This is a genomic window from Candidatus Marithrix sp. Canyon 246, assembly GCF_001723685.1.
Lineage (GTDB): Bacteria > Pseudomonadota > Gammaproteobacteria > Beggiatoales > Beggiatoaceae > Marithrix.
The window spans coordinates 1-57,671 of sequence record NZ_MCBX01000016.1 but is presented as its reverse complement, the minus strand read 5'-3'; the positions used below and the strand labels follow the sequence as shown (position 1 = coordinate 57,671).

51 protein-coding genes and 4 tRNA genes (1 of these 55 running past the window's edge) are annotated in these 57,671 nt (G+C 34.4%); 42 read left to right on the top strand and 13 right to left on the bottom strand.

Features of this window, described 5'->3' with window-relative positions; all coding sequences use genetic code 11:
- Positions 1-1,424: the 5' portion of a penicillin-binding protein 1A gene (locus BHU68_RS09925; RefSeq protein WP_069470881.1), read on the bottom strand. Its footprint begins 1,180 nt before the window's first position; 1,424 of the gene's 2,604 nt are visible here — the first part of the coding sequence; the start codon lies at positions 1,422-1,424; the stop codon falls past the left edge of the window.
- Positions 1,425-1,432: 8 nt separating this feature from the next.
- Here BHU68_RS09925 and pilM point away from each other — a divergent pair, with 8 nt between their 5' ends.
- From pilM to BHU68_RS09900, 5 genes are read left to right on the top strand one after another with little or no spacing between them, the layout of a single operon-like run.
- The gene (gene pilM, locus BHU68_RS09920; protein ID WP_069470880.1) at positions 1,433-2,458 is read left to right on the top strand and encodes a type IV pilus assembly protein PilM; all 1,026 of its coding nucleotides are present in this window, start codon (positions 1,433-1,435) and stop codon (positions 2,456-2,458) included.
- 5 nt (positions 2,459-2,463) lie between these two features.
- The gene (locus BHU68_RS09915; RefSeq protein ID WP_069470879.1) at positions 2,464-3,006 is read left to right on the top strand and encodes a PilN domain-containing protein; all 543 of its coding nucleotides are present in this window, start codon (positions 2,464-2,466) and stop codon (positions 3,004-3,006) included.
- Positions 3,003-3,554 (top strand): type 4a pilus biogenesis protein PilO, encoded by a 552-nt coding sequence (locus tag BHU68_RS09910; RefSeq protein ID WP_069470878.1) that lies wholly within the window; start codon positions 3,003-3,005, stop codon positions 3,552-3,554. Before BHU68_RS09915 ends, BHU68_RS09910 begins: the two co-directional genes overlap by 4 nt.
- Positions 3,535-4,116 carry a pilus assembly protein PilP gene (locus BHU68_RS09905; RefSeq protein ID WP_069470877.1) on the top strand — a complete coding sequence of 194 codons (582 nt, stop codon included), beginning with the start codon at positions 3,535-3,537 and terminating at the stop codon, positions 4,114-4,116. The genes BHU68_RS09910 and BHU68_RS09905 overlap by 20 nt, the downstream gene beginning before the upstream one ends.
- Positions 4,085-5,095 (top strand): secretin and TonB N-terminal domain-containing protein, encoded by a 1,011-nt coding sequence (locus BHU68_RS09900; protein ID WP_069470876.1) that lies wholly within the window; start codon positions 4,085-4,087, stop codon positions 5,093-5,095. The genes BHU68_RS09905 and BHU68_RS09900 overlap by 32 nt, the downstream gene beginning before the upstream one ends.
- Positions 5,096-5,171: 76 nt before the next feature.
- On the opposite strand, the gene BHU68_RS09895 is transcribed toward BHU68_RS09900, so the two are convergent.
- The gene (locus tag BHU68_RS09895) at positions 5,172-6,662 is read right to left on the bottom strand and encodes a cytochrome ubiquinol oxidase subunit I (protein ID WP_069470875.1); all 1,491 of its coding nucleotides are present in this window, start codon (positions 6,660-6,662) and stop codon (positions 5,172-5,174) included.
- A gap of 221 nt (positions 6,663-6,883) precedes the next feature.
- On the opposite strand from BHU68_RS09895, the gene rlmB reads away from it, so the two are divergent.
- Positions 6,884-7,639 carry a 23S rRNA (guanosine(2251)-2'-O)-methyltransferase RlmB gene (gene rlmB / locus BHU68_RS09890; RefSeq protein ID WP_069470874.1) on the top strand — a complete coding sequence of 252 codons (756 nt, stop codon included), beginning with the start codon at positions 6,884-6,886 and terminating at the stop codon, positions 7,637-7,639.
- A 36-nt stretch (positions 7,640-7,675) separates the two neighbouring features.
- Here the strand turns inward: rlmB and BHU68_RS09885 are convergent, their stop codons facing one another.
- On the bottom strand, positions 7,676-9,433 hold the full coding sequence (locus BHU68_RS09885; RefSeq protein ID WP_083234101.1) for a DUF2511 domain-containing protein: 1,758 nt from the start codon (positions 9,431-9,433) through the stop codon (positions 7,676-7,678).
- A 21-nt stretch (positions 9,434-9,454) separates the two neighbouring features.
- Positions 9,455-10,273, bottom strand: a complete 819-nt coding sequence (gene mutM / locus BHU68_RS09880; protein ID WP_069470872.1) for a bifunctional DNA-formamidopyrimidine glycosylase/DNA-(apurinic or apyrimidinic site) lyase — start codon at positions 10,271-10,273, stop codon at positions 9,455-9,457.
- Positions 10,274-10,330: 57 nt separating this feature from the next.
- On the opposite strand from mutM, the gene BHU68_RS09875 reads away from it, so the two are divergent.
- Both BHU68_RS09875 and BHU68_RS09870 read left to right on the top strand, forming a co-directional pair.
- Positions 10,331-11,668, top strand: a complete 1,338-nt coding sequence (locus BHU68_RS09875) for a TRZ/ATZ family hydrolase (protein WP_069470871.1) — start codon at positions 10,331-10,333, stop codon at positions 11,666-11,668.
- On the top strand, positions 11,665-12,357 hold the full coding sequence (locus tag BHU68_RS09870; RefSeq protein ID WP_069470870.1) for an HI0074 family nucleotidyltransferase substrate-binding subunit: 693 nt from the start codon (positions 11,665-11,667) through the stop codon (positions 12,355-12,357). Before BHU68_RS09875 ends, BHU68_RS09870 begins: the two co-directional genes overlap by 4 nt.
- On the opposite strand, the gene BHU68_RS09865 is transcribed toward BHU68_RS09870, so the two are convergent.
- From BHU68_RS09865 to BHU68_RS09840, 6 genes are all read right to left on the bottom strand, one after another.
- The gene (locus tag BHU68_RS09865) at positions 12,343-14,022 is read right to left on the bottom strand and encodes a hypothetical protein (RefSeq protein WP_069470869.1); all 1,680 of its coding nucleotides are present in this window, start codon (positions 14,020-14,022) and stop codon (positions 12,343-12,345) included. The two genes, BHU68_RS09870 and BHU68_RS09865, sit on opposite strands and share 15 nt — an antisense overlap.
- Before the next feature lie 14 nt (positions 14,023-14,036).
- On the bottom strand, positions 14,037-17,228 hold the full coding sequence (locus BHU68_RS09860) for a hypothetical protein (protein WP_069470868.1): 3,192 nt from the start codon (positions 17,226-17,228) through the stop codon (positions 14,037-14,039).
- Between the two features lie 361 nt (positions 17,229-17,589).
- Positions 17,590-18,633 carry a 3-deoxy-7-phosphoheptulonate synthase gene (locus BHU68_RS09855; protein WP_069470867.1) on the bottom strand — a complete coding sequence of 348 codons (1,044 nt, stop codon included), beginning with the start codon at positions 18,631-18,633 and terminating at the stop codon, positions 17,590-17,592.
- Positions 18,634-18,681: 48 nt separating this feature from the next.
- Positions 18,682-19,293 carry a hypothetical protein gene (locus BHU68_RS09850; protein WP_069470866.1) on the bottom strand — a complete coding sequence of 204 codons (612 nt, stop codon included), beginning with the start codon at positions 19,291-19,293 and terminating at the stop codon, positions 18,682-18,684.
- A gap of 9 nt (positions 19,294-19,302) precedes the next feature.
- Positions 19,303-19,800 (bottom strand): peptide deformylase, encoded by a 498-nt coding sequence (def, locus tag BHU68_RS09845; RefSeq protein ID WP_069470865.1) that lies wholly within the window; start codon positions 19,798-19,800, stop codon positions 19,303-19,305.
- Between the two features lie 5 nt (positions 19,801-19,805).
- Positions 19,806-20,333, bottom strand: a complete 528-nt coding sequence (locus BHU68_RS09840; protein ID WP_069470864.1) for a glycine cleavage system protein R — start codon at positions 20,331-20,333, stop codon at positions 19,806-19,808.
- Between the two features lie 63 nt (positions 20,334-20,396).
- Here BHU68_RS09840 and recQ point away from each other — a divergent pair, with 63 nt between their 5' ends.
- The 6 genes from recQ (at position 20,397) to BHU68_RS09810 (ending at position 25,616) form a co-directional block, all read left to right on the top strand.
- Positions 20,397-22,511 carry a DNA helicase RecQ gene (gene recQ, locus BHU68_RS09835; protein WP_069470863.1) on the top strand — a complete coding sequence of 705 codons (2,115 nt, stop codon included), beginning with the start codon at positions 20,397-20,399 and terminating at the stop codon, positions 22,509-22,511.
- Between the two features lie 10 nt (positions 22,512-22,521).
- The gene (locus BHU68_RS09830) at positions 22,522-23,358 is read left to right on the top strand and encodes an EcoRV family type II restriction endonuclease (RefSeq protein ID WP_069470862.1); all 837 of its coding nucleotides are present in this window, start codon (positions 22,522-22,524) and stop codon (positions 23,356-23,358) included.
- 8 nt (positions 23,359-23,366) lie between these two features.
- On the top strand, positions 23,367-24,254 hold the full coding sequence (locus BHU68_RS09825; RefSeq protein ID WP_069470861.1) for a DNA adenine methylase: 888 nt from the start codon (positions 23,367-23,369) through the stop codon (positions 24,252-24,254).
- Positions 24,255-24,295: 41 nt separating this feature from the next.
- A complete protein-coding gene (locus BHU68_RS09820; RefSeq protein ID WP_069470860.1) occupies positions 24,296-24,853 on the top strand; it encodes a hypothetical protein in 558 nt (185 codons plus the stop codon).
- Positions 24,810-25,115: a hypothetical protein gene (locus BHU68_RS09815; protein ID WP_069470859.1), complete on the top strand. Its 306-nt coding sequence runs from the start codon at positions 24,810-24,812 to the stop codon at positions 25,113-25,115. Before BHU68_RS09820 ends, BHU68_RS09815 begins: the two co-directional genes overlap by 44 nt.
- 84 nt (positions 25,116-25,199) lie before the next feature.
- Complete coding sequence (locus tag BHU68_RS09810; protein WP_069470858.1) at positions 25,200-25,616, top strand: hypothetical protein; 417 nt, start codon at positions 25,200-25,202, stop codon at positions 25,614-25,616.
- On the opposite strand, the gene BHU68_RS09805 is transcribed toward BHU68_RS09810, so the two are convergent.
- On the bottom strand, positions 25,617-28,292 hold the full coding sequence (locus BHU68_RS09805) for a 2-oxoglutarate dehydrogenase E1 component (protein ID WP_069470857.1): 2,676 nt from the start codon (positions 28,290-28,292) through the stop codon (positions 25,617-25,619).
- 149 nt (positions 28,293-28,441) lie between these two features.
- On the opposite strand from BHU68_RS09805, the gene BHU68_RS09800 reads away from it, so the two are divergent.
- The 25 genes from BHU68_RS09800 to BHU68_RS09680 all read left to right on the top strand — a co-directional run bounded on the left by BHU68_RS09800 (position 28,442) and on the right by BHU68_RS09680 (position 49,385).
- On the top strand, positions 28,442-28,813 hold the full coding sequence (locus BHU68_RS09800) for a hypothetical protein (protein WP_069470856.1): 372 nt from the start codon (positions 28,442-28,444) through the stop codon (positions 28,811-28,813).
- A gap of 258 nt (positions 28,814-29,071) precedes the next feature.
- Positions 29,072-29,770 carry a 2-C-methyl-D-erythritol 4-phosphate cytidylyltransferase gene (ispD, locus tag BHU68_RS09795; protein WP_069470855.1) on the top strand — a complete coding sequence of 233 codons (699 nt, stop codon included), beginning with the start codon at positions 29,072-29,074 and terminating at the stop codon, positions 29,768-29,770.
- Complete coding sequence (gene ispF, locus BHU68_RS09790) at positions 29,749-30,234, top strand: 2-C-methyl-D-erythritol 2,4-cyclodiphosphate synthase (protein ID WP_216092563.1); 486 nt, start codon at positions 29,749-29,751, stop codon at positions 30,232-30,234. Before ispD ends, ispF begins: the two co-directional genes overlap by 22 nt.
- 9 nt (positions 30,235-30,243) lie before the next feature.
- Complete coding sequence (locus BHU68_RS09785; RefSeq protein ID WP_069470854.1) at positions 30,244-30,771, top strand: NUDIX hydrolase; 528 nt, start codon at positions 30,244-30,246, stop codon at positions 30,769-30,771.
- Positions 30,772-30,844: 73 nt separating this feature from the next.
- Positions 30,845-30,926: transfer RNA gene (locus tag BHU68_RS09780), tRNA-Tyr, on the top strand.
- 116 nt (positions 30,927-31,042) lie between these two features.
- Positions 31,043-31,116 (top strand) — tRNA-Gly (locus BHU68_RS09775).
- A 14-nt stretch (positions 31,117-31,130) separates the two neighbouring features.
- Positions 31,131-31,203, top strand: a tRNA-Thr gene (locus tag BHU68_RS09770).
- Positions 31,204-31,255: 52 nt separating this feature from the next.
- The gene (gene tuf, locus BHU68_RS09765; RefSeq protein ID WP_069470853.1) at positions 31,256-32,446 is read left to right on the top strand and encodes an elongation factor Tu; all 1,191 of its coding nucleotides are present in this window, start codon (positions 31,256-31,258) and stop codon (positions 32,444-32,446) included.
- Between the two features lie 39 nt (positions 32,447-32,485).
- Positions 32,486-32,561: transfer RNA gene (locus BHU68_RS09760), tRNA-Trp, on the top strand.
- A gap of 35 nt (positions 32,562-32,596) precedes the next feature.
- Complete coding sequence (gene secE / locus BHU68_RS09755) at positions 32,597-32,968, top strand: preprotein translocase subunit SecE (RefSeq protein WP_069470852.1); 372 nt, start codon at positions 32,597-32,599, stop codon at positions 32,966-32,968.
- A gap of 5 nt (positions 32,969-32,973) precedes the next feature.
- On the top strand, positions 32,974-33,564 hold the full coding sequence (locus BHU68_RS09750) for a transcription termination/antitermination protein NusG (protein WP_069470851.1): 591 nt from the start codon (positions 32,974-32,976) through the stop codon (positions 33,562-33,564).
- 46 nt (positions 33,565-33,610) lie between these two features.
- The gene (gene rplK / locus BHU68_RS09745) at positions 33,611-34,045 is read left to right on the top strand and encodes a 50S ribosomal protein L11 (RefSeq protein WP_069470850.1); all 435 of its coding nucleotides are present in this window, start codon (positions 33,611-33,613) and stop codon (positions 34,043-34,045) included.
- Positions 34,046-34,735 carry a 50S ribosomal protein L1 gene (rplA, locus tag BHU68_RS09740; RefSeq protein WP_069470849.1) on the top strand — a complete coding sequence of 230 codons (690 nt, stop codon included), beginning with the start codon at positions 34,046-34,048 and terminating at the stop codon, positions 34,733-34,735.
- Between the two features lie 140 nt (positions 34,736-34,875).
- Positions 34,876-35,397: a 50S ribosomal protein L10 gene (rplJ, locus tag BHU68_RS09735; RefSeq protein ID WP_069470848.1), complete on the top strand. Its 522-nt coding sequence runs from the start codon at positions 34,876-34,878 to the stop codon at positions 35,395-35,397.
- 14 nt (positions 35,398-35,411) lie between these two features.
- Entirely contained in the window at positions 35,412-35,792 is a 381-nt protein-coding gene (gene rplL, locus BHU68_RS09730; protein WP_069470847.1) for a 50S ribosomal protein L7/L12, read from the top strand.
- Positions 35,793-35,986: 194 nt separating this feature from the next.
- A complete protein-coding gene (rpoB, locus tag BHU68_RS09725; RefSeq protein ID WP_069470846.1) occupies positions 35,987-40,096 on the top strand; it encodes a DNA-directed RNA polymerase subunit beta in 4,110 nt (1,369 codons plus the stop codon).
- A 2-nt stretch (positions 40,097-40,098) separates the two neighbouring features.
- The gene (gene rpoC / locus BHU68_RS09720; RefSeq protein ID WP_069470845.1) at positions 40,099-44,298 is read left to right on the top strand and encodes a DNA-directed RNA polymerase subunit beta'; all 4,200 of its coding nucleotides are present in this window, start codon (positions 40,099-40,101) and stop codon (positions 44,296-44,298) included.
- Entirely contained in the window at positions 44,298-44,678 is a 381-nt protein-coding gene (locus BHU68_RS09715; protein WP_069470844.1) for a DUF6394 family protein, read from the top strand. The genes rpoC and BHU68_RS09715 overlap by 1 nt, the downstream gene beginning before the upstream one ends.
- A complete protein-coding gene (locus BHU68_RS09710) occupies positions 44,678-46,384 on the top strand; it encodes a potassium channel family protein (protein WP_069470843.1) in 1,707 nt (568 codons plus the stop codon). Before BHU68_RS09715 ends, BHU68_RS09710 begins: the two co-directional genes overlap by 1 nt.
- Positions 46,371-47,492 carry a bifunctional 3,4-dihydroxy-2-butanone-4-phosphate synthase/GTP cyclohydrolase II gene (gene ribBA, locus BHU68_RS09705; RefSeq protein WP_069470842.1) on the top strand — a complete coding sequence of 374 codons (1,122 nt, stop codon included), beginning with the start codon at positions 46,371-46,373 and terminating at the stop codon, positions 47,490-47,492. The genes BHU68_RS09710 and ribBA overlap by 14 nt, the downstream gene beginning before the upstream one ends.
- A 96-nt stretch (positions 47,493-47,588) precedes the next feature.
- Entirely contained in the window at positions 47,589-48,002 is a 414-nt protein-coding gene (nusB, locus tag BHU68_RS09700) for a transcription antitermination factor NusB (RefSeq protein WP_069470841.1), read from the top strand.
- Positions 47,999-48,211, top strand: coding sequence for a PP0621 family protein (locus BHU68_RS09695; RefSeq protein ID WP_083234100.1), 213 nt, complete (start codon positions 47,999-48,001; stop codon positions 48,209-48,211). The genes nusB and BHU68_RS09695 overlap by 4 nt, the downstream gene beginning before the upstream one ends.
- Positions 48,183-48,626, top strand: a complete 444-nt coding sequence (dut, locus tag BHU68_RS09690) for a dUTP diphosphatase (protein WP_069470840.1) — start codon at positions 48,183-48,185, stop codon at positions 48,624-48,626. The genes BHU68_RS09695 and dut overlap by 29 nt, the downstream gene beginning before the upstream one ends.
- A gap of 3 nt (positions 48,627-48,629) precedes the next feature.
- Positions 48,630-48,998: a glutaredoxin family protein gene (locus BHU68_RS09685; RefSeq protein ID WP_069470839.1), complete on the top strand. Its 369-nt coding sequence runs from the start codon at positions 48,630-48,632 to the stop codon at positions 48,996-48,998.
- A complete protein-coding gene (locus BHU68_RS09680) occupies positions 48,999-49,385 on the top strand; it encodes a VOC family protein (protein ID WP_069470838.1) in 387 nt (128 codons plus the stop codon).
- Positions 49,386-49,525: 140 nt separating this feature from the next.
- Here the strand turns inward: BHU68_RS09680 and BHU68_RS09675 are convergent, their stop codons facing one another.
- Entirely contained in the window at positions 49,526-50,146 is a 621-nt protein-coding gene (locus tag BHU68_RS09675) for a glutathione S-transferase (RefSeq protein ID WP_069470837.1), read from the bottom strand.
- Between the two features lie 661 nt (positions 50,147-50,807).
- On the opposite strand from BHU68_RS09675, the gene BHU68_RS16925 reads away from it, so the two are divergent.
- Complete coding sequence (locus tag BHU68_RS16925) at positions 50,808-51,218, top strand: hypothetical protein (RefSeq protein ID WP_141698956.1); 411 nt, start codon at positions 50,808-50,810, stop codon at positions 51,216-51,218.
- A gap of 425 nt (positions 51,219-51,643) precedes the next feature.
- Here the strand turns inward: BHU68_RS16925 and cysC are convergent, their stop codons facing one another.
- Entirely contained in the window at positions 51,644-52,273 is a 630-nt protein-coding gene (cysC, locus tag BHU68_RS09665; protein ID WP_216092627.1) for an adenylyl-sulfate kinase, read from the bottom strand.
- A 135-nt stretch (positions 52,274-52,408) separates the two neighbouring features.
- Here cysC and BHU68_RS09660 point away from each other — a divergent pair, with 135 nt between their 5' ends.
- Positions 52,409-53,245 (top strand): sulfotransferase family protein, encoded by an 837-nt coding sequence (locus tag BHU68_RS09660; protein WP_069470898.1) that lies wholly within the window; start codon positions 52,409-52,411, stop codon positions 53,243-53,245.
- A partial coding sequence (locus BHU68_RS17695) for a GNAT family N-acetyltransferase (RefSeq protein WP_216115518.1) occupies positions 53,242-57,671 on the top strand: 4,430 nt, incomplete at its 3' end. The genes BHU68_RS09660 and BHU68_RS17695, both read left to right, overlap by 4 nt.

Genomic DNA, 57,671 nt, shown 5'->3' with positions numbered 1-57,671 from the left:
AATACAGCTCCATCCTTTGGTTCGACTGCGACTATAGATGCTTGAAATTCTGGATGTTGAAATACACTCCAACCAGCACGTTTCAATCTTTTTATTTTTGTCTTTTTTGAAAAAGATTGCTCATAAATACTATCAGGATCTTCCTTTTTACCTTTTCTTTTTCTCAGATGTGGTTTTGCCCAAATAATATCTCCCTTTCTAAGATATTTTCTACGTTTATAACGCCCCCGTCGTACAGTATAGCTACGCGCCCAACGGACATTAGATCCATAAATTTTAACAACGCCTACCATACGATTATAAACGGTCAGCCTTTTACGCCCAATGCTTAATACTATACTAGGCATAGTACCACCAACTTCAAGCGGATACCTTTTTAAAGCACCATGCGCCCATTTATATTTATCATCTTTCTTTTTGATATTTCTAGGTATTGAAACATGAGCCAGTGGACCACGATAACCACGCGCTCTGTCAAAGCCACCGACTTTTCTACGTACTATGCTTTGAGCGCGTCTTTGTAATCTACTATCAATAGTTGTATAAACCTTATAACCCTTATAAGCATCCTTACCAAATTTACTGATCATATAAGCACGAACCATATCAGCAATATAAAATCCATCAAATTCAGAAGCCGGTTGATGCTGCTTAGCCTTAATAGATTCTTTCATAGCTTTATCATATTGTTTTTTAGTAATATAATTAAGCTTTAACATACGTGCTAAAACATAGCCCCTACGTTCAAGAGCGCGTTTAGGATTTCTGAGAGGATTATTTGCAGAAGGAGCTTTTGGTAAACCTGCCATCATAGCCCATTGCGCTAAACTTAAATCTCTAAGATCTTTACCATAATATACTTGAGCAGCGGCACCAAAACCATAAGAACGATATCCAAGGTAAATTTTATTTAAATATAACGCTAAAATTTCCTTTTTAGATAATTCTTTTTCAATTTTTAAAGATAAATAAATTTCTTGAAATTTGCGAGTAAAAGTTCGTTTTCTAGTTAATAAAAAATTACGAGTTACTTGCATAGTGATAGTACTACCACCTTGACGTTTTTGCCCAGTAATCAATAAATTAAAAACTGCCCTAAATAAACTTTTAGCTTCCACGCCTTTATGTTCAAAAAAGGTCTCATCTTCTGATGCTAACACCGCTTTTACTAACAAAGGAGGAATTTGTTCAAGAGCTAAAGGAATACGACGACGCTTACCATATCCAGTTATAAAACGTTTATCTCGTGTATAAACCAGAAATGGAGCTTGTAAATTAACATCTTTAAGATGTTCAGTAGAAGGTAATTGAGGTATTAAATACCAATTAACTGTTGCGATAATAGATACAACTATTAGAAACAGCAATAAACCCATCATTAGGGTAGTATATAGTACTTTGCGAAAATAATTTTTAACACTCATAAGAGCAGATGAATTTATTCAATTTTAGATTTAATTCTGTAATTGGTATCGAAATTAGTTCGACTGCCATTAAGTTAGTTGAACTTAGCCAAGTTGGAACAAACTTTCATATTGAAAGTTATGCCATTGAAATACTGCCAGAAAACTTTAATAAGGATATCCTTATTGATACCATTCGGCGTGTTGTTAAACGAGCTAAACCACGTACTAAATATACTGCTATTGCAGTAGGTGGAACCACTGTGTTTACAAAATATATCAGACTGGAACGCGGTTTGTCTAATGAAGATATAAAAACTCAAGTTGAAACTGAATGTATTCAAAATAATAAATCTCTTGAGGATATTTATTTGGATTTTCAAATTCTGAAGTCTAATAATCATATTGATGTATTAATAGCAACTTGTCAAAAAAACACTTTAGATGATAAGATCAAACTTATAAAACAAGCTGGATTAATCCCTAAAATTGTCGATATAGATAAACTTGCTTTAGCTAATGCCTTACAATTAGTAATTGAAAATAATCCTGAAATTAATAATAATGAAATTATTGGTTTAATTGACATAGGTGCAACTACTATGACAATGAATGTCTTTTATGGAAATAAAATTCTCTATACAGATAAAAAGTTGTTTGGATGTCAACAATTAACCAAACAAATTCAAACTTATTATAGTTACAATTATTTGCAAGCTGAACTAGCACAACGCTATCAGAATATTCCTGATCAACTGCTTGAATCATTTAAAACCAATATGACTCAAGAAATTAGTCGAAGCGTACAAACTTATTACTCTTCACATAAATCTGACAAACTATCACATCTCCTAATTACAGGTGGAGGTTCATCTATACCTAATATCATAAAACCAATATACACTAAAGTGGGCGGGCATGTCTCAATTGTCAATCCAATGGCATCAATGTCAATCGCATCACGAATTAATAAAACAGCTTTAATGAAAGATGCACCAACTTTGATGATTGCTTGTGGCCTTGCTTTGCGTAATTTTGATCAAAATTTAAGCTGAATTTTATGCCATTATATCGTATTAATCTATTGCGTGAGCAACAAATATATAAACCTAATCTTGCTATTATTTTTGCAATCTCATTAGTTGTTGTTAGCATACTGGTATTGTTTATGCAACACTATATATTAGTAGATAAAATTAATTATCAACTAGAGCGAAATAAGTATTTACAACAAGAGATTGATAAATCTAAAGATATTAAGATTGAAAAAAACCAATTAGAAGCTAAAAAAGCACTATTAATTAAACACATAGACTTAGTTCAAACAATTGAAGCCAACAGAACTCAAGTAATACATTTATTTGAAGAAGTTATCAACTTAGTGCCTGATGGCGTGTATTTTAATAGTCTGACTCAAAATGCTAATAAAATTTTTTTGGAAGGGGTTGCAGACTCAGAAAAAAATTTTTTTATTTTAATAAAAAATTTTAAACAATCTAAATTTTTAACAAATCCTAAGATTTACTCTATTGAAATGAAGCAGGATAAACTAAAATCCACTGTTAGTCACTTTAAATTAGAATTAACACAAGCTTCGCAATGACAAAATTTATCATCTTATTTATTATAATAATCGTCTCTGTTTATTACTTTGACACACAATATCAACTTGATCAATTAAAACAATTGCAATTACAAGAACAAAAATTAAAACAAAGCTTAGCAGAACAGCAAGTATTTGAATTAATTCAATTAAAAAAACAGTTGACATTGTTAGAATCTAGGCTCAGAAATCGTTTAAATCATTTATTGACTAAGGATTATGTAGCATCGATTCAGAAAATTTCTAAAATTATACAAGCGAGTAATGTCAAACGACAATTATTTCAGCCGTTATATAGTAAAGAAATTTCAGAACATTCACTGTATATGAAATTACCAATTAGACTACGTGTGATTGGTAATTATCATCAATTTGCTAAATTGGTTAGTCGTATTGCAATTATGGATCATATTGTTACACAACATAATGTTGATATTAGAACCAATAAAGATGATAAATATCCTTTAATATTAGAAATGACATTATACATATATCGCTCTGTTGATTTAGACAAAAAAGTGAACAGAAATGATCAAGCAAACTTATAAATTATTTTCTTTATTGGGAATAATAATTTTATTATCAGCATGTAACAAACATGATTTATCAGATTTAGAAACCTATATTGCTAACATAAGAGCTATTAACCATAGTTCAATTAAACCAATTAGTGCTTATGAACCAATTCAGCATTATTTTTATAATGCTACAAAAAATCGTGATCCATTTATACCACTTAAAAGTTTAATGGCAAAATCTAAACCTAAATCTAAACCTAAGTCTAAGCAGCCTAAACCAAAAGTAATAAAACCTGAAATAATAAAACCTGTAGTAAAGAAGAAGCGAAAAAAATGTCGAAGAAATTCTCATATAGATTATACAGGCATAAAACACCTAAAAATGGTTGGTACATTACAAATGGGTAAACATAAATGGGGATTAGTAAAATCAAATGGTATAGTGTTACGTGTAAAACGATATGATTATATTGGTAAAGCAAAAGTTCTTAGAATTAGGAAAAACCATATTATATTTCTAAGAATTGTTCCCGATGGTAAAGGATGTTGGAAAAAAGTCTATGAAAAAATTTTTATTAATTCTAATTATTAGTCATAGTGTCTTAGCCGATGATTATGAAAATCAATTAGTCACATTTAATTTTCAAAAAATTGATGTACGTGCAGTATTAAATATATTGTTTGAATTACCGGGCGTGAATGTAAATATGGTAGCTGCTGAAGGTGTGCATGGTACTGTTAGTTTACGCTTGAATAATGTAACTTGGAAGCAGGCGTTGAAAATTATTCTTGATACTAAGGGTTTGACAATGCAGCGCGAGGGTAATATTGTCAAAATTAATGCTATCAAAAAACAGCGTATAGAAGTTATTAAGCTTCATCATACTAAGGCACAAGAGATTATTAAAATTTTGCTTGCGAAAAATGTCAATGTAGATAATCGCAGTAATAGCTTAATCATTGAAGATACAAAAACCAGAATTGAAGAATTACGTAAGGTCATAAAATTAGTTGATATTCCAGCGCGTCAAGTATTAATAGAATCTAAAATAGTATTGACTACACCTGAGTTTAGTCAAGAATTAGGGCATAAATTTAGTGATAACAGCAATGATAATCAATATGTGTTAGATGATAATTTTATTGTGACATTACCTAATCATAGAAAGAAAACTAGTATTATTGGAGTAGTAATTGATAACCACAAAAATGAATTATTAGAATTAGAACTATTATCAATGAAATCGCGCGGAAAAATTATTTCAATACCTAAAATTATTACTAAGAATCGACAACAAGCTCATTTAGCTCAACAATTGAAAACCAATGAAATAAGATTAAGAGTAACTCCAGAAATTACACCAGATAATCGTATTAGCTTAGCACTATCATTGAATTTTAATAGATATGAACTAAAAACTAATATAGTAATGAATAATGGCGATACTATTGTTTTAGGAAGCATTTATCATAAACAAGGCAAATTTTCTAAATTGCCGCTTATAGGTAAATTTTTTAAAAAGCGGCACCAAGAATTGCTGATTTTTGTTAGAGTGAAGGTTTTAAAATGACTGATGAAGAATTATACGATGATGATTAGTAACCCGACGACGCTAGCGCGTCGTAAATCTTTATTCTCACTCAATACTAGCTGGCTTTTATAAAACCATTATTAATATACTTAATATTTAAAAACACATACAAAATAAATAGTGCTGTATAAGCCGTGACAAAAAACATTAATGTAACAAGAACTGTATGTGGATCAAGATGACCACCACTGTTAAGAGTTGGCAACATTCCTACTACTGTCCAAGGTTGTCGTCCAGTTTCAGTAAGCAACCAACCTGCATAAGTACCTATCCAAGGTAATGGCAAACTACATAAAGCAAATAATAAAAAACCGCGATTATAACTTGCATTTTTTAAATAAATTACTAGCCCTAATAAACATAATAAAAACAGTATTAAACCACAACCGAACATTATTCTAAAGCTCCAAAATAATAATGGTACATTGGGTACTAAGTCATGTGCTGCTTGTGTAATATGTTCCTCGGTTGCATTTTCAATTTGTTTGATATGAGCTTGCAACAGCATTGCATAACCTAAATAATTTTTATGTGTTTCAAAAACTTGTTGCATTTGTGGGTCATCGGGCTGTTGCATGGCACGATAAGCCAGTAAACCATCGCGAATTCGTTGTTTTCCTTCTTCAACTAACTCTTGAATACCGGGTATAGTCTTATTCCAACTATGAGTAATCATCAGACCTAACAGATAAGGAATTTGGACTGTATAATGGTTAGTCTGTGTTTCAGTGTCAGGAACAGAAAATAATATCAAAGGAGCAGGTGAAGGTGCTTGATTCCAAATAGCTTCAATAGCAGCAAATTTCATCGGCTGATAATGGGAAACATCGTCTCCATGTTTATGTCCTGATATCATGGTAGCAATTATCATCACAAATCCTAATATAATTCCAAGGTTAAGAGAAGTTCGTGCTGCTTGTATAGACTCTTTTTTGAGTAAAAACCATGCGCTAATAGCTATTACAAATACACTACCTAATAGATACGCTGAGAACAAGCTATGGGCGACTTTATTTATTAAAATTGGATTAAGAAATACTTCTAAAAGTGAGACTAATTTTACATTTTCAGACATAAATTCCACACCAACTGGATTCATCATCCAAGCATTTAAGGTCAAAATTGTGATGCCTTGTACAGAGAGGATAAGCGCAAGTAAACAACTTATTAACCAATGAAAATAAGGATTGAAGCGTCTCCATCCGATAGCAAATAGAAAAACTAATCCGAATAAAAAAGGTGCAATATAAGCTTCTATTGCAAACAATTCACGGCTAACCGATTCAATATAAGCACTATAGTTTGCCCAATTATCGGCAAGTTGCAGACGCAAAGGTATGCCAGTAAGTATGCCAAATACCCAATTCATCACAAAGAATTTGCTCCAAAAGATAGCAATACTTTGCCACAATCTGTTTTTTGTTACTATGTAGAATGTTTCTAAGATGGCAATTAATAGCATCAAACCTATTGAAAGTGGTACAAATATAAAGTGATACATAGCCGTTAAACCAAATTGAATTCTAGAAAGTTCAATTACATCCATATATAAATATCCAAGGGTCTCTAATGATAATTAACTTAATAAGTACAAGAACATTTGGTATAAATCCCAAAGTTCAAAGCCTAAATTAATGCAATTAATATACCTAAAAAGACTATATAAGGTATTACTAATCATTATTTTATTCCACTAAATAGTGTTAGTGGTATAATAAAGAAAGTCAAAATTAAACTTATAAATATTTTTATTAAAACATAAAACAAATGAATCAAAAAATTTTCGGTTTACATGCAGTTAAACAAATTTTTAATACTGACATTAGTAGTATCCTAGAAATTTGGGTGCAACAAAATTCAAAAAACTTACAAGATTTAATTAAAGATGCTCAACAACATGGTATTCCAATTCAAACAGTAGCTAAAAAAAGCTTAGATAAATTATCAGAAAATGGGCACCATCAAGGCATCATTATTAATTACAGAGTTCCACCAACACCAAGTTTAGAACAAATTCTGAAGTCTTTAAAGGTGTCACCTTTTTTATTAATACTTGATGAAATACAAGATCCTCATAATTTAGGAGCCTGTTTACGAACTGCTGATGCCGCTGGGGTTCATGCAGTCATAATACCAAAAAATAAAGCCTGTAAATTAACACCAACAGTACGTAAAATCGCCAGCGGTGCCGCTGAAAATATACCCTTAATAGAAGTCACAAACCTAGTTAGAACCTTGAATTGGTTACAAAAACAAGGAATATGGATCATTGGTACTGATGATTATAGTAAAACTAGTATCTTTGAAAGCAAATTAACCGGTCCATTAGCAATAGTAATGGGTGCAGAAGGGGAAGGTTTACGCCGCTTAACAAAAGAAAATTGTGATAGCTTAGTATCAATTCCGATGCTAGGCAAGATTGAAAGCTTAAATGTATCAGTCGCTACTGGAATTTGTTTGTATGAAGTGGTACGACAAACCAAGGGCAAGGTTTCAAAGTTTAAAGACCTGACAGGTTTTTAAAACCTGTCAGGTCTAAAATCTTAGATTTACTTAATCCTAATTAGGATTACATAAAGCTAAACCTGTATGAACTACAGGTAAAATATCAGCTTTCGCTGGAAAACCTGCCTCATTAAATCTATTAGGATCAGTTTTCCAAATTCGATTAATGCTTTGATAACCACGCGCACTGGCTAAAGCATTAACAGCATAAATAATACCATTGACCTTAAAAGTAACCAGAGCAGGCGGTAAACATTCTAATTCACCTTTAGGCACAGTAAAAGGCCATTGATCTCCAAACATCTCTTTGGTTATTAACTTAGGTGGCTGTTTTCTCATAGCAACTAAACGTCGTTTATAATCATCTAATTTACTTTGATATTTACGACTATTAGGAAATAAATTAACTAAATGACTATATTCTCTAATATTCGCCTCTAAATATTCAGCTGGAATATTACGTAAACGAGCTAATATTTTCTTTTCTTCAGCTTTTTTCTGTTTATATTTAGCTTTTTTAATCAGTTTTATTACTGCTTTATCATCTGCCAATACAGATTGACTTCCAAACTGAATTGCTTCTATATACTTACGACGTTTCGTTAAATACTTAATATTTTTGGTAATTGCGAGTTTTATACGTCTCTGCATTCTTGGATGTTTAACATATTCAGATTGCAGAATAAAATCAATAGCGTCCTGATATTTACGCTTTTTAATATAATTATCAACTGTTTTCAATGCTTTACGAAAACGCCGACGTTCTGCTTTGCTATCTTCTGATTTTTTGGCTTTATTAACTATTTTTCTGATTCTACAATCTATTTCAGTATAAGCAGATGCCTTATCAACTATCTTTTTATACTGACCTTTTTGATACAAATAACCTAATTTCTCTACATCTTTATCCAATTTTTGTTTTGCTCTCGCAACATAGCTTTGCAATTCAGGTACTTCTAAATACAAAGGTTTAGCTAATTGATAAGCTTCCTGATATTGACCAACTCGCATTAACTGTGGAACTTCTTCAAGTGCGGTTTCAATTTGCTGAGTTTTTTGTATTTGTCGTGATTTATCAACTAAATTTCTTATTTTAGGTTCAAATGTTACATAAGGAGTTCCTAAAAAAATAGCTTGCTGATAAAAACCATTATTATATAGTGTTTCAATTTCCACTAACTGTTGTTCGCGTTGTGCTAGATAGGCTTGTTCTACCTGTCTTTGCTTATCTATAGTAATATATTGCTTCAACTTTTTCAAATCTTCTTTTTTATCTTCATCTAACCAAGCTGTTTCAATCAAAAAACCAACTAAAAACCGTGTCTGATTTGATTCATAATTTAATGAAATGATTGAACCAACTAAACCTAATAAAATGATTACGACTTTATTACTTACACTGATTGTTTTCCCAAAAAAATCATTCACATATGGAGAAATGAAGATTGCAATCATAATAAAAATCAAACCGATTTTTAAAAAGCTAACAGATAACATTAAACCAATAACAGCAAAGCCAATAGTAAAAATCCAATTTACAACTCTAGGTATGCTATTAATAATAGCAATAAAGACTGTTTTACTATTTCTTAAAAATAACCATATAAATCTTGGTGTAGCTATTAGAATTCTAATAATTAATTGCACCACAAAAATGATCAGAATCAACATTAAAATAATGCTTCTGTATATCATTTGCGGTATCTGTTCTATTACATTAAGAGTCTTGTGTAGATATAAATTTAACCACCTAATAATAGTAATGAATAGGTAACGAAATTCCTTTAGTTTATCTTTATTTAAAATACTCATTAGTATTAAATCTCAATTATTTTATAGCTGTTGACAATGATAACAATAATATGTAGCGCGTTGCCCAATTTTTTCCATTAACAGCTTTTCTCCACATTTTACACATGGCTCACCAGCACGAGCATAGACAAGCAACGATTGTTGAAAATAACCCGGATTACCACTAGTATTGATAAAATCGCGTAAAGTAGTGCCACCTTTTTCAATGGCAGCTTGTAAAACTTGTTTAATCATCTTAACAAGGCGTTGATAACGTTTTAAATTAATTTCACTTGCAATACAAGCAGGATGAATGCCGGCTAAAAATAAAGCTTCATTAGCATAAATATTACCAACACCCACAACTACATGCGCATTCATAATATAATTTTTCACCGCCATACGTCTTTTTTGAGCATTACTATACAAATACTCACCAGTAAATTCCACTTCTAATGGCTCTAAGCCTAATTTTACCAATAATGGATGATTAAAAATAGCATCAGAAGTCCATAAGACACAACCAAAACGGCGTGGATCATGATAACGTAAACACAATCCATTTGATAATACAATATCGACATGATCATGTTTTTTGACGGCAGTGTTAGAATCTAACAGACGTAAATGACCTGACATACCTAAATGAATTATGATATATCCGCTTGTACATTTTAATAATAAGTATTTACCACGACGATTAACAGCTTCTATTTGTTGATCCGGTAAAATACTAGACAAATCATCTGGAATTGGCCAACGTAAGCGTTTTTCACGTATTATAACCTTAGTAATAACTTGTTCTTTAATTTGCTTAACAATTCCACGTCGCGTTGTTTCAACTTCAGGTAATTCAGGCATTTTAGTTATGATATAATTATCCAAGATAACTATTATAATCAACTATCGGACGAATTAATGCAAGCTATTGATATTCTCATTTATGCCGGCTGGATTATTCCTGTCGAACCAGAAAACGAAGTGTATGAACAACACGCACTAGCAATACATGAAGGTAAAATCGTTGCCATATTACCAAGTAATGAAGCTGTGAGGTATTTCTCAGCACGTATTACTTACCGTTTAACCAGTCATTTATTAATACCCGGATTAATAAACTGTCATACTCATGCCGCTATGAATTTATTACGCGGCTTTGCAGATGATATGTCATTAAATGAATGGTTAAATGATCGAATATGGCCAGCGGAACATGTTCATGTCGGTCGAGAATTTGTCGCTGATGGTACTAAATTAGCAATGGCTGAAATGCTACGTGGTGGAGTTACTTGTTTTAATGACATGTACCATTTTCCCGATGTAGTCGGTGAAATCGTAGATAAAGTCGGTATGCGAGCTGCATTAGGCTTAATTGTCATTGAATTTCCTACTGCTTGGGCTAAAAATGCTGATGAGTATTTAAGCAAAGCCAGAGAAGTTTATGACACCTATCATGATCATCCATTGATAAAAACTATTTTAGCTCCTCATGCGCCTTATTCTGTATCAGATAAGTCATTTCAAGCAATTAAAGCGATGGCAGATGAATTGGATTTACCTATTCATATTCATCTACATGAAACTCTTGGGGAAATTGATGACGCTATAGAAAAACAAGGCGAACGACCTTTAACTCGCCTAAATAATTTAGAATTATTATCTAATAAATTCATGGGTGTACATTTAACACAATTAAAAAATGAAGAAATAAACCTATTAGCTCAAAAAAATGTTAGCGTCATTCATTGCCCAGAATCTAATCTAAAGTTAGCTAGTGGAATATGCCCAGTTCCAAAATTATTAAATGCAGGTGTTAATGTTGCTTTAGGTACCGATAGTGCAGCTAGTAATAATGATTTAGATATGTTTGGTGAAATGCGAACAGCGGCATTACTTGGCAAAATATTTACTAGAGAGGCTCATTCGATTCCAGCGGCTACTGCTCTGAGTATGGCAACAATTAATGGTGCCAAAGCATTAGGTATAGATGATGTTACAGGATCCTTAGTACCGGGAAAATCGGCTGATGTTGTAGCAATTGACATGCTGAATATTGAGACTCAACCAATTTATAATCCCTTATCACAATTAGTTTATTCAGTTGGGCGCGATAAAGTAACAGATGTGTGGGTAGCGGGAAAACATTTACTTAAATCACGTACTTTAACCTCATTAGATATACACGACATTAAAGCCAAAACTTACTTATGGCGAGATAAAATTCAAGCCACCTTAGATTCACGTCGTGAAAAATGAGTACCAATAAAACCGTTTTGATCAAACAGATTGTTCAAATAATTTTAAATTATTCAAATCCAAATAGAATATATCTATATGGTTCTAGAGCTAATGGTGAAGCAGATATTAATAGTGATATTGATATTGCTTATGATGATGACAAATTTAAAGAAAATTATTTAATACAATCTGAAGTAGAAGAGTTAGAAACACTATTAAAAATAGATATAAAAAATATAGCATTTACTGAAGATAGATTTACAAATAGAGTCAAATCAACAGGAAAAGTTTTATATAGTGCTACTAAAAAATTACGCGCTGAAGATGGGTTATATAATTTTCAAAATGCACTGAATAAATTTGTAAATATTGTTGATAGACAAGCTGAATTTGAGGCAGAAGGATATGCTGATGTTTATTTAGATATTGTTGTTAAACGATTTGAATTTACTTATGAAATGGCTTGGAAAGCTTTAAAAAGGTATTTAACTTTTGTAGGCATTGAAGCAAGAAGCCCAAGGATGGTTTTTAAAGAGGCATATATTCAAAATTTCATTGAAGATGAAGAGATTTGGTTGGATATGATTGAACAAAGAAATCTAAGTTCGCATATTTATGACGAATTTGAAATCAGAGAAATTTTAGATAAAGTCTCTGATTATAAATTCGCATTTTTAAAATTAAAAGATAACTTACTGAATTTCTAAACTATATGGAACTGGATTAAAAATTAATTTATCAAGACCAGTTGCAGCAACTGGTCTATACCCAATGAAATAATCAAGCTTGACTTTATCAGCTATAGGTATATTAAACTGTTCCAATAATTGGGTGATAACTCCTTGAAATACATTTATTGACACACTTTGCCCTGATTTTGCTGATGATTTATAAACAGGAAATGGATCACTTAAAGCTACCATTTGATTATTAGCGATAAATAATAACAATGGCGGAGTATCAGCTTGTGTCAACATAACCGCAGCATATATATTATATATTTCTTGAGGATCATTAGGTATATTTATGATAAACTTGAGATCTACCAGCGCGTTTTTATCTACCATAATTTTTGCTTCTACCCTAGATATATTATCTATTGTGGTTTCATTACGAACCTCGCCCGGTCCAGTCAAGGGAGCCGTTACAATAGCAACTGCTATTCCTTGAGATTGTGATTGCTGATCTGTTACTGTTATATGGTAACTTCCCGGTTGATCAGGAGCAATATATTTTACCTGTGGACCCTCTAAAGTAGTAAGACTACCAGCTTCAGCCGTCCAAGTGTATTGCGATAGACCAGTTACAGCAAAATTTGTTTGTTCACCGGGTTTTAGATACACAATAGCAGGAGTTATAGGTAAACCACCATTAATCACATTAACTTCAACATTGCAAGAAGTTCCTTGAGCATCACGCACTTCCACTTTATTTTTACCAACTTGATTAAAGGTCATTTGATGAGTTCGTCCTTGATAACCATCTTGCCATGTATAAGGAGCAAGACCATAAGCAATTGCTAAATCAATTGGTTCTCCAACTGCGATCATATTGTTTGTCGGACCACACGCTAGCTTACCCGGAATAATAACTTGTATCTGTGTCATACTGTTAAATCCATTCTGATCCATAACAGCAACTGTATATAAGCCTGTATTATTCGGTGCTGCATAAATTACATTATTTCCTTCAACAGCGGATAATTGACCTGCATCAGCCGACCAATTATAAGGAGCATTTCCGCCACTTACTTTTAACGGAATCGATTGATTAGGAAATAAAACTGCTTTTCCGGGAGTTAGAACCGGTACTGAAATTACATTTATTTCAGCACTACCCTCTTTATTTTTATGGTCATACACAGTAATCTGATATTTACCAATTTTAGCTGGTGGATAATAAAGCACAGTTGCAGCCTTAACTTCAACTCTTCCCTCACTAGCTATAAATTTAAATGGTTTAATACCACCAATTACTTTAAATTCAAGTGATTTGTTATTCCCTATTATAGTAGTAACTGCTTTAGGAGTTATTTTTGGAGGAGCGCAATCGTCATCATCAACTTTACTATTAGTGATGATGACCCTTATGCTCTTTTCATTATCAGAAGAATCATATACGTTAATAAATTCACTACTTCTGGATGTTTCTATATCTGGTGGAATAAAAGTAAATTCACTATCAACTATTTTAGTGACTTCTCCACCAGTAGCTGTTACTGCATAAGGTGGTGTACCACCCTGTACTTCAAACTCAACTATTTGACAATCTTTTATTAATGCTGATGTAGGTGATACTATTAATGGAATAGAAAATGCTGCTTTAGCTAAAAAGAGTAAATTCATTAAAACAAATAATTTTATAAGATTCATTTGGGGTTCTCCTATTATTGAATTTCAACAGTAAAGCTGCTGAACTCGCCCGAAAAAACACTTTCAAAGCTTGTAGCTGCTAAACTATTATGTGGTACCACACGACTATACAAAGTATATTTACCCGCTGGTAATTGAGGTATATTATCCAAAGACAAAACATTTTCATATTTTGTTTCTTTAATCAATCCCGCATTGATTAAATAAGGACTTGCTTCCGTTACAAATGCTGCTTCTGGATTTTGAGTAAAAAATAATATTCCTAAATCATCTGGCAACTTAACTGCAACATAAACATCAACCTTACCCATACCTAACAGACTAAGATTAATTTTCAGATTATCACCAACGCCAAAACTTTTAGCATTGCAGCTAAGAATAGATTTAGGAGTTTTTACAACTTTTATGTGTGCTGATATATACTTATCTTGTGAATCATATATTTTAATATAGTCATCTATCTCTTCACCTTCAAAGGAAAATGGGGCACGATAGCTAATTTCATTACCATTTGTCTCAGTATTAAGTAAATCTCCTAGTTCAGCAGTAAATACATAAGGTTTACTACCACCTATAACTCTAATTGTTGCACTTTCACCCGGTCTTAGAGTTTTTGTTGTAGGTGTTATCTTTAAACTAGAAGTCACAAAAATTTCGCCTGTAGCAACATTATCAGCAGCATCAATTATCTTTAATCTATATGTACCAGTTTCGGCGGGTGCAGTGTAACGATAGATAACTTTGTTAGTTTGACCATTAATTTTTTCTATATTGCCAGCATTAACAGTTGCATCATAAGGTGCAACGCCATTAATTCCAGTAATTTCAACTTGCTCTCCCGGTGCTAATGTTACCATTTTTGGTGTAATTCTAAGCCTATTGCTAATCTTAACTTGTGTAGAATCTGTGTTAGATTTACTATCGCTAACTGATATGATCTCATCCGGCATCATTACACCCGGTGGTGTATAAGTAATATCTACTCCTGTTTCTGAAGCCTTAGCAAATGATGGATTAAAATCACCATATTTAGCATGAAAAACGTAATTTCCATAACCGCCGCTAACATGAAAAACTTTGGAAGCATAAGATTTATTTTTAATATAGATAATATCTGGTGATATAGATAATGACTTTGCAATGTCAATTGTAGCTATTGTCTTCTCACCAGTTGATTTGGATTCCACATGTAATAAGTCAATACCAGCAATTTTCTCTGGTGGACGATAGATTATTGATTTGCCCTTACGATCAATAATTGTTCCCATTTCAGCCCATATCTTAAAATCATCTTCATCACTGATGATCCGAAATGTTTTATTTTTACTATCACCCAAATCTAAGCTTACAATAGAAGGCGTTATACCTAATGTAGTTGGCTCAACTTGAAATTCAACAAGCGCAGTATTACTACGAGTATCTGTTACAGTCATAGAAAATGTTTTATCAATATTAATAGGAGCTGTGAAAATTATATCACCATTATTAGTTTCAGTAATTAAATTAGGAATTTGCAAGTCATTATTATAAGAATAACTACCACTTCCTCCTGTGATTTTAAAACGTTTACTTTGTCCCGGATAAACTGTTATCAATTTGCTTCTTGTTTGACCATCAACAGTTCTCACCTTAATAGGTTCATCTATTTCTATAATAGCTGTAGCTTTAGCACCAGTATTATCTGTTACATGTAACTTTAAATCAAAATCGCTATCTTCAACAGAGAAATTAGTATTCTTACACTCATTACAAGACAAACTACCGCCACTACTAATAAATGTATATGGTGCTTTTCCTCCTACCGCTTCAAAACTAACAGTACTTCCTAATGTTAGCCGTGTTTTGCTCGGCGATATTTGAAGTCGTCCGGGAATTTTAACATTTACTAAAGCTTCTTGCAGTTCCCCTGTAGCATCTTTAACTATTAAACGATAACTACCATTCTCAACAGGCGGATCAATCTTAATTTCGCGTCCAATTAATTCAACATTACCTTTTTCAACATTAGCCAAAAAAGGAGCGCAACCTTGTTGAATTGATATTGTTTTAGAGTTATTTTCTTCAGTTATTTCTATTTCTTTAGAAGAAAGTAACATACCTTCACCCATATTCAAGATGGCTTCGGCTTCATTTCCGGCACTATCTTTCACTAAAATTGTAGAATCACCTTTTGAAGCTGGTGCTGTTATCCAAGCTGAATTAGCGTCAATATTATCAATTGTAGCTGAGCCATTTAAAATGCTAAATTCATAAGGCAGTTTACCTCCACTAGCCTGCATTTTAATTTTTTCTCCAGTTCTCAAACAAGCTTCAGTTGGATAAAGCTTCAAAGCTTCAATGACATGAACCTTAATAATCGCCTTATTGCCTTTATTGTCTCTGACAATAACATCAAAGTCACCGGGATAACTTGGCGCAGTGTAATTTACTTCATCTCCGCTATGAGCATCTAAACTACCATCTTCAGCATCCCAAGTATAAATACCAGAACCACCTTTAACATTAAATTTTTTCGACTCTTCTGTTAGCAAAGTAGTCTGAGTAGGAGTAGTAGCCATGCCTTCACAAGCTACTACCTTAACATGCAAAGTTTCACTAGCACTTCCATCTGGCAAACTAACAATAACTTCAGCTTCACCACATTGATGAGCAATAATAGTCAGCTTTGTGTTTCCACTACTATCAGTAGATAAAGCACTAGGCGTAGTGATAATATCAGGATTTTGATTTTGAATTGTGACATTGGTAACTTGTGCTGGTATAACTGAAATTGTCGCGCTTGAATTAGGATTTTGATCAAAATCAATGCGTAGCTCATCAGGAAGCTTGATTATAGTGCTTGTGCTTGCTGCAATATTTTCTACCACAATTACATTTGATTCAGCACCATCAGCCATAACTGTTAAAAGAGTGGTATTTTGAGTATTACCCGGTTTAATAATCAGTTTCGCTTTGCCTTTACTGTCAGTAGTTAATGTTTCAGAAGAAACTTCTACTACACTAGTATCAACATCTACAATAACTTCTACTCCAGCTTCTGCTGGGCTAACTTTTATAAATAAAGTCTTTTTGTCTGAAGCTTTGCTAAATACTACCCTAGAATCTGGCGTTATTGAAACAGCATTTACTGCCGCTGCGATTTGGGCATAAGAAAGTAACCATATTAAAAATATTAATATGGTCGATATGGTTGTTGGTTTAGTCATAAACTACTCCTGCAATAAAAAAGCGTTTTTAATATTAAAATTATTTTTACATAGAATCAAAAAATATGCAACCATTAAATTGATTTACATTTTTTTTAGTAAAAACGCTATATTTAGCATTAAAGATTTTTTGCAAAAAATTAGCTAAAAAAACAAATATTTATAAAATAAATTAAAATTTACCCTGACCTTTTTGATCTTGATTGCATTCTATATATAAACACTCGATAAATAATAAGCTAAACCAAGATAAAAACCTAATTAGTATAATCAACAAAAAAAGTAATTTTTTATTTGCGAAAATGCGTTTTTATCTATAAGTAATTTTTATTTATAGATAAAAACACCTGTAAGGTTTAGTTTAATTAGCGCGTCGCTGACGAACTGCTTCAGCTAATTGCTCTAACAGCGGCACGGTATCTTCCCAACCAATACAAGCATCAGTAATACTTTGACCATAAGTTAAAGGTTTCTTTTGTCGCCCTTCTACCAAGAAACTCTCAATCATTACTCCCATAATGCGAAAATCACCACGGCTGATTTGACTTGCAACATCTTTACCGACAATCAATTGACGTTCATATTGTTTGCGGCTATTGGCATGACTAAAATCAACCATCATCTGGGGTTTCAATCCAACTTTTTGCATTTCATCGGCTGCAATATTGATACTTTCAGAATCATAATTCGGACGACCACCTCCCCGTAAAATTACATGACAATCAGGGTTTCCGCTGGTGGAGAAAATCGCAGAACAGCCTTCTTTGGTTACAGATAAAAAGTTATGAGGGCGTGAAGCAGAATTAATCGCATCTAAAGATACACGTAAGCTACCATTAGTACTATTTTTAAATCCAACTGGACATGAAAGCCCAGATGCCAATTCGCGGTGTGATTGACTTTCAGTGGTTCTAGCACCAATTGCACCCCAACTAATCAAATCAGAAATATATTGAGGGCTAATTAAATCTAAATATTCTGTAGCGGCTGGCAAGCCCAACTTATTAATATCTAATAATAAATTGCGGGCTAAACGCAAACCTTTATTAATTTCAAATTTATCATTTAATGTCGGATCATTGATTAAACCTTTCCAACCTACAGTTGTTCTAGGCTTTTCAAAATAAACTCGCATGATAATTTCTAAATCATCTTTCAGTTGCTCTCGTACAAGCAACAACTTTTGTGCATAGTCTAAAGCAGCCTTTTCATCATGCACAGAACATGGACCAACTATTACCAATAAACGTTTATCTTCACCAGATATTATCTTTTGTACTGCTTGACGTGCCTCATAGACAGTTTTAGCAGCAGTTTCAGTGATAGGTAATTCATCATGCACTTGTGCAGGGGTAGAGAGTTCTTTAATTGTTTTTATTTTTAAATCGTCTGTTTGATATTTCATGCTAAGTTTAATGGTTTAAAGTTACTATTTTACAACATTTAACGTCTTTTATGATTCTAATATCCCAATCAATATCAAAATAATATCATTCAAATCCGATATTAATGTATAAGCTTCCATATCTTTTTTTATGACTTTATTTTTTCTTTCTAATACTCCAAAACGCCATACATCACCTAATGTTATCGCACCATATAGTAGTTGTTGTTGTTCATTTTCAAGAGATTTATCTAAGGCAATTAATTCTACTGCTAATTGATTAAATCCTCGTTCTAAATCTCCTTTTTTAGCTTCCAGAATTATAATATTGTTGGTAAATTTTATTAGGTAATCAATGTTACCGCTCAAATTTTCACCACCATTTAAAGGATATTCAATGTTAATTTGAGCTTGAATATATTCAAGAAGTTCTAATAATAAAGGAGAAATATAAAATTCTCTTTTTGCCATTTCTGAATTTAAAGAAATTAATGGCAGTTTTTTAATATAAGTTTGTTTTAGTCTCTCAAGATTACCAATATCTTTAGATGACTTTGGTAATTTTAAGATTTCAAAACTATATTTATATCCAAATTCTTCAACAATTTCTTTGGTTGGATTGTTTAGTTCAAAATAATCAGAGAATGTATATTTTTTATCTTTTTTTAAAATTGTTGACATATAAGTTTCCTAATAGCACTTACGTTGAAATAAATCATGCCGACGACTCACCAAACGATCAAGAAATAATAACCCCTCAAGATGATCAATTTCATGTTGCACTGCACGGGCTTCATAACCTTCCATATCATACTCATGCTCTATGCCATTTTCATCCAAAGCTTGCAGATGAATATTTTTAGCACGTATCACATTACCAGTATAATCTGGCACCGACATACAACCTTCACGACCAATTTTAAATCCTTTCCAGTCTGTAATTTCAGGGTTGATTAATATCAAACGACCATGATGCTTAATTTTTTGTTTAGATGAAACATCAACAATAACAATACGTTCAAAATACCCAACTTGTGGTGCAGCAATTCCTACACTACCTTGCCCAGCTCGCATAGTTTCTTCTAAATTAGCAATAAAAGCATGTAATTTTTCATCAAATACTCTAACAGGAGTTGATAGCGTTTTTAAGCGAACATCGGGATAAATTAATAAATCAAGAATAGCCATCTGCCTTACATCACCACTGTTTCAATAGCTTCAATTTTAACTTCAAGATCATGCTGTTGTGATGATAATTCTTCTAACACAGTTTCTACTGTCTCAATACCAGCAGTAGCAAAACCTTCAATATTAATGATGTAGAAAGGCTTAGCATTATCACCTCCAACATCTGATTCTAAATCAAGAATATTGAAACCAGCTTTTGCTAAGGCAGTGGTGACTTGTGCTAGAATCCCAATTCTATCAGAACCATAAACCTTGACACGCACATTAGGTATTTGATGTTGATGCAATTGGCCTTCGATACTATTTATATGAAGATGTAACTCTAGTTTATCTGCAACTGGCTTCAACAAATTATGTAGAGATTGATCCGTGCCATCATAAGCTACCATTAACATAATAGTAAAATTACCCCCTAAGCGTAACATAGAAGCTTCACCTAAATTACAACCACATTCATAGAGACTAGTAGTTATTTTAGCAACAATACCTATTTGGTCTTTACCGACCAAAGTTATCATGAACCATTGAGACATATTATATAATACCTGTTTTAAGTTAAATGCAAACCTTGATATATGTATGGTATAATCTAAAAAATGAATAATTCCAAATTATCAGCTTTAGAAATATTAAAAAATATCTTTGGTTATCAAAGTTTTCGTGGTCAGCAAGCGGAAATTATTGAACATGTTGTAGCTAATAAAAATGCGCTAGTATTAATGCCTACTGGTGGCGGTAAGTCTTTATGTTATCAAATTCCCGCTCTAATTCGCCCCGGTGTCGCTATTATTATTTCGCCATTAATTGCTTTAATGCAAGACCAAGTTACTGCATTACAACAATATGGTGTTCGTGCCGCTTATTTAAATTCTAGTTTAACGTTTGAACAAGCGCGTTTAGTTTCAAATCAGTTACGTCAAGGTGAATTAGACTTATTATATATTGCACCTGAACGATTAATGACCACGCGCTTTTTAGAGTTTCTTGATACCGCCAATATTGCTCTATTTGCTATTGATGAAGCTCATTGTGTATCACAATGGGGGCATGATTTTAGACCAGAATATACTCAATTATCTATTTTAGCTCAACGTTTTCCTGATATACCACGTATTGCGCTCACCGCTACCGCTGATGAACCAACTCGCAATGATATTATAAAGCATTTAGCTTTAGAACAAGCAAAAGTCTTTATAACTAGTTTTGATCGCCCTAATATTCGTTATCGTGTGGTGCAAAAAGATAATGCTCGTCGTCAATTATTAAACTTTCTTGAAACTGAAGGGCATAAAGGTGACGCTGGTATTGTTTATTGTTTATCGCGTAAAAAAGTAGAACAAGTTGCCGCTTGGTTAAATGACCAAGGTTGGTTAGCTTTGCCTTATCATGCTGGATTAGATAATCATATACGTGCAAATAATCAAAACCGTTTTTTACGCGAAGAAGGTATTATAATAGTTGCAACTATTGCCTTTGGAATGGGAATAGATAAATCTAATGTACGTTTTGTAGCGCATTTAGATTTACCTAAGAGTTTAGAAGCTTATTATCAAGAAACAGGGCGAGCTGGGCGCGATAGTTTAGCAGCAAATGCTTGGATGGCTTATGGATTACAAGATGTGATTATGTTGCGACGAATGTTAGATAGTTCAGAAGCTCATGAACAACAAAAACGTATTGAGCGGCATAAATTAGATTCAATGCTTGGCTATTGTGAAATGTCAAGTTGTCGTCGTCAAGCCCTATTAAATTATTTTGGTGAAAACCGAGACAAAGCTTGTGGTAATTGTGATACTTGTTTAGAACCAGTGGCAACTTTTGATGGTACCGAAGTAGCTCAAAAAGCCTTATCCTGTATTTATCGTACCGGGCAACGCTTTGGAGTCAATTATTTAATTGATGTATTATTAGGCAGAAACAACGAGCGTATCATCAAATTGCGACATAATAATATAAGTACATTTGGAATTGGTAAAGAATTAAAAGAAGGTGAATGGCGTTCAATATTTCGACAATTAATTGCAATGAATTTTGCCAATGTTGATGTTGAAGGTTTTGGAAGTGTAGAACTTACAGACAAAGCTCGTCCATTATTACGTAGCGAAATGCGTTTAAATTTACGTAAAGATATCGTAACTAAGAAAACCAGCAAAAAAGACAATAAAACTAAGACATTTCAACCAGATAAAATTATCTGGGAAAAACTACGCACCAAACGTTTAGAACTAGCTACAGCGCAAGAGGTTCCACCTTATGTAATCTTCCATGATAGCACCTTAGAAGAAATGATTTCTAAACGCCCAAGCAATTTAAAAGAGTTTTCATTATTATCAGGAGTTGGTAAGAGCAAACTAGAACGCTATGCACAAGCATTTATAGATATATTAAATCCACTACCAAGCACAACATCAGAGACAGCAATAATAAGTATTGATGCTTTTAAACAAGGGCAATCAATAGAACAAATAGCCGAACAACGCGCCCTAAAAGCCTCAACGATTTATCAACACCTATCTGAAGGCATAGAAGCCAGACAAATAGAATTAGATAAAGTAATCAAACTACCAGCAGCAGAAATAAAAGAAATTGAAGAGCAATTCTTAGAATTATCAAAAGAAGAACAGCATACTTTAAAACCAGTTTTTGACACTTTTGATGGTGAATATAGTTATGATATTTTAAAATGTGTTAGGGCTAATTTGTGGAGATAAGTATATTAATATGAGAAATAGAGAAGAATTTAAAGCTCAACTAAAAGAATTTGTTAATGGTTTACAGGAACATATTAGCACAGATGATGGACAATGGACAATTAAAGGTTTCATAGATGTATTCCAAAATATATATACCATTTCATCTGATACAAAGATCGTGTCAAAGATATTAGAAATTCATCTATTCCCAAAAATTATGAATTTTGCGCGTCAGCATGGTTACAAGCTAGTATTGGCAGAACACCAAAATTATTATCCTGACATTTCTTTTGTTAAAGCGGATGATGAAACAATCAAGTTTGCAGTTGATTTTAAAACTACTTACCGTATCCCTGATAAACCATTTTTATGTAATGGTTTTACTCTTGGTTCGCATGGAAAATACTTTCAAGATAGAAATAGCACAAAAAATATACAGTTTCCATATAGCTCATATTCTGGTCATTTTTGTTTGGGGATTATTTATAATAGAGTAGATGGTTCTACAATTGATGAAACTAAGCCATATAAACTGAGTGAATTGACATCTATCAGTTCAGTAGTGCGTGATTTTCGATTATTTGTCGCTGAAAAATGGCTAATCGCAAGTGATAAAAGTGGAAGTGGTAATACTGCTAATATTGGTAGCATAAACAACATCAAGGATCTTATTAATGAAAATGGCATGTTCTCAAAGCTTGGAGAACATTGGTTTGATGATTATTGGATGAACTACGGAAAAATAACGATTCAAGATCGTAAAGGAAACACAAAAAAACTGACTGATTTGGAAAGTTTTGTTAGATATAAAAAAGGAAATGTGGCACTTATTGTTCCAAAGCACAATAAATACAGAGATAGCTAATTTATTTAATGAAAGTAAATATACCACCAATTAAATCACAAGGTATTAAAACTAAACTGGTTCCATGGATACAGAGTATTGTGCCATCAAATTTTGAAGGCAGATGGATTGAACCGTTTATGGGTACTTGTGTTGTTGCTTTTAATATAGCTCCAAAACAGGCTTTATTATCTGATACTAATCCACATTTAATAAATTTTTATTCTGCAATTGCTTCCGGTGAAATAACTCCAGAAATTGTCCGTCAATATTTAATTTATGAAGGTAGAAAATTACTTGAAAAAGGTGAATCACACTATTATGAAGTACGTGAACGTTTTAATGATAAACATCAGCCATTAGATTTCTTATTTTTAAATCGCGCTGGATTCAATGGAATGATTCGCTTTAATCGTAAGGGTAAATTCAATATTCCATTTTGTAAAAAACCTCAACGATTTGCACAAGCATATATAACAAAAATTGTTAATCAAGTCGATTATGTTGCTAAATCCTTAAAAGCAAAAGATTTTACTTTTAAATGTCAATCTTTTGAACAAGCTATAAAGGCAACTACAGATAAAGATGTTATTTATTGTGATCCACCATACATTGGTCGTCATGTTGATTATTATAATGGTTGGAATAAAGAAAATGAACAATTGCTATTTGAAGTCTTATCTAATTCCCCAAGCAAATTTATTTTATCTACTTGGCATCATAACGATTATCGCAACAATGAATATATAAAAAAATATTGGAAAAAATTTCATATTCTGACACGAGAACATTTTTATCATGTAGGTGCTAGTGAAAAGAATCGAAATCCAATGATTGAAGCAATTGTAACAAATTACGATACTTCTATTTATAAACAAAAAGAAGCAGAAAAACAAGAACAGTTAATGTTATTGTAAAAAGATAGTTATGATATTTTAAGATGTATTAGGGCTAATTTATGGAACAAGAAAAACTGAATTTTAATATTCGTTTAGCAATTAGACATTGCTATAGAATTTTATATGCAAGAGGAAGAATGATGGATTTTTTTCCTTTAATAACTCTCTCTCAATATAATGATCTATCCAATGAAGAAATAGAACATATAGATCAATTCGTCTATAGATTTCAAAAGCTACAAGACGATATGGGAACTAAGCTGTTTAAATCTGTGTTAGCAAATTTAGGTGAAACAGAAATTTTTAATAAGCCGATTTTAGAAATCATAAATATTATGAAAAAATATGGCATTATTGCGAATGATATTGATTGGCAAAGTATGAGAGAAATTAGAAATTCTCTTGCTCACGAATATTTAGATGATATAAATAGTGATATAGAACTTCTAAATCACCTGTTTGAAACCAAGGGTTTAGAAATTATTAAAATATTTAAAGATATTTTAGATTATGTTAAAACCAAGATGTATTCAAACATATTTGAAGATACTAAAATAGAGATAAACAAGTTTTATGAGACTATCGAAAACTCAGATTTCAGCGATTTTAAAAGCTAAAGAGAAATTTTTTGCTGATTCTAAAATTTATTTATTTGGTAGTAGAATTGATGATTCCAGATGTGGTGGAGATATTGATTTATATATTTTATCTGAATATCGAATTGTAAATGGAATTAAAAAGAAAATAGATTTTTTAGTGCTACTGAAATCTTTAATAGGTGATCAAAAAATAGATGTTGTTTTAGCAGATCATTCACAAAATAGAGCAATAGATCAAATAGTAAAAAAAGAAGGTATTGAACTTATGCTATTAGAATAAGTTACTTAACATCAGTGAATTTGTTGGGCTACAATGCGTAACATGAGTTATTAAATTGATTATACACTAATAAGGAGAAAAATCATGGCTTTTTTCGGAGTTACAAAAGGAGATATTGTCTTATATTTTGCCATTGATTCTCTTATACCAGAATGGGTACTAGAAAAACTAGACTTAGTTGCAAAACTTACATTGTTAGAAAATATGCCTGCAAACACTGCGGATGAAAAAATTACCGAATTTCTTGGTGTTGAAAAATATGATATACCACCCATTCCGTGTCAAAATGCTCAACTAATCCAACTACCTATTGGATTATCTGCTTATGATATTGAAGGCGCAGATAGATATGTTGAAGTAGCCCAAGTATTAATGTCACAACTGGTAGAAATTACCGAAAAACTTGAAGGGCAAAACTTTTCAGCGACATACGCAAACTCGGAAGACAAAATATATATCAAACAACGCGATCCAATTTACCTATCGAAGACTAATAATTAATTATTTCAAATCCAAAGCCTCATTAATCAACTGCTGCAACTGCTGGCGATGAATTTGCAAATAACCAACTGCTGGTGAGGCTGACGCAGCACGTCCAACATATGTCAGTGCATGACTATGTCCAAGATTTAAATGATGGGCGCGTATATATTCCCATGCCCCTTGATTACGCGGTTCTTCTTGTACCCAAACCCGATCTTTAACATGTTCATAACGCGCTAATACTGTTGCCATTGCTTGTTCTGGGAATGGATATAATTGTTCTAAACGAATGATTCCAATATGTTTTAATTGATGTTGTTGACGCGCTGCTAATAAGTCATAATAAACTTTACCACTACAAAATAGTAACCGCTTAATTTCTGTAGGCTCTACAATGTCATCAATCACAGTTTGAAAACCTTGCTCAGTAAACTCATGAAACTGAGAAATAGCCAGTTTATGGCGTAATAAACTTTTAGGAGTCATTATAATCAATGGTTTACGATAGTTTCTTAACATTTGCCGTCTTAACAAATGGAAAAATTGCGCTGGTGTTGTAGGAATACATACCTGAATATTATCTTCTGCACATAACCATAAAAAACGCTCTAATCGCGCTGACGAATGTTCAGGACCTTGTCCATCATAACCATGTGGTAAAAACAATACCAAACCACAATAACGTTGCCATTTAGCTTCAGATGAACTTAAAAATTGGTCTATCACAACTTGAGCATTATTAACAAAATCACCAAATTGTGCTTCCCAAATGACTAAAGTTTCAGGATTAGAAGAACTATAACCATATTCAAATCCAAGCACAGCTTGTTCAGAAAGTAAAGAATTAATAACTAAAAAATTTGCTTGTGTTTCAGAGATATTTTGTAAGGGAATATATGTATCACCACTATTTTGATCATGTAACACCGCATGACGATGAGCAAAAGTACCACGTGCGCTATCTTGCCCAGATAAACGTATTGGATAACCATCTTCTAACAATGAAGCATAAGCCAAAGTTTCAGCACAACCCCAATCAAGAATTTGCTTACGAGTTGTCATTAACTTAGCAACCACATGATTTAATTCAAATCCTTCAGGTATAGTAGTGAATTTGCTTATTAAAGATTGTAATTGCTCCAGACTAATTCTAGTATCTGTTTTTGCATCCCAATCAGTTCCAATATATTGTTTCCAATCAATTGCTTCTTTAAAATCATGATGTTCGGCTATAGAAACAATATCTTTAGTTTTTAAATCAGCACGATATTGCTGTAATAAAGCCTCAGCTTCATCAGCATCAATAATACCTAGTTCTACTAAACTCTCTGCATAAATAGATTGTGTGGTTGGATGTTCAGCAATTTTTTTATACATCATAGGCTGAGTCACAAAAGGATTATCAGCCTCATTATGCCCCTGACGACGATAACATACCAGATCAATTACCACATCCTTATTAAACTGCATCCGATAATCCAATGCCAGTTTAGTAATAAACAATACTGCTTCAGGATCATCAGCATTAACATGAAAAATCGGTGCTTGCACCATTTTAGCTACATCAGTACAATACAAAGTTGAACGCGAATCAAATGGCTCACTAGTAGTAAAACCAATTTGATTATTAATAATAATATGTACCGTACCCCCAGTGCCATAACCATGCGTTTGTGATAAATTCAAGGTTTCCATAATCACACCTTGCCCAGCAAAAGCGGCATCTCCATGAATCAATAGCGGCAATACCATATTACGTTCTGTATCACCGCGCCGCTCTTGACGGGCACGCACTGATCCTTCTATTACAGGATTAATAATTTCTAAATGAGAAGGATTAAAACCCATAACCAAATGTACAAGCCCACCAGAAGTCATAATATCCGAAGAATATCCTAAATGATATTTAACATCACCCGAACCAAGTTGCTGATTATCAACTTTACCCTCAAATTCAGCAAATAAATCCTTAGTACGCTTACCCAACAAATTGACTAACACATTCAAACGCCCACGATGCGCCATACCAAGCACAACTTCTTTAACACCCAAACTACCAGCATCTTGAATAAACTGATCTAATAAAGGTATTAAACTTTCTGCACCTTCAAGGGAAAAACGTTTTTGTCCAACATATTTAGTATGTAAAAATTCCTCCAAACCTTGAGCAGCACTTAAAGCTTTTAAAATATGTAATTTCTTTTCAACACTAAAATCAGCCTTAGCAAATGAACCTTCTAAGCGTTGCTGAATCCAACGCTTTTGCTTAGTATCAGTGATGTGCATATATTCCGCACCAATAGCACCACAATAAATGCTTTCCAAGCGCGTAATAATATCATATAATTTAGCCTTTTCAAGACCATAAAAAGAACCTACATTAAATACAGTCTGCATATCAGCCTGAGTAAAGCCATAATATTCAGGATACAATTCCTCAATATAAGCAGCGGTATATAAATTTAATGGATCAACATTAGCTCGTTGATGAGCGCGAAAACGATAAGCATGAATTAATTGTAAAACCGCACTTTGTTTTGTAAGAGAAGGGTTCTTGACTACGGTTGGTTTTTTTTGTTCTAACTGCTCAAAATAGCTACGCCATTCTGCGCTAACATCCATTGGATTGACTAAATAAGTTTCATATAATGTCTCAATAAAAGTAGCGTTATAAATATCTGATTGTTGTTTCATATTTTTATCAAAAAATCAACTATAATATAACTATGATACTATAGTTTTTCAGATAAAGATTTTCGCCTAAAGACCTTTAGCGGAAATTGCATTGCAGTTTATTCAGAATGGATTATTGCACCCATTTTGGCTGAAGTGAAAGAACACGCTTGGATGTTGCCCCTGAACAAGGATTGGATGGTTTTTGTGATTATATTATTAGCTTAAGTTCCGAACAGTATTATTTATCTACCCCCATACTGACGATTGTTGAGGCAAAAAAAGAAAATATTGTGGAAGGACTTGGACAATGTTTGGCAACGATGTATGCAGCGCGATTATTCAATGAAAAAGAACAACAAACTGTTCCTTATATTTATGGTGCCGTGACGACAGGCACCAACTGGAAATTCCTTAAATTGGATCAGCAATATGCTTATATTGATATTGATGAGTACACTTTTAAGGAATTGCCAACTTTATTGGGTATTTTGTTGCAGATTGTGGGCATAGATGAAAATACTAAAATTCATACAGTCTAAAGGTTCATATTCTATTTTATTAGAATCAAACACAGCTTTTTTAGTTATTATTTATAAACCAGTATATCACCCACTTGAATGAGTTATCATCTCTAAAAGATAAAATTGATGAATGGTCAGCTATTATTGAGCCTTTTCTGCTTCAATTCATGAACCACGACAATACACCATAAGACTTGTCAGGTCTAAAACCCGACACTAAGTAACATCAGTAAGTAAAACAAATATAAATATTATTAACTATACACATAATAATTAATGAAAAAAACCAACTACTGGGCAATAGTACCCGCTGCTGGAATAGGTTCCCGTATGCATAGTCAGTTCCCAAAACAATATTTACATTTACAACAAAAACCTATTATCGAACATACACTAGATCGGCTTGCCCAATTAAATATTAAAGGCATAGTAGTATCTATAGCCAAAGATGATCCTTACTGGAAAACACCTACTAATCTAGCTAAACCAATTATTCGCGTCAATGGTGGCAAAGAGCGTTGTCATTCAGTATTAAACGCCTTACACATATTACAACAACAAGCCCATCCTGATGACTGGGTATTAGTTCATGACGCTGCACGCCCCTGCGTTCGTACCACTGATATTGAAAAACTGATGACACAACTAGCCGATCACCCAGTTGGAGGCTTACTAGCATTACCAGTACGTGATACCATGAAACGAGCCAATAATAAAAATGCCATTACAGAAACCGTTAATCGCGAAAATTTATGGCACGCATTAACTCCACAAATGTTTCGTCTAAAAACCCTAACAACAGCCCTAGAAACCATCTTAGCACATAATGAATTAGTCACAGATGACGCACAAGCAATTGAAAAATTAGGACTATCACCAATCCTAATAGAGGGGCATCCTGATAATATAAAAATAACTCATCCACAAGATTTACAATTAGCAGAGCAATATTTATGCGCATCAAAACAGGAATAGGCCAAGACAGCCATCGTTTTGATTTTGAAGAGAAAACTAAAAAATTAATACTTGGCAGCGTCCTATTTGAAAATCAACCACCATTAAAAGGTAATAGTGACGCGGATGTAGTACTACATGCCTTATGTAACGCGATATCAGGTGTAACCGGAGTCAATATTTTAGGCAAAATAAGCGACACTTTATGCCATAAACATGGTATAACAGATAGCCGCTTTTATTTACAAGAAGCACTCAACCACTTAAAAGACTGGCACATTACACACGTATCATTCAGCATTGAATGCAAAACACCTAAAATTACTCCAAAAATATCAGAAATGAAAACCAATATTAGTCAACTATTGGGTTTAGAAACACAAGACATTGGTATAACCGCAACCTCTGGTGAAGGATTAACTGCCTTTGGGCGTGGAGAAGCAATACAAGTTTTTTGTATTGTCACCGTAACAACTGATATTTAAATCAAATATATGAAATATTGCAGCAATTGTGGATCAGCAAACCTAGCTTTTAAAATACCTGAAGGCGATAATTTACCTCGTTATATATGTGAAAATTGCCAAACGATTTTTTATCAAAACCCTAAAATTGTTACAGGAACTTTACCTATATGGCAAGATAAAATTTTATTATGCAAACGCGCGATTGAACCCCGTTATGGCTTATGGACATTACCCGCCGGATTTATGGAAAATAATGAATCTGTTGAACAAGCCGCTATACGAGAAACATCCGAAGAAGCCAAAGCAAATGTAGAACAAGTTAAATTATATGTAATGATAAGTTTGCCTAATAGAAATCAAGTTTATATGATATTTCTTGCTCAATTAAGCGATTTAAATTATGCGCCCGGCATAGAAAGTTTAGACGTGAAATTATTCACAAAAGATGAAATACCTTGGGATAATATTGCATTTCCAGTTATAGAAAAAACCTTAAACTATTATTTTGATGATGTCACTACTGATCAATTTCCATTGCATGTAACATTATTATAATAACAATAAAAAAATAAAATGCAAAAAACCGTTGACATTTGATAAAAAATGCTGGATAATACGTGGCTTGTTTGGAGGGGTTCCCGAGCGGCCAAAGGGGGCAGACTGTAAATCTGCTGGTTCATCCTTCGGAGGTTCGAATCCTCCCCCCTCCACAAAAGAATTTGTTTAAATTAAAGATACCGTATATATCAAAACCACTTGCATTACAATCCTTCTAAAGTTATAACTTTAAAGATGGGAGAGGTTCCCAAACGGTATTAATAAATTTGCGGGTGTAGTTCAATGGTAGAACTTCAGCCTTCCAAGCTGATAGTGTGGGTTCGATCCCCATCACCCGCTCCAAATCCCATTGAAATGCCCATATAGCTCAGTTGGTAGAGTACGTCCTTGGTAAGGACGAGGTCACCGGTTCAAATCCGGTTATGGGCTATTATTAAATAGTAATAAAGTATAGTAGCATTTGAGAAGGTTATTGAAATAAATGTCCAAGGAAAAATTTGATCGCAGTAAACCACATCTAAACGTTGGTACTATTGGTCACGTAGATCACGGTAAGACCACTTTAACAGCCGCAATTACAAAATGTATGGCTGAAAAAAATGGCGGTGAATTTAAAGCATATGACCAAATTGATAATGCCCCTGAAGAACGTGCTCGTGGTATTACTATTGCTACAGCGCATGTAGAATACGAATCTGATAATCGTCACTATGCTCACGTAGATTGTCCCGGTCATGCTGATTATGTAAAAAATATGATTACTGGTGCCGCACAAATGGATGGTGCAATACTAGTAGTATCAGCAGCTGATGGTGCAATGCCTCAAACTCGTGAACATATTTTATTATCACGTCAAGTTGGTGTGCCTTATATTCTTGTATATATGAATAAGGCTGATCAGGTTGATGATGAAGAATTATTAGAATTGGTCGAAATGGAAATTCGTGAACTATTAGATAGTTACGATTTCCCGGGTGATGATACACCTATCGTAATAGGTTCAGCACTAAAAGCCTTAGAAGGCGATCAAAGTGAGATTGGCGTTCCTTCGATATTAAAATTAGTCGAAGAAATGGATAAATATATCCCACAACCAGAACGTGATATTGATCAAGCCTACTTGATGCCAATTGAAGATGTATTCTCCATTTCTGGACGTGGTACAGTAGTAACTGGACGTATCGAACGTGGTGTCGTTAAAGTTGGTGAAACCATAGAAATTGTTGGTGTTAAAGACACTGTCAGCACCACTTGTACTGGCGTTGAAATGTTCCGTAAATTGCTAGATGAAGGTGTTGCTGGTGATAACGTAGGAATATTATTACGTGGTACAAAACGTGAAGATGTTGAACGTGGTCAAGTGTTAGCAAAACCGGGTTCAATTACACCACATACACACTTTGAATGTGAAGTATATGTTCTAAGTAAAGATGAAGGTGGTCGTCATACTCCTTTCTTTAAAGGTTATCGTCCACAATTCTATTTCCGTACCACTGATGTTACTGGTGCTTGTCAATTACCTGAAGGTGTAGAAATGGTAATGCCGGGTGATAACGTCAAAATGACAGTTAAATTAATCGTTCCAATTGCGATGGAATTAGGTTTACGCTTCGCAGTTCGTGAAGGTGGACGTACTGTTGGTGCTGGTGTAGTATCTAAGATTATCGAATAAGTAGTATGGGATGTTTAAAACATCCCTAGTCAAATTTCTAGGACAGTAGCTTAATTGGCAAAGCAGGCGCCTCCAAAGCGTCCGAGTGGGGGTTCAAGTCCCTCCTGTCCTGCCATTTTTTCTCTCAAACACTCATATCACACTCACATAATGAGTACAAAAACAACATCAAATACTTCTGATAAATTAAAATGGTTATCAGTTGTATTATTACTATCTGTCGGCATAGTAAGTTTTTATACCCTAACCGAATATTCATTACTCTTACGTGTCCTTAGTTTATTAGCTATTGTAGCTATTGTAACTGTGATTGCTTTTAGCACTACCAAAGGTCAAAATACTAAAACGTTTTTACGTGAGACCAATATTGAAGTTAGGAAGGTAGTTTGGCCTACCAGACAAGAAACCGTACAAATGACAGGCATTGTAATAATAATGGTAATACTATTATCATTATTTATTTGGGCAATTGATAGCCTTTTATGGTGGATTGTACAAAGTTTGACTGGCCAAGGAGGGTAAATATTATGGCTTTGCGCTGGTATGTTGTGCAAGCCTATTCGGGATATGAAAAAACAGTTCAACGTTCTTTAGATGAACGTCTTGCGCGTTCTAGAAGTGAATTACAAAAATGCTTTGGGGAAATATTAGTACCCACTGAAGAAATCATTGAAATGCGTGCAGGTCAACGGCGCAAAAGTGAGCGTAAACTGTTTCCCGGTTATGTTCTGATCCAAATGGATATGGATGAAGTAGATTCAGAACAACAAGATAATCATGGAAACCCTCTTTCTTTAAGAGATGAGATTTGGCATTTAGTTAAAGATGTGCCTAAAGTTCTAGGTTTTATTGGTGGTAGTCAAGAACGTCCTGCGCCTATTTCGGATCAAGAAGCTGAGATAATTTTACAGCGAGTCCAAGAAGGTGCAGAAAAACCCCGTCCAAAAGTACTATTTGAAGTTGGTGAAATTGTACGTGTTATAGATGGACCATTTAATGATTTTAATGGTGAAGTTGAAGATATCAACTATGAAAAAAATCGTTTACGAGTTGCAGTATCAATTTTTGGGCGTTCAACTCCAGTTGAACTAGAATTTGGACAAGTTGAAAAAGAATAACTATGGGGAGCTTGGATAAAGCGTTTGCACCCAATAAGGAAAAACAATGGCAAAAAAAGTTACAGCCTACATTAAATTACAAGTTAAAGCTGGTCAAGCTAATCCCAGTCCGCCAGTTGGACCCGCATTAGGTCAACATGGACTTAATATCATGGAGTTTTGTAAAGCATTTAATGCCAAAACTCAGAAACTTGAAGCTGGGATGCCAACTCCAGTCATTATTACAGCTTATTCTGATAGAAGCTTTACTTTTGTCATAAAAACGCCACCAGCGTCAATTTTATTGAAAAAAGCAGCAGGAATAACTAAAGGTAGTAAAACTCCACACACTGATAAAGTTGCGAAAGTTAATCGTGCGCAATTAGAAGAAATTGCAACCACTAAAATGCCTGATCTAACAGCAGCAGATATGGATGCAGCAGTGCGTACCATCGCAGGTAGTGCGCGTAGTATGGGTATTGATGTAGAGGGTGTTGTTTAAATGGCTAAGCTATCAAAAAGAATACGAGCTATCAAAGAAAAAATACAGCCCGGTAAGGTTTATGCAATCAATGAAGCAATTGATTTACTAAAATCTTTGCCAGCAGTAAAATTTACTGAATCATTAGATGTAAGTATCAACTTAGGTGTTGATCCTCGTAAATCTGATCAAGTGGTCAGAGGTTCTACTGTATTACCACATGGTACTGGTAAAGATATACGGGTTGCAGTATTTACTCAAGGAGCCAATGTTGATGCCGCTAAAGAAGCTGGTGCGGATATTGTTGGATTTGAGGATTTAGCTGAACAAGTTAAAAAAGGTGTTTTAGATTTTGATGTGGTAATTGCATCACCAGATGCAATGCGCATTGTAGGTACATTAGGTAAAATTCTTGGACCACGAGGATTAATGCCGAACCCTAAAGTCGGTACTGTTACTGCTGATGTTGCAGGAGCAGTAAAAAATGCCAAAGCTGGACAAGTACGTTATAGAACTGATAAAGGTGGAATTATTCATTGTAGTGTAGGAAAAATTAATTTTCCTAATAATGCAATCGAAGAAAATTTACAAGCTTTATTAGCAGGTTTAACAAAAGCAAAACCTAGTACTGCGAAAGGTGTGTATCTGAAAAAGATCACTCTTTCGACCACAATGGGACCGGGTATTGCTGTAGATAGTTCTAGTATTTAATTAGAACTAAAAAGACTTTGAGCTACTGGAATAATACTCCAGCAGCCGTCAAAGACCGTAGGTGAATATAATAATAAATCCTACGCAGATGGCAAAACTATCAAGTTTTGCAAACTTATCACTAATCTAGGAGAGCATTAATGCCGCTCAAGCTTGAAGATAAGCAAGCTATTGTTGCTGATATTGCTAATATTGCTAGTACAGCACATTCTGCTATAGCCGCTGAATATCGCGGAATTACTGTAGCAGAAATGACAGAGCTTCGTCAAAAAGCACGAGATGGTGGTGTCTATTTGCGGGTAGTGAGAAATACTCTAGCACGACGTGCATTCTTAAATACAAATTTTGAATGTTTACGAGACAGCTTAGCTGGTCCAATAGTGTTAGCTTTCTCAAAAGAAGAACCCAGTGCTGCTGCACGAGTAATAAAAGATTTTACAAAAGAAAATAAAAAATTAGTTGTAAAAGCAATTGCACTCACTGGTGAACTATTAGATGCTAAGGATCTTGAAAAAGTTGCTAAGTTACCAACTTATCCTGAAGCAGTTAGTATGTTAATGTCTGTAATGCAAGCACCAATTACTCAATTAGTACGCACCATCAAAGAACCACACGCTAAACTAGTACGCACAATCGCTGCTGTACGCGATAGTAAATCATAAAGGAATTATTAATTATGGCAGTAGCCAAAGAAGATATTTTAGAAGCCATTGCAAACATGAGTGTAATGGAAGTAGTGGAATTAATCACTGCAATGGAAGATAAGTTTGGTGTATCCGCTGCTGCTGCGGTAGCTGCTGCACCAGCCGCTGCTGATGCAGGCGGTGCCGCCGCTGCTGAAGAACAAACTGAATTCACTGTGAACTTAACCAGCTTTGGCGCTAAGAAAGTAGCCGTCATTAAAGCAGTTCGTGCAATTACAGGTTTGGGCTTAAAAGAAGCTAAGGATTTAGTTGAAGGAGCACCTTCAGTAGTTAAAGAAGATGTTACTAAAGATGAAGCCGAGAAAATCAAGAAAGATATTGAAGCTGCCGGCGGTAGTGTAGAAGTTAAATAATTGTATTAGGAATAGTGAATAACATTCACTATTCCTAATTTAATCATCGTACTAAACAATAAAAACAAATCTACACATTTTATATTATATACAACTTGAATTGATTTTACTATTAGTTTTTACTTTAAAGTAAATAATCTAACATATATACGCAACTTCTGAGCTGCGTACCCATCTTCTAAATAGTTCCAGATATGACCTATTCTTTCACTGAGAAAAAACGCCTCCGCAACAATTTTGGAAAAAGTATTAGCATTTTAGATGTACCTTATTTGCTAGCTATCCAAATAGATTCTTATAAAAATTTTTTACAAACGGATATCAAAGCTAATAAACGTTTAGATATTGGCTTACATGCAGCTTTCAAATCTGTTTTTCCAATTGTAAGTTATTCTGGCAATATTGCAATTGAATATGTTAGTTATCGTTTAGAAAATTTAAAATTTGATGTTAACGAATGTCAGCAGCGGGGTATGAATTATGCGGCTTCACTAAGGGTTAAAGTACGTCTTGTTGTATATGATAAAGACAGTAAAAATAAAGCTGTTAAAGATATAAAAGAACAAGAAATTTATATGGGTGAAATTCCATTAATAACCAAAAATGGAACATTTGTTGTTAATGGCACAGAAAGAGTGATTGTATCACAATTACATAGATCACCCGGGGTCTTTTTTGATCATGATAAAGGTAAAACGCATAGTTCTGGGAAAAACTTATTCACTGCTAGAATAATACCTTATCGCGGATCATGGTTAGATTTAGAATTTGATCATAAAGATAAACTGTTTGTTAGGATAGATAGAAAACGTAAATTACCAGCAACAATATTATTACGTTCTTTAGGGATTTCTAATGAAGAAATCTTAGCTTTGTTTTTTGATACTCATAAAATTAAACGCATTGGTTCTGATTTTTATTGGGTATTAAATTTCGAGCATTTACGTGGTGAAGTGGCTAACTTTGATATGAAAGGACCTGATGGTGAGATCATTGTTGAGTCAGGAAGACGTATAAATGCTAGACATTTAAAGAAGTTAGAATCTGCTGGTATTACTAGTGTACCAATTCCCTATGAATATGATGATGGAAATTTAAATTCGTTCTTATTAGGCAAAATCTTAGCTCATGAAGTCATTGATCCTGTCACTGGTGAAAAAATAGCTGCTGCTAATGAGGAATTGACTGAAGAAAATCTAAAGAACTTAATGTCAAATCAGATTGATGGTTTTGATATTTTATATACTAATGAGTTCGATAGGGGTCCATATATTTCTGATACCTTAGCTATTGATACTACTTCTACTCAATTAGAAGCTTATGTAGAAATTTACCGGATGATGCGTCCGGGTGAACCTCCGACTCCAGAAGCAGCCGAAACATTATTTAAGAACCTATTTTTTTCTGAAGACCGTTATGATTTATCAACGGTAGGAAGAATGAAATTTAACAGAAGGGTTGGTCGGGATAAGCTCACTGGTGAAGGTATTCTTTCAAATCAAGATATTCTTGATGTAATGCGTACTTTGATTGATATTCGTAACGGTAAGGGTGTAATCGATGATATTGATCATTTAGGTAATCGTAGGGTTCGTAGTGTTGGGGAAATGATAGAAAACCAATTTCGTATTGGTTTAGTTCGCGTAGAACGTGCGGTTAAGGAACGTTTAAGTCTGCCTGAAGTTGAATCTATGATGCCGCAAGAGTTAATTAATGCGAAGCCAGTTTCAGCAGCGATTAGAGAATTTTTTGGTTCTAGTCAATTGTCACAATTTATGGATCAAAATAATCCTTTATCTGAAATAACTCATAAGCGTCGTATTTCGGCACTGGGGCCGGGTGGTTTAACGCGAGAACGTGCTGGGTTTGAAGTACGTGATGTGCATCCTACTCATTATGGCAGATTATGTCCAATTGAAACTCCTGAAGGTCCTAATATTGGTTTAATTAATTCTTTGGCTGTTTATGCTAAAACTAATGCTTATGGTTTTTTAGAAACTCCTTATAGAGTAGTAGAAAATGCTAAGGTAACAGATAAGATAGAATATGTCTCTGCCATCGAAGAAGGTAATTATGTTATAGCACAGGCTAATGCTAAGGTAGATAGTGAAGGTTATTTGCTAAATGAGTTAGTCACTGTCAGGCATGAAAATGATTTTACTGTATTAGCCAAAGATAAAGTTCAATATATGGATATATCGCCGAAGCAAATTGTGTCTGTTGCTGCTTCAATGATTCCGTTTTTAGAACATGATGATGCTAATAGGGCTTTAATGGGTTCTAATATGCAACGACAAGCAGTACCAACTTTATGTGCTGAAAAGCCTTTAGTTGGAACTGGTATGGAAAGAAGAGTTGCAGTAGATTCTGGTGTAACTTTAGTAGCAGAACATGATGGTGTTGTGGATGATGTTGATGCTGGTCGTATTGTGGTGCGTATTGATGATGATAGTAGTGATAAATATGTGGATATTTATAATCTCACCAAATATGTTCGATCAAATCAAAATACTTGTATAAATCAAAAGCCTTTAGTTAAACCGGGAGATAAAATTAAAGCAGGTGATGTATTAGCAGATGGTCCTTCAACTGATTTGGGAGAGTTGGCATTAGGGCAGAATATGTTAGTTGCCTTTATGCCTTGGAATGGTTATAACTTTGAGGATTCTATTTTAATTTCGGAACGGGTGGTAAAAGAAGATCGATTTACATCTATTCATATTATTGAGCATAGTTGTATGGCTCGTGATACGAAATTGGGCCCAGAGGAAATTACTGCTGATATACCAAATGTTAGTGAATCTGCACTGCGGTATCTTGATGAATCTGGAATAGTTTCGATTGGAGCGCAAGTTAAAGCTGGTGATATTTTGGTAGGTAAGGTGACACCAAAGGGTGAAACTCAATTAACTCCTGAAGAAAAATTATTAAGAGCAATCTTTGGTGAAAAAGCTTCAGATGTTAAAGATACTTCTTTAAGAGTACCTAGTGGCACTATGGCTACTGTTATTGATGTACAAGTATTTACCAGAGATGGATTGGAAAAAGATGATCGCGCTCGACAAATTGAACAGGGTCATTTAGTTAAAATTAAAAAAGATTTACAAGATGAGTTTCGGATCATTGAAGATGCGCTTTATAAAAGGTTAGAGCAATTATTAATTGGTAAAGTTACACAAGATGGTCTTACTATAGATCAAGACTATTTAAATAGTGTCAAGCGTCCATATTGGTTTGATATTCGTTTACAAGATCCAGAAATTGCAGTTCAATTAGAGTCTTATGCTGAGGAAGTAAAAAAACAGCGAAAAATTTCTGATGATATGTATGAAGATAAACGCCAGAAGCTTGTAGCTGGAGATGAGTTACCTCCGGGTGTTTTAAAAATGGTTAAAGTCCATTTGGCAATTAAACGACGGATTCAGCCGGGAGATAAGATGGCAGGTAGGCATGGCAACAAGGGGGTGGTGTCAATGATTGTTCCTGTGGAAGATATGCCTTATAGTGCCGATGGCAGACCAGTAGATATTGTGTTAAATCCTTTAGGTGTGCCTTCACGAATGAATATTGGACAAGTATTAGAAATTCATTTGGGTTGGGGGGCTAAACATTTAGGTGAAAAAATTGCTCATTTATTAGATGAGGAAAAGAGAAGGCTAAAAATAGCTGAAGAGGCTGAGGTTGAGTCTAATTTAATTAGTAATTTACGAGAATTTTTAGAAAAAATCTATAATGTCAGTGGTAAAAAAGAACAGTTAGAAACATTAAGCGATTCGGAGATAATGGAATTAGCGTCAAATTTACGTAAAGGTGTGCCTATGGCAACACCTGTGTTTGATGGTGCTAGTGAAGTAGAAATTAAACAAATGCTAGCTTTAGCTGATTTACCAACTAGTGGTCAAACTACCTTATATGATGGACGAACAGGTGATGCTTTTGAACGTTCTGTAACAGTAGGTTATATGTATATGTTGAAATTAAATCATTTAGTGGATGATAAGATGCACGCTCGTTCTACAGGACCTTATAGTTTGGTTACACAGCAACCATTAGGCGGTAAAGCTCAATTTGGTGGGCAACGTTTTGGTGAGATGGAAGTTTGGGCTTTAGAAGCTTATGGTGCTGCATATACATTGCAGGAAATGTTGACTGTTAAATCAGATGATGTCGCTGGTAGAACTCAAATGTATAAAAATATCGTAGATGGTGATCATCGTATTGATGCTGGAATGCCAGAGTCTTTTAATGTCTTAGTTAAGGAAATTCGTTCTTTGGGAATTGATATTGAGTTAGAACAATTTTAATTATGCGCAATATAATCAAGTTATTAAATAATCAGGGTCATATAGAAGACTTCGACAGAATTTGTATCGGTTTAGCTTCTTCAGAAAAAATTCGTTCATGGTCTCATGGTGAGGTTAAAAAGCCGGAAACGATTAATTATCGTACTTTTAAACCTGAACGTGATGGTCTGTTTTGCGCCAAAATCTTTGGACCAGTAAAAGATTATGAGTGTTTATGTGGTAAATATAAGCGTCTGAAACATCGGGGGGTTGTGTGTGAGAAATGTGGGGTTGAAGTAACACAGTCTAAAGTACGCCGTGAGCGTATGGGTCATATAGAACTTGCAAGTCCAGTGGCTCATATTTGGTTTTTAAAATCTTTGCCTTCTCGAATGGGTTTAATGCTGGATATGACCTTGCGGGATATTGAACGTATTCTGTACTTTGAAGCTTATGTAGTTATTAATCCGGGTTTAACTCCTTTAGATCTAGGTCAATTACTGACTGAAGATGCTTATTTGGAAACTATTGAAGAATATGGCGATGAGTTTGAAGCTAAAATGGGAGCTGAGGCAATAGGTGAGTTATTAGCTTCAATTGATTTAGCGAGTGAGGTTAATCGTCTTCGCGAGGAAATAAGTACTTCGCGTTCAGAGACTAAGATTAAAAAATATACTAAGCGTCTGAAGTTAATAGAATCTTTTTTACATTCTGGTAATAGACCAGAATGGATGGTTTTTAAGGTGTTACCTGTATTACCGCCTGAATTACGTCCTTTGGTGCCTTTAGATGGTGGACGTTTTGCAACTTCTGATTTAAATGATCTTTATAGACGTGTAATCAATCGTAATAATAGATTAAATCGTTTATTGGAGTTGAATGCTCCTGATATTATTGTGCGCAATGAAAAGCGTATGTTGCAAGAGTCAGTAGATGCTTTATTGGATAATGGTCGTAGAGGCAGGGCTATTACTGGTACTAATAAGTTACCTTTAAAATCATTAGCTGATATGATTAAGGGTAAACAGGGGCGTTTTCGACAAAACTTGTTAGGTAAGCGGGTTGATTATTCTGGACGTTCTGTAATCGTAGTTGGACCAACTTTAAGATTACAGCAATGTGGTTTACCTAAAAAAATGGCTTTAGAGTTGTTTAAATCCTTTGTGTTTGGAAAGTTACAGTTGAAGGGTTTTGCAACTACTATTAAAGCGGCTAAAAAATTAGTTGAGCGAGAAGGTGGAGAAGTCTGGGATGTGCTTGAAGAAGTAATTCGTGAACATCCTGTAATGTTGAATCGTGCTCCGACATTACATAGATTAGGCATACAAGCATTTGAACCAGTTTTAATTGAAGGTAAAGCAATCCAATTACATCCATTGGTTTGTACTGCTTTTAATGCTGACTTTGATGGTGATCAAATGGCTGTGCATATTCCTTTATCTATAGAGGCGCAATTAGAAGCTCGTGCTTTAATGATGTCAACTAATAATATTTTATCACCAGCTAATGGTGATCCTATTATTGTACCTTCTCAAGATGTGGTGCTAGGTTTATACTTCATGACCAGATCATCTATCAATGCTCTTGGTGAAGGTATGATATTTAGTAATGTTGATGAAGTACGACGTGCTTATGAAAATAAGTTAGTTTCATTAAATGCAATGATTACAGTTAGATTAGAAGAAACTGTTATAACTAAACCTGAAACACCTCAGAATCAAACCACTGTTACTGAAACTAATATTAAGCGATTCGATACTACAGTTGGACGGGCTTTATTATTTAAGATTTTGCCGGCTGGTTTACCTTTTAAATTGTTAAATCGAGATTTAACCAAGAAAAATATTTCTAATTTAATTAATAGTGCTTATCGTAGTTTAGGTCTTAAAGATACTGTTATTTTTGCTGATAAATTGATGTACACTGGTTTTTCTTTTGCAACTCGCGCTGGTATTTCTATTGGTATTGAGGATATGAGGATTCCTAACAATAAACATCAAATTATTGAAGAAGCAGAAAAAGAAGTTAAAGAGATTGAAGATCAATATGGTTCTGGTTTAATTACTCAAGGTGAACGATATAATAAAGTAGTTGATATTTGGTCACATACCAATGAAAAATTAGCTAAGGCTATGATGGATCAATTGGGTGTAGAAACAGTTACTAATAAAAAAGGTGAGCAGGAACAGCAAGCTTCTTTTAACTCAATTTATATGATGGCAGATTCTGGGGCGCGTGGTTCTGCTGCTCAAATTCGTCAATTAGCTGGTATGCGTGGTTTAATGGCGAAACCGGATGGTTCTATTATTGAAACGCCGATTACTGCTAATTTCCGTGAGGGTTTAAATGTATTGCAATACTTTATTTCTACTCATGGTGCTAGGAAGGGTCTAGCTGATACTGCTTTAAAAACTGCTAACTCTGGTTATCTAACGCGGCGTTTAGTTGATGTGGCTCAAGATATGGTGATTAAGCAATATGATTGTGAGACCACTCATGGTTTAGAAATGCATCCTTTGATTGAAGGTGGTGAAGTAGTTGAACCTTTGGGAGATCGAGTATTAGGACGTGTAGTAGCTGTTGATGTGATGAAGCCTGAACAAGAAGAAGCTGTTATAACAGCTGGTACTTTAATTGATGAGGATTGGGTGGAGTTTTTAGAACAAGAAGGTGTTGATAGAATTCTAGTTCGTTCTGCTATTACTTGTGAATCTCATTATGGTGTTTGTGCTAAATGTTATGGACGTGATTTAGGTAGAGGGCATTTGGTTAATCGTGGTGAAGCTGTAGGTGTAATAGCGGCTCAGTCTATTGGTGAACCGGGTACTCAATTAACTATGCGGACTTTCCATATTGGTGGTGCTGCTTCTGGTTCTGCCGCAGTTAGTCATATTGAGGTTAAATCTACTGGTACTTTAAGCTTTTCTAATCTGAAATTGCTTTTACAACATGATAAGCAGCAATTGATTGCGGTGTCACGTTCTGGTGAAATAACTTTATTAGATGAATTTGGTAGAGAACGTGAACGATATAAGGTGCCTTATGGTGCGATGTTAAGCGTTCATGATGGAGATAAGGTTGAAGCTGGGCAAACAATTGCAACTTGGGATCCACATACTATTCCTGTTATTACGGAAGTAGCTGGAATTGTCAAATTTGTTGATGTGGTAGAAGGTGTTACGGTTAGTAGGGATGTTGATGATATTACTGGTTTAAGTAATATTGTGGTTATTGATCCTAAGTTAAGACCATCTCATGCAAAAGATTTGCGTCCAATAGTTAAATTAGTGGATGAGCATGATCGAGATTTAACTCTAGTTGGTACTGATATTCCAGCTAATTATTATTTACCTCCTATGGCTATTATTAATGTTGAAGATGGTGCAGAGGTGAAGGTAGGTGATATTATTGCTCGTTTATCGCAAGAGTCTTCTAAAACACGGGATATTACTGGTGGTTTACCACGGGTTGCTGATTTATTTGAGGCACGTACACCAAAAGAACCTTCAATTCTAGCTGAATGTTCTGGTACTGTTACTTTTGGTAAAGATACTAAAACTAAGCAGCGAATAGTTATTACGCCTTCTGATGATAGGGATCCAATAGAAATCCAAATTCCAAAATGGCGACATATTAATGTGTTTGAGGGTCAACAAGTTGAGAAGGGTGAAGAAATAGTTGATGGTGCGTCAAATTCACATGATATTTTAAGGGTTAATGGTGTTGATGCTTTAGCAAATTATATTGTCAATGAGGTGCAAGAGGTTTATCGCCTACAAGGGGTTAAGATTAATGATAAGCATATTGAAGTGATTGTACGTCAAATGCTACGTAAAGTGATGATCATTGATCCGGGCGATACAGGCTTATTGCATAATGAATTAATTGAACGTTCAAAATTATTGGAAGAAAATGAACGGGTAATTGCAGAAGATAAGCAACCTGCCACTTATGAACCTCAATTACTAGGTATTACTAAGGCTTCTTTGGCAACTGATTCATTTATATCAGCGGCTTCTTTCCAAGAAACAACAAGGGTATTAACTGAAGCTTCTGTAAGTGGACGTTGTGATGATTTACGTGGTTTAAAAGAAAATGTGATCGTAGGGCGTTTAATACCGGCAGGTACTGGTATGGCATATCATGAAGATAGAAGGTTAAGAGAAAATCCTTATCCTAAAGAATTAAAACCTATAAGTCATGTTTCTAAAGTAGTTGATTAATGAATCTGGAAAAAATTGCGTTCGGATTTTTTATAGTATTGGCATTGACACTAAATTTTGGCTTTTTTATAGGTGATATGGCTGATGTAAAACATCATAATGTCTATGAATTAGCAATGGCTATTGTTGTGAACCTATTTGCTACTATCTTAAAATTTGGAGATCGTACTCAAGTTGGAGCTTTGTTGTTAGCTACTAGTTTGGTAGCTAATTTACAATTGATTGTTGCTGCGATGGTTTGGTATTCTGCAACTCATGTTGGGTCTAATAATTTAGTAGAATTGATGCCAAGTATAGTTTCACTTGCAGGTGGTGCTATGTTAGCTAATGTTATTTCGGTATTGTTAATTGTAATTGATACTGCAATGTTAAGACGTTAATGAATAGCATGATTTTCTTTTTGGTGATGCGCAGGATGCGTCGTCCATTATTGGTATTATTGACTGTCTATTCTATAGCAGGAGTAGGCATGACTTTAATTCCTGATATTAATAATGAACGTATGAGCTTTTTCCATGCTTTTTATTTTGTATCTTATATGGGTACAACTATTGGTTTTGGCGAAATACCTCATGAATTTACTGATTTACAGCGGATGTGGGTAACTATTTCCTTATATATGACAGTTATATCATGGTTTTATGCTATAACTGGCTTAATCAAACTGTTGCAAGATGATGCATTACAAAATGTATTAACTGAAAATAGTTTTGAGAATGCTGTAAAAAAGATTAAGGAACCTTTTTATATTATCTGTGGCTATGGAGATACCGGAACTGCATTAGTTAGTGCCTTAACAGAACGTGCTTTAGGTACTATTGTAATAGAATCCAATCCAGATCGTCTCAATCATTTAATTTTAGAAAATTATTCTGTTCATATTCCTGCACTTTGCGCTGATGCAAGTAAACCAGAGAATTTGCAAGTTGCATTAAATAATGAAAACTGTGCTGGTGTCGTTGCTATTACTGATGATAATATAGCGAATTTACATATTGCAATTAGTAGTAAGCTTCTGAAACCTAAATTAACAATAATTGGACGTGCTGATTCGGAGAAAATAGCTAATAATATGTTGGCATTTGGTAGTGATTATGTAATTGATCCATTTGAGATTTTTGCAGAGAAATTACATTATGCTTTACATGCTTCAATGCTATTAACATTACGTGAATGTCTGACTAGACATAAATGTTTTTCAGACTGCAAGACTTTAAAACCTCCCAAACAAGGTTTATGGATAGTTTGTAGTTATGGACGCTTTGGTAAAGCTGTATATGAAGAGTTTAAAACAGAAAAAAATATTCATATAATTGTGATTGAGGCTAATCCAGATGAAACAGGTTATCCAAGGGGTGAATGTATAGTTGGTCGTGGTACTGAGGTTGATACTTTACAACAAGCACAAATTGAAGATGCAGTTGGTATTGTTGTTGGAACCAATGATGATGTCACTAATCTTTCAATTATTATGCTAGCTCGCAAATTAAATCCATCATTATTTATTGTTATTCGTCAAAATAATGCGACTAATCAAATTATTTTTGATGCCGCAGGGGCGGATATTGTGATGCAAGCTAGTAACATTATTGCTAACTATATACGAGTTTTATTAACTAATCCTTTATTAGAAGACTTTTTGGATTTATTAACTAAATCATATGATTATAAATTAGTGTTAAAACTTATTAACTATTTACAGAATACATTAGGTAATACTATACCAATAACTTGGCAAATGTCAATCACTACTAAAGAAAGTCCAGTTTTGTGGCAGGCGATTGAGAAGGGACAAGTGATTAATTTAGGATATTTAAGAAAGGATCCTAGAGATCGTGATTCTAGGTTAGCGGTAGTAGCATTATTATTGCGACGTGGTGATAAAACAATACTATTACCTAAAAATGATGAAGTTTTAGCACCAAATGATCAGATATTATGGTGTAGTAAAAAAGGAGCTGCAACATGGATGAAATGGTGTTGGTATGATCACTTAGTGTTGACTTATCTTGTAACTGGAGAGATGCCGCCACGTACTTATATTGGACGCTGGTTAGAAAAAAAATTTGCTTATGGCTTTAAATAATATAGAAGAAATTATCGCTGATATTCGACAAGGTAGAATGGTCATCCTGATGGATGATGAAGATCGAGAAAATGAAGGCGATTTGATTATGGCTGCTAGTCAGGTACGGGCTGAAGATGTTAATTTTATGGCACGTTATGGACGTGGTTTAATTTGTTTGACTTTGACATCTGAGCGTTGCCGGCAGTTGCAATTGCCTTTGATGGTAAATGATAATAATGCGGTACATTCTACTAATTTTACGGTTTCAATTGAGGCTGCTAAGGGTGTAACTACTGGTATTTCAGCGGCTGATCGTGCGGTTACTATTCGTGCGGCTGTCAGTGGGGATGCTAAACCTTCTGATTTGGTACAGCCGGGGCATATTTTTCCGTTAATGGCTCAGGCTGGTGGGGTGTTAAGACGCGCTGGACATACTGAAGCTGGATGTGATTTGGCGCGTTTAGCTGGATTAGAGCCAGCGGCTGTGATTGTGGAGATTTTGAATGAAGATGGTACGATGGCGCGTCGTCCAGATTTGGAAGAGTTTGCAAAGCAGCATAATATAAAAATTGGAACTATTGCGGATTTAATTCGGTTTCGGATGGCGCATGAGAAAACTCTGGAACGGATGAGTAGTTGTAATTTACCAACGGAGTTTGGTGAATTTAAGTTGGTTGCTTATAAGGATAATATTGAGAATATATTGCATTTTGCTTTGGTGAAAGGTGAGTTAAATTCTAAGGAACCAATTTTAGTGCGAGTACATACTCGTAATACTTTGTGTGATTTAACTTTTAGTTCGCGTCCTGAGTGTGGATGGCCTTTGCGTGGGGCTTTGAAACGGATAGCAGATGAAGGTAGTGGTGTGGTAGTTATTTTACATCAGGATGAGGATGTTGATACTATGATTCATAGAATTGATAATTGTTCACGCAAAGATCATGGTGAGGATTTACCTGCACTTCCTCCTACACATGATTTAAGAAATCATGGTTTAGGGGCGCAGATTTTATCTGATTTAGGTGTTCGTAAGATGCGGGTATTAAGTGCGCCAAAGAAAATGCACGCTTTATCTGGCTTTGGCATGGAAGTAGTTGATTATATTAATAATGAGATACATAAATGAGTACAATTATTGAAGGTGATTTTGCAGGCGGAGATGCTCCGTATGCTTTAGTGGTAGGACGTTTTAATAGTTTTATTACTGAGAGTTTATTTTAATATGGCTAAAAAATTTTTTTCAGCTCGTACTAATGCACGTCAACGTACTTTACAAGCCTTATATCAATGGCAAATCACTAAGCAAAATATTCAATTAATTGAGTCTCAGTTTTTTGAAGAAGAAGATATGGCTAAGGTTGATGTGCCTTATTTTAAGAAGCTGTTGCATGAGATTCCTAAAGAGTTAAAGAATATAGATTCTAGCTTTGTCGGTTTTTTAGATCGCGATATTAGTCAATTGGATTTGATTGAGTTGGTGATTTTAAGAATTGGTAGTTATGAATTGAAATATTGCCCTGATGTACCTTTTAAAGTTGTTATTAATGAGTCGGTTGAGTTAGCAAAAAGGTTTGGGGCAGAGAAAAGTCATAAATATGTTAATAGTATTTTAGATAAGCTTGCTAATAATAAATGATACGTTTACTATTATTGTTATTGTTGATATTTGTAATATGGGGATTTATAAATCGTTATAAGTCTCGAAAGAATGTTACTAAAATTGGTTTAATGGTAAGTTGTGATCATTGTGGAATCTTTTTTCCTAAACAGGAAGCCTTGTATTTAGATCAGCATTATTATTGCTGTAAAGCTCATTATGAAGAAAATAGAAGCAAAAATAGTTAATCCGTTAATTGCTGATTTTATACCTAGTTATGCTACTAATGGTGCTGCTGGCATTGATTTACGTGCTTGTATTGAGAAGCCATTAGAAATACAAGCGGGTGAAACTCAGTTGATTGGTAGTGGTATTGCGATTGATATTAATGATCCGAATTTAAGTGCGATGTTATTACCGCGCTCTGGTTTGGGTGTTAAGCATGGTATTGTGTTAGCTAATTTGGTGGGTTTGATTGATTCTGATTATAGAAAGGAAGTTAAGATTGCGGTTTGGAATCGTAGTGATACTGCTTTTGTAATTAATCCGGGTGATCGTATTTGTCAAATGGTGTTTGTTCCAATTGTGCAGGTGCAATTGGAATGGGTAGAAGAATTGAATGATCAGGGGCGTGATGGCTTTGGTTCGACTGGGATAAAATAATTTATGATTTTAAAAGCTCTTCGTGAAGGTTTAGGCAGACTTATTGTTTTTATTAATTTTATTACTAAACCTAAAAAAATAATTAGAACAGATGCAGCACAAAAGTTAGTTGATAAAGAGGCTGAGGGTTTAAGTTTATATCAATTTTATGCTTGCCCTTTTTGTATTCGCACTCGTCGCGCAATACATGCTCTGAATATTAATATTGAGTTGCGTGATGCTCAAAATGATCCTAAATATAGGCAGGAATTGTTGGCTGAAGGTGGTGCAATTAAGGTTCCTTGTTTACGGATTGAGGAAAAAGGCAAGGTGATTTGGATGTATGAATCTGCTGATATTATTACTTATTTAAATAAGCGTTTTGGTGCATAAATGGCAAAAATAATTCATTCGATGATACGGGTATTTAAGCCTGATGTATCTATTGAGTTTTATAATAAAGTCTTTAATCTTGAAATAGCTGAACGATGTGATTTTGATGGTTTCAGTCTTATTTATTTGGGAAACAGTGAAAGTGATATTGAACTGGAATTAACCTATAATCACGATCAAAAAGAACCGTACAGTCACGGTTCTGGATATGGGCATTTAGCTTTTGTTGTTGATGATATTGAAAGCGAACATAAACGATTAAGTGATTTAGGATTTAATCCTCAAAAAATTGTTAGTTTTAACTCATTTGCTAAATTCTTTTTTATAACAGATCCTGATGGGTATGAAATTGAGGTTTTAGAGAAATTTGGGCGGTTTGGAAAATAATTCAGTTGAAACCATAGCAATTATAAATTTAGCCATTGCCTTTATTCCGGTTTTGGCGACGATGTTAATCCTTTTTAAATGGTCTCTCAATTCTAGTAATGCGCTTTATGCGGTTGCGCGAATGTTAATTCTGCTTGTTCTTATAGTAAATGATCTATTACCAAGTTTGGAGTTCGAGTTTTCATAACAGCATTAAATAAATCCGATTGTAAAAATTCATTAAACCAAATTTGTAATTGTCGATATGGAGTTTGATCAAACCATTGTTTATCTACATGTGCATATTGACGAATAAATGGAAATATAGCTACATCGGCAATTGTTATTTGATCACATAATAAGTATTTATGCTGTTCTAAATTCTGTTCTAATTGTTGTAGAAAAACTTCTCCTTGTTGACGATAATATTCTGTTGAATGTTCTGGATACCTCACAGAATATTTATATTTATCTAAGTGTTGTTTGAACACATAATCATTTTCATCAATCAATTGTTTAAACCCTTCTAATTGCCAGTTATTAGGATCATGTTGTGAAATAGCCCAAAGCATAATATCCAAACTTTCATCAATCACATCACCATTAGGTAAAATCAATACTGGCACAGTTCCCTTTGGTGAATAATTAAGCATTTCTTGAGGCTTATTGCTTAATTTAACTTCTAGTATTTCAACAGCTATTCCGCTGTATTTTAAAGCCATTCTAGCCCTCATTGCGTATGGGCAACGACGAAAAGAATATAATATTGGTAGTGATTTCATTTGTAAACCTTAAATTTTTACATAAACAAACTAGTAGGATAAAAGCGTCGATTCTGAGATTGTAACCAATTATTACGCTGTTTAGATAAGTATCTAAATTGGTAATTTTTCAATTTTATCATCCACCCCAATTCCATGTCTCAAACAAAAATCACCCAAAGATAAATAACCAGCTAAAACAATAGCGTCAGGAAAAAGAGTTTTATAAACTTCAACTTTATTTAAACCAATTTTAGGTTAATAAACTTTTGCGTACCTACTTACCAAGTTTGGAGTTTGAGTAATAAAAGAAATATACTGTGAAGCAAAAGCCCGGTAATATTAAAATGGTATAACTTTTGTCTCAGAATTTATTTTCTGTCCATAATTGGTTCAAAATGCGTTGTACAAAGCTGGTTTTGCCGCTTTTCCTTCTGGCTATTATTACTCTGGATTTAAATAGTTATTGTTTAAATTAATTGATATGATTTATAATGATATTTATGACGCTTATTTCATAAACTATGACCAGAGCAAGATAATATGTCGAAATATTTTTATCAATTAATAATGTTCCTTACGCTGCTATGGCATTTACAAACTGCCTTTGCAAATAATAACCTTCCTATAAATCATCCGCCAACTGTTGTTAATAACATTACAATTATAAATAATAATATTATTGCTAATATTCCTTTCTTGTTATCAACAATTAAATAAAACACCAATCAATAAAATACGATCTACCACACAAATTACAAATGAAGACAGCCAATTAGTTTTCTCAACAAACAATAATAATCTGGTTTCAATCTATGATATAGATGTTAGTATGGTATTCACTGGAACTCTAATTAATATCAACACCGCTTTAGCAGGAATTAGTTTTAATCCAACTGCTGATTTTAACGGTAATAGCTTTTTAACGATAGAAACTAATGATAATAATAGCCTATTTGCAGCCCAACCTGCAATTGATGCTACTGGTAATTTGAGTTTTACATCAGCAACAAATGCTACAGGTAGTGCAGTAGTTTCAATAGTATTAAATGATGGTATTGATACATCAGCGGCGCAAACATTGAATAATTAGTTGAACAAACCTGACAGGTTTACTCAAGGATAAATAAGTTGCTAAAACTAATTGAAGATTAGTACAACGAATTAAGAACTAAACTAAACGAAGTAACGATACGATACGAAGTCAGCGAAGCTAAGTCATATAAACTAAATATTTACTAGATAAATGATCTATTATGTCGGTACGTATAAATATTTTAACATACTTACATAATATTAAGTATTTTTGTTAATAAACTTTTGCGTACCTACTTACCAAGTTTGGAATTTGAGTAATAAAAGAAATATACTGTGAAGCAAAAGCCCGGTAATATTAAAATGGTATAACTTTTGTCTCAGAATTTATTTTATGTCCATAATTGGTTGAAAATTCGTTGTACAAAGCTAGTTTTGCCGGTTTAAATTCCTTTTCTCGCCCAATTAGTAACTCTGGTTCGCCTATTTTTTCGGTTCAGGGGTATTGCAGTTAAAATTTACAAACCCTGACGGAACAGAACAAGAATAATTAGTTGTCAGGTTTACTATGACTTGATTCACACAGTCATCAATACTGTGATTAACTGTATCTATGGTTATTTCTGGGTTTTCAGGTTTTTCATAAGGAGATGAAATTCCTGTAAAATCTTTAATTTTACCTGCTCTTGCAAGCTTATATAAACCTTTTATATCACGTGTTTCACAGGTTGAAAGTGGAGTGTCGCAATAAATTTCAATAAAGTTATTTCCTATTAATTGTCTTATTTTATTACGATCACTTCTAAAAGGTGAAATAAAAGCAGTTAATACAATTAATCCAGCATCAAAAAATAATTTAACTACTTCTGTAGTACGACGAATGTTTTCGATTCTATCTTCATCAGAAAATCCTAAATCACTACATAAGCCATTACGCATATTATCTCCATCAAGTACAAATGTATGATATTGCATTTCATATAGTTTTTCTTCTACTGCATGAGCTAAGGTAGATTTGCCTGAACCTGATAAGCCAGTGAACCAGAGTACTAAGGCTGGGTGAGGTTTTTGATGTATAATATTAGACTGATGTTTAAAGATGTTTGTTGCCATTTGCATTAATTATAACATAAGGCTAGATATTGAAGTATTTATATTTATATATATGATTTTGCAAAAAAAAACAATAGCTTGACATCTGATAATAATCTGATTATAATAACCACTGTAAAATTATTTTTTAAATTTATGAATATCAGTATTAATAAAAATATTTTATATGTAACAGGTTTGCCCCGTTCAGGTTCAACTTTATTGTGTCAGTTATTGGATATACACAGTCAAATATACAGCACTGGGCATTCGTCACCTTTATGTCAGACTTTAAACCAATTGCGTCATAATCTTAGTGATAATGAATTTTTATTATCTCAGCTTGATTGTGATTTTAATTTAGGCTATCAACGCTTATTAAATGCCTATCGGGGCTTTATTAATGGTTGGTTTGCTGAAACTGATAAACCGTGGGTAGTGGATAAAAATCGTGGCTGGTTAAACCAGTTGGATAGTGTGTCTTTGCTTAATCCTGACTTTAGAATGCTGGTTTGTGTGCGCGAGCCTGCCCAGATTTATGGCTCTATTGAAGCCCGACACCAAAACACACTGTTATTGGACTTTCCTGATCATTTGGCACATTTATCACGTTATGCCCGAGCTGAAAAATTATTTGCCAGTGATGGGGTAATTGGTGGTCCAATGAAAGCTATTGAAGCTTTACAGGATGAAGCTGAAACCCTGCAAAAACGCTTATTTTATGTTGTGTTTGAAGATCTTATGCAAGATCCGCAACGAGTTATGCAAGATATTTATCGCTGGTTAGATTTGCCGTCTGCAGCTTTTAACCCGCAAAAATTGCCTGTTAAAGCCCATGAAAGTGATAGTTATTACCGTTTTAAATATTCACATCAAACTCGCACGAGTTTATCACCACCACAACGTCATCAAATATCGGCACGAATTGAAGCTGATATTCAACGGCTGTTTGTGGATTTTTATCAACTATTTTACCCTAGAGTTAGACAATGAAAACAATTTATTATGATGACATAGATAATTCACCAATTTTAAAGGTGGGTAAAAATATACTGTTACGCCGAACCATTCCAGCAGATGCAAATATACTGTATGAAAATGCTTTCGGTGATAGCGAGTTTATGCGTTTATTCCGCTTAAATGGGGATTTTAATAGCTTAGAACAAACGCAGAACTATCTGGAAAAACAATGGCAACATAGTCCTGAGCAAAGTGGTTATTTAGAAATACTAATTATCCATAAACGCAAAGGTCCCATTGGCTTGCTTGCCTTAGCCGATTATTCTCCTGTGCATTGCCGTGCTGAATATTTGATTGGTTTGTTTGCTAATCATCGTCAAGCAGGCTATGGCATTGAAGCTACCTTATTGCTGTTAGATCTTGGTTTTAATCAATACCATTTAAACAAAATTGATGCTTATAGTTATCAGAATAATTTCCAGCCACAGAGAAATTTATTGAGTCTAGGCTTTAATGCAGAAGGGATTCGCTCTGGTCATATTTATTCAAAACAAGACGAAAATTTTATTGATTTAGCTGCTTTTGGCTTGTTGGCAAAGGATTTTCATCAAAGCAAGACTTTAGCCCGATTGTCTCAACGAATGATAGGATATGATATCACCGTTACAAATTTGCTCCCTACCAAAAAACCGCAAAAATCGAAATTTAATAGTGTATTAGCTACGGCAATGACATTGGCATTAGGCAAGAGTATGCCTGCATATGCAACTGATTACCCTGTAACCGTAGGGTCTGATGATGGCACCGGCGGTACGGCAAATACGCTGAGTTGGGCTATTTTACAAGCCAATAACAATGCAGGTGCGGATACCATTACTGTGCAAACCGATGTAACTGTTACAGGGGTGATGAAAACCCTGATTAATAGTGATGTCACCTTACAAAATGATGGCACAGCTCGCAGTATCAGTGGCGGGGATACTTATCGCCCTTTGTTTATTAAATCAGGTACAGTCACCATTCAAAATCTGAGCTTGATAAATGGTAAAGCCAAAGGCGGTGATAGTAATTTAGGCGGCGGTGGTGCTGGTTTGGGTGGTGCTTTATTTATCTATAATGGTACGGTTACTGTGGATATGGTGATATTCAGTGATAATAATGCCACGGGGGGAAGCGGCAATGTAGATGCTTTTTCTCATGGTGGCGGCGGAATGTTTGGTAATGCTGGCGGCAAAGGCGGTGGTGGGTTATTTGCCTCCAGTACAAATGGGAATGGGGCTTATGGAGGGAATGGGAATTATGGTGGGAGTATTGGTAGCTTCGGCGGCGGAGGCGGAGACGGCGGAGACGGCGGCTTCGGAGGCGGAGGCGGAGACGGCGGCGGATACGGAGGATTCGGAGGAGGCGGAGGCGGATACGGAGGATTCGGAGGAAGCGGAGGCGGATTCGGAGGCGGAGGCGGAGGTAAAGGCGGAGGCGGATACGGAGGCGGCGATGGCGGCGGCGAATTCGGCGGCGGCGGCGGATTCGGCGGCGGCGGTGCTATCTTTGCCATGAACGGCACAACAACATTGAAAGATGTTAGCTTCAGTAACAATACAGTTGTCATAGGAACAGGTTTACAAGACGGTACAGCTAATGCTAGGGATTTGTTTATTTGTACCAGTAATTTAGATGTTACAGCCGCTGCTTGTGGTGCTGTGGTCAATCAATGTGGCAGCACCAGCACCACAGAAATTGTTGGGACCTTTGGTTCAACCTGCCCCGATACTCCACCAACCGCCAGCAGTGTCACGTTTTCAGGCACATTACTAGAGGGTGAAACCTTAACAGGCAGTTACACTTACGCAGATGCCGAAAGCGATAGCCAAAATGGTACCAGCTTTCAGTGGTATCATTCTGATGATGCGAGTGGCACAAATAAAGCCGCTATTTCAGGTGCAACCAGTGAAACCTATGTGTTAAGCAATGCTGACATTGATAAATTTATTAGCTTTGAAGTCACACCAGTCAATGCTAATTCCAGTGGTACAGCGGTTGAAAGCAGTATTAATAGCACTGCTGTAATTGCTGCCAATAGTGCTCCTGCCATCAATACCACGGCTGGCACTAGTGCCACCGAAGATACGGAGTACACCTATACCCCTACTGCAACTGATGCAGATAACGATATGCTTACATGGACAATCAGCGGAGAACCCACGGGCATGACTATTAATGCCACAACCGGAGCGATAAACTGGACACCCGGCGAAGGCGTGAGTACTAGTGGAACTGTAACAATCACGGTTAGTGATGGTACATTGACGGATACAGAAACCTTCACCATTGCAGTAACAGCCGTGAATGATGCCCCTGTTAATAACGTACCAAATACACAAACAATTGATGAAGATACGAGACTAACCTTCTCAACAGCTAATTCAAATCTTATTTCTATCAGTGACATAGAGGCTGAAGATGCTGTTGGTAACTCAGTTACAGCAGCTTTAACAGCAACAAATGGTACTTTAACTTTAAGTTCTACCACAAATCTAACATTCAACATTGGTGATGGTACAGATGATGTAAACATGGAATTCAGTGGTACTGAAAATGATATTAATACTGGGTTGGCAGGTATGATTTTTACACCTACAAGTAATTTTAATGGTAGTGCAAGTGTACAGATTGTAGTAAATGATGGTACATTGACTGATGATGATACGATAAATATTACTGTTACTGCTATTAGTGATACTCCGACAGCGGCTGATAAGACGGTAACACTAAATGAAGATGCGACTTATACTTTTGCTGAAGCAGATTTTGAGTTTAGTGATGTAGATAGTGGCAACAGTTTAAACCAAATCCAAATAACCCAATTGCCAACTGTTGGAACTTTACAACTTGACGGTGCTAATGTCACAGTTGATCAAGAGATTGTTGTAGCTGATATTAGTAAGTTGATATTTACCCCAGCAGCTAACGCTAATGGTAATAGTTATGCCAGTTTCCAATTTAAAGTGCATGATGGTACATCATTTAGTGATGCTGATTTTACTATGACTATTGATGTTACTGCTGTTAATGATGCACCAACAAATACTGTATCAGATACACAAACAACTAATGAAGATACGCCACTTAGTTTTTCCACAACTAACTCAAATTTGATTTCAATCAGTGATATAGATATTGGTTCAGTTACAGTAACTTTAACAGCAACGAATGGTACTTTAACTTTAAGTTCTACCACAAATCTAACATTCAACATTGGTGATGGTACAGATGATGTAAACATGGAATTCAGTGGTACTGAAAATGATATTAATACTGGGTTGGCAGGTATGATTTTTACACCTACAAGTAATTTTAATGGTAGTGCAAGTGTACAGATTGTAGTAAATGATGGTACATTGACTGATGATGATACAATAAATATTACTGTTAATCCGGTTAATGATGCACCAACAACAGCTGATAAGACAGTTACACTAAATGAAGATGCAACTTATCCTTTTAAAGAAGCCGATTTTGCATTTACTGATATAGATAGTGGCAACAGTTTAAACCAAATCCAAATAACCCAATTGCCAACTGTTGGAACTTTACAACTTGACGGTGCTAATGTCACAGTTGATCAAGAAATTGTTGTAGCCGACATTAGTAAATTGACATTTACCCCAGCAGCTAACGCTAATGGTAATAGTTATGCCACTTTCCAATTTAAGGTGCATGATGGTACATCATTTAGTGATGCTGCTTTTACTATGACTATTGATGTTACTGCTGTTAATGATATACCTTCATTTATTAAAGGTGATGATCAAACAGTTTTTGTAAGTGCAGCACAAAACATTACTGCTTGGGCAACCAACATTGATGCAGGATCATCAAATGAATCATCACAAACGCTAAGCTTTACAGTCACTAATGATAATGAAAGTCTATTTTCTGTACAACCTACAATTGATGCTTCAGGTAACTTGACATTTACACCAAGTGCTGTTGGCAGCGCAGTAGTGACAGTAATATTAAGTGATGACATAGAGACATCAGCAGCTCAAACCTTTAATATTAAAGTGAATCCACTTCCATCTTCAACACCAACCCAACAAACAACACCAGAACCAACAGGTTGCACTCTATCCTCAAACATCAACTGCGTTATAAAAAATGAAGGCGGAACTCTCGAAGGAGAAATCAAGAATGAAGGCACTCTAACAGACGTAACTTTAGCAAAAGATACTAAGATAGAAGGCGGACAAATTGAAGGTAAAATTAATGGTAATCCAGAAGCACCGGCTATCTTGATCAATGTAAAAATAACTGCTAAAGCTGAGTTAAGTCATGTAATACTTGATAAAACTGTTAAACTTCCTAAAGATGTTAGCTTAAAAGATACGGAATTACGAGGAGCATCAGTAAATGGTGGTAAATTAGAAGGAACTATTAGAACTACTAGTTCTGCAACAGT

Coding starts and splice junctions, on each gene's coding strand:
- pilM (WP_069470880.1), top strand. CDS start 1,433: ATGAATTTATTCAATTTTAGATTTAATTCTGTAATTGGTATCGAAATT.
- BHU68_RS09915 (WP_069470879.1), top strand. CDS start 2,464: ATGCCATTATATCGTATTAATCTATTGCGTGAGCAACAAATATATAAA.
- BHU68_RS09910 (WP_069470878.1), top strand. CDS start 3,003: ATGACAAAATTTATCATCTTATTTATTATAATAATCGTCTCTGTTTAT.
- BHU68_RS09905 (WP_069470877.1), top strand. CDS start 3,535: ATGATCAAGCAAACTTATAAATTATTTTCTTTATTGGGAATAATAATT.
- BHU68_RS09900 (WP_069470876.1), top strand. CDS start 4,085: ATGAAAAAATTTTTATTAATTCTAATTATTAGTCATAGTGTCTTAGCC.
- BHU68_RS09895 (WP_069470875.1), bottom strand. CDS start 6,662: ATGGATGTAATTGAACTTTCTAGAATTCAATTTGGTTTAACGGCTATG.
- rlmB (WP_069470874.1), top strand. CDS start 6,884: ATGAATCAAAAAATTTTCGGTTTACATGCAGTTAAACAAATTTTTAAT.
- BHU68_RS09885 (WP_083234101.1), bottom strand. CDS start 9,433: ATGAGTATTTTAAATAAAGATAAACTAAAGGAATTTCGTTACCTATTC.
- mutM (WP_069470872.1), bottom strand. CDS start 10,273: ATGCCTGAATTACCTGAAGTTGAAACAACGCGACGTGGAATTGTTAAG.
- BHU68_RS09875 (WP_069470871.1), top strand. CDS start 10,331: ATGCAAGCTATTGATATTCTCATTTATGCCGGCTGGATTATTCCTGTC.
- BHU68_RS09870 (WP_069470870.1), top strand. CDS start 11,665: ATGAGTACCAATAAAACCGTTTTGATCAAACAGATTGTTCAAATAATT.
- BHU68_RS09865 (WP_069470869.1), bottom strand. CDS start 14,022: ATGAATCTTATAAAATTATTTGTTTTAATGAATTTACTCTTTTTAGCT.
- BHU68_RS09860 (WP_069470868.1), bottom strand. CDS start 17,228: ATGACTAAACCAACAACCATATCGACCATATTAATATTTTTAATATGG.
- BHU68_RS09855 (WP_069470867.1), bottom strand. CDS start 18,633: ATGAAATATCAAACAGACGATTTAAAAATAAAAACAATTAAAGAACTC.
- BHU68_RS09850 (WP_069470866.1), bottom strand. CDS start 19,293: ATGTCAACAATTTTAAAAAAAGATAAAAAATATACATTCTCTGATTAT.
- def (WP_069470865.1), bottom strand. CDS start 19,800: ATGGCTATTCTTGATTTATTAATTTATCCCGATGTTCGCTTAAAAACG.
- BHU68_RS09840 (WP_069470864.1), bottom strand. CDS start 20,333: ATGTCTCAATGGTTCATGATAACTTTGGTCGGTAAAGACCAAATAGGT.
- recQ (WP_069470863.1), top strand. CDS start 20,397: ATGAATAATTCCAAATTATCAGCTTTAGAAATATTAAAAAATATCTTT.
- BHU68_RS09830 (WP_069470862.1), top strand. CDS start 22,522: ATGAGAAATAGAGAAGAATTTAAAGCTCAACTAAAAGAATTTGTTAAT.
- BHU68_RS09825 (WP_069470861.1), top strand. CDS start 23,367: ATGAAAGTAAATATACCACCAATTAAATCACAAGGTATTAAAACTAAA.
- BHU68_RS09820 (WP_069470860.1), top strand. CDS start 24,296: ATGGAACAAGAAAAACTGAATTTTAATATTCGTTTAGCAATTAGACAT.
- BHU68_RS09815 (WP_069470859.1), top strand. CDS start 24,810: ATGAGACTATCGAAAACTCAGATTTCAGCGATTTTAAAAGCTAAAGAG.
- BHU68_RS09810 (WP_069470858.1), top strand. CDS start 25,200: ATGGCTTTTTTCGGAGTTACAAAAGGAGATATTGTCTTATATTTTGCC.
- BHU68_RS09805 (WP_069470857.1), bottom strand. CDS start 28,292: ATGAAACAACAATCAGATATTTATAACGCTACTTTTATTGAGACATTA.
- ispD (WP_069470855.1), top strand. CDS start 29,072: ATGAAAAAAACCAACTACTGGGCAATAGTACCCGCTGCTGGAATAGGT.
- ispF (WP_216092563.1), top strand. CDS start 29,749: ATGCGCATCAAAACAGGAATAGGCCAAGACAGCCATCGTTTTGATTTT.
- BHU68_RS09785 (WP_069470854.1), top strand. CDS start 30,244: ATGAAATATTGCAGCAATTGTGGATCAGCAAACCTAGCTTTTAAAATA.
- tuf (WP_069470853.1), top strand. CDS start 31,256: ATGTCCAAGGAAAAATTTGATCGCAGTAAACCACATCTAAACGTTGGT.
- secE (WP_069470852.1), top strand. CDS start 32,597: ATGAGTACAAAAACAACATCAAATACTTCTGATAAATTAAAATGGTTA.
- BHU68_RS09750 (WP_069470851.1), top strand. CDS start 32,974: ATGGCTTTGCGCTGGTATGTTGTGCAAGCCTATTCGGGATATGAAAAA.
- rplK (WP_069470850.1), top strand. CDS start 33,611: ATGGCAAAAAAAGTTACAGCCTACATTAAATTACAAGTTAAAGCTGGT.
- rplA (WP_069470849.1), top strand. CDS start 34,046: ATGGCTAAGCTATCAAAAAGAATACGAGCTATCAAAGAAAAAATACAG.
- rplJ (WP_069470848.1), top strand. CDS start 34,876: ATGCCGCTCAAGCTTGAAGATAAGCAAGCTATTGTTGCTGATATTGCT.
- rplL (WP_069470847.1), top strand. CDS start 35,412: ATGGCAGTAGCCAAAGAAGATATTTTAGAAGCCATTGCAAACATGAGT.
- rpoB (WP_069470846.1), top strand. CDS start 35,987: ATGACCTATTCTTTCACTGAGAAAAAACGCCTCCGCAACAATTTTGGA.
- rpoC (WP_069470845.1), top strand. CDS start 40,099: ATGCGCAATATAATCAAGTTATTAAATAATCAGGGTCATATAGAAGAC.
- BHU68_RS09715 (WP_069470844.1), top strand. CDS start 44,298: ATGAATCTGGAAAAAATTGCGTTCGGATTTTTTATAGTATTGGCATTG.
- BHU68_RS09710 (WP_069470843.1), top strand. CDS start 44,678: ATGAATAGCATGATTTTCTTTTTGGTGATGCGCAGGATGCGTCGTCCA.
- ribBA (WP_069470842.1), top strand. CDS start 46,371: ATGGCTTTAAATAATATAGAAGAAATTATCGCTGATATTCGACAAGGT.
- nusB (WP_069470841.1), top strand. CDS start 47,589: ATGGCTAAAAAATTTTTTTCAGCTCGTACTAATGCACGTCAACGTACT.
- BHU68_RS09695 (WP_083234100.1), top strand. CDS start 47,999: ATGATACGTTTACTATTATTGTTATTGTTGATATTTGTAATATGGGGA.
- dut (WP_069470840.1), top strand. CDS start 48,183: ATGAAGAAAATAGAAGCAAAAATAGTTAATCCGTTAATTGCTGATTTT.
- BHU68_RS09685 (WP_069470839.1), top strand. CDS start 48,630: ATGATTTTAAAAGCTCTTCGTGAAGGTTTAGGCAGACTTATTGTTTTT.
- BHU68_RS09680 (WP_069470838.1), top strand. CDS start 48,999: ATGGCAAAAATAATTCATTCGATGATACGGGTATTTAAGCCTGATGTA.
- BHU68_RS09675 (WP_069470837.1), bottom strand. CDS start 50,146: ATGAAATCACTACCAATATTATATTCTTTTCGTCGTTGCCCATACGCA.
- cysC (WP_216092627.1), bottom strand. CDS start 52,273: ATGGCAACAAACATCTTTAAACATCAGTCTAATATTATACATCAAAAA.
- BHU68_RS09660 (WP_069470898.1), top strand. CDS start 52,409: ATGAATATCAGTATTAATAAAAATATTTTATATGTAACAGGTTTGCCC.